This is a genomic window from Desulfosporosinus hippei DSM 8344 (genome assembly GCF_900100785.1).
Taxonomy (GTDB): Bacteria; Bacillota; Desulfitobacteriia; order Desulfitobacteriales; family Desulfitobacteriaceae; genus Desulfosporosinus; species Desulfosporosinus hippei.
The window spans coordinates 172,313-229,983 of record NZ_FNCP01000004.1 but is presented as its reverse complement, the minus strand read 5'-3'; the positions used below and the strand labels follow the sequence as shown (position 1 = coordinate 229,983).

General features: G+C 41.3%; 47 protein-coding genes, 1 other RNA gene, 5 pseudogenes and 3 riboswitches (2 of these 56 running past the window's edge). Of the genes and pseudogenes, 42 read left to right on the top strand and 11 right to left on the bottom strand.

Going from position 1 to position 57,671, the window contains the following annotated elements:
* The 6 genes from dltD to BLS16_RS05685 all read left to right on the top strand — a co-directional run.
* Positions 1-587: the 3' end of a D-alanyl-lipoteichoic acid biosynthesis protein DltD gene (gene dltD, locus BLS16_RS05710; RefSeq protein ID WP_092331007.1), read on the top strand. The gene continues 682 nt to the left of window position 1, outside the view; only the last 587 of its 1,269 coding nucleotides appear in the window; its start codon lies beyond the left edge, outside the window; the stop codon is at positions 585-587.
* A gap of 496 nt (positions 588-1,083) precedes the next feature.
* Positions 1,084-2,010, top strand: a complete 927-nt coding sequence (locus BLS16_RS05705) for a DUF475 domain-containing protein (protein WP_092331004.1) — start codon at positions 1,084-1,086, stop codon at positions 2,008-2,010.
* Between the two features lie 513 nt (positions 2,011-2,523).
* Positions 2,524-3,027 carry a glycopeptide resistance protein VanZ-A gene (vanZ-A, locus tag BLS16_RS05700; RefSeq protein ID WP_092331064.1) on the top strand — a complete coding sequence of 168 codons (504 nt, stop codon included), beginning with the start codon at positions 2,524-2,526 and terminating at the stop codon, positions 3,025-3,027.
* Positions 3,028-3,131: 104 nt separating this feature from the next.
* Positions 3,132-3,830 (top strand): VanR-ABDEGLN family response regulator transcription factor, encoded by a 699-nt coding sequence (gene vanR / locus BLS16_RS05695; protein ID WP_092331001.1) that lies wholly within the window; start codon positions 3,132-3,134, stop codon positions 3,828-3,830.
* Positions 3,808-4,947, top strand: a complete 1,140-nt coding sequence (gene vanS / locus BLS16_RS05690; protein ID WP_427846367.1) for a vancomycin resistance histidine kinase VanS — start codon at positions 3,808-3,810, stop codon at positions 4,945-4,947. The genes vanR and vanS overlap by 23 nt, the downstream gene beginning before the upstream one ends.
* A gap of 93 nt (positions 4,948-5,040) precedes the next feature.
* Complete coding sequence (locus BLS16_RS05685; RefSeq protein WP_092330996.1) at positions 5,041-6,018, top strand: D-alanyl-D-alanine carboxypeptidase family protein; 978 nt, start codon at positions 5,041-5,043, stop codon at positions 6,016-6,018.
* 183 nt (positions 6,019-6,201) lie between these two features.
* Here the strand turns inward: BLS16_RS05685 and BLS16_RS05680 are convergent, their stop codons facing one another.
* Positions 6,202-6,438, bottom strand: a complete 237-nt coding sequence (locus BLS16_RS05680; protein WP_242876212.1) for a Uma2 family endonuclease — start codon at positions 6,436-6,438, stop codon at positions 6,202-6,204.
* A 48-nt stretch (positions 6,439-6,486) separates the two neighbouring features.
* Between BLS16_RS05680 and BLS16_RS05675 the strand changes: the two are divergent.
* A pseudogene (locus BLS16_RS05675) lies at positions 6,487-7,256 on the top strand (PEP/pyruvate-binding domain-containing protein); the annotation flags it as partial.
* Between the two features lie 156 nt (positions 7,257-7,412).
* A complete protein-coding gene (locus tag BLS16_RS05670) occupies positions 7,413-7,613 on the top strand; it encodes a YwbE family protein (protein WP_092330994.1) in 201 nt (66 codons plus the stop codon).
* A 161-nt stretch (positions 7,614-7,774) separates the two neighbouring features.
* Here the strand turns inward: BLS16_RS05670 and BLS16_RS05665 are convergent, their stop codons facing one another.
* Positions 7,775-8,200 carry a thioesterase family protein gene (locus BLS16_RS05665; RefSeq protein ID WP_092330991.1) on the bottom strand — a complete coding sequence of 142 codons (426 nt, stop codon included), beginning with the start codon at positions 8,198-8,200 and terminating at the stop codon, positions 7,775-7,777.
* A 399-nt stretch (positions 8,201-8,599) separates the two neighbouring features.
* Positions 8,600-9,004, bottom strand: a complete 405-nt coding sequence (locus BLS16_RS05660; RefSeq protein WP_092330990.1) for a MarR family winged helix-turn-helix transcriptional regulator — start codon at positions 9,002-9,004, stop codon at positions 8,600-8,602.
* A 665-nt stretch (positions 9,005-9,669) separates the two neighbouring features.
* Between BLS16_RS05660 and BLS16_RS05655 the strand changes: the two genes are divergently transcribed.
* The 11 genes from BLS16_RS05655 to thiC all read left to right on the top strand — a co-directional run bounded on the left by BLS16_RS05655 (position 9,670) and on the right by thiC (position 23,072).
* Positions 9,670-10,812 carry an acyl-CoA dehydrogenase family protein gene (locus BLS16_RS05655; protein ID WP_092330987.1) on the top strand — a complete coding sequence of 381 codons (1,143 nt, stop codon included), beginning with the start codon at positions 9,670-9,672 and terminating at the stop codon, positions 10,810-10,812.
* A gap of 216 nt (positions 10,813-11,028) precedes the next feature.
* Positions 11,029-11,211: a hypothetical protein gene (locus BLS16_RS05650; RefSeq protein WP_092330985.1), complete on the top strand. Its 183-nt coding sequence runs from the start codon at positions 11,029-11,031 to the stop codon at positions 11,209-11,211.
* A gap of 406 nt (positions 11,212-11,617) precedes the next feature.
* Positions 11,618-13,174, top strand: a complete 1,557-nt coding sequence (locus BLS16_RS05645; protein ID WP_092330982.1) for an acyl CoA:acetate/3-ketoacid CoA transferase — start codon at positions 11,618-11,620, stop codon at positions 13,172-13,174.
* A 19-nt stretch (positions 13,175-13,193) separates the two neighbouring features.
* A complete protein-coding gene (locus tag BLS16_RS05640) occupies positions 13,194-13,979 on the top strand; it encodes an acyl-CoA dehydratase activase (RefSeq protein WP_092330980.1) in 786 nt (261 codons plus the stop codon).
* Positions 13,980-13,997: 18 nt separating this feature from the next.
* A complete protein-coding gene (locus tag BLS16_RS05635; protein WP_092330977.1) occupies positions 13,998-15,266 on the top strand; it encodes a 2-hydroxyacyl-CoA dehydratase subunit D in 1,269 nt (422 codons plus the stop codon).
* Positions 15,259-16,377 carry a 2-hydroxyacyl-CoA dehydratase subunit D gene (locus tag BLS16_RS05630; protein WP_092330975.1) on the top strand — a complete coding sequence of 373 codons (1,119 nt, stop codon included), beginning with the start codon at positions 15,259-15,261 and terminating at the stop codon, positions 16,375-16,377. The genes BLS16_RS05635 and BLS16_RS05630 overlap by 8 nt, the downstream gene beginning before the upstream one ends.
* 217 nt (positions 16,378-16,594) lie before the next feature.
* Entirely contained in the window at positions 16,595-17,983 is a 1,389-nt protein-coding gene (locus tag BLS16_RS05625) for an FAD-binding oxidoreductase (protein WP_092330972.1), read from the top strand.
* Between the two features lie 2 nt (positions 17,984-17,985).
* Complete coding sequence (locus BLS16_RS05620; protein ID WP_092330969.1) at positions 17,986-19,275, top strand: (Fe-S)-binding protein; 1,290 nt, start codon at positions 17,986-17,988, stop codon at positions 19,273-19,275.
* Positions 19,276-19,494: 219 nt separating this feature from the next.
* Complete coding sequence (locus BLS16_RS05615) at positions 19,495-20,415, top strand: hypothetical protein (RefSeq protein WP_143015509.1); 921 nt, start codon at positions 19,495-19,497, stop codon at positions 20,413-20,415.
* A gap of 68 nt (positions 20,416-20,483) precedes the next feature.
* A riboswitch (TPP riboswitch) is annotated at positions 20,484-20,582 on the top strand.
* 52 nt (positions 20,583-20,634) lie between these two features.
* Positions 20,635-20,733, top strand: a riboswitch (TPP riboswitch).
* A gap of 70 nt (positions 20,734-20,803) precedes the next feature.
* Positions 20,804-21,640, top strand: a complete 837-nt coding sequence (gene thiM, locus BLS16_RS05610; protein ID WP_092330964.1) for a hydroxyethylthiazole kinase — start codon at positions 20,804-20,806, stop codon at positions 21,638-21,640.
* A gap of 127 nt (positions 21,641-21,767) precedes the next feature.
* The gene (gene thiC / locus BLS16_RS05605) at positions 21,768-23,072 is read left to right on the top strand and encodes a phosphomethylpyrimidine synthase ThiC (protein WP_092330961.1); all 1,305 of its coding nucleotides are present in this window, start codon (positions 21,768-21,770) and stop codon (positions 23,070-23,072) included.
* A gap of 54 nt (positions 23,073-23,126) precedes the next feature.
* On the opposite strand, the gene BLS16_RS05600 is transcribed toward thiC, so the two are convergent.
* Positions 23,127-24,266: an ABC transporter permease gene (locus BLS16_RS05600; RefSeq protein ID WP_242876211.1), complete on the bottom strand. Its 1,140-nt coding sequence runs from the start codon at positions 24,264-24,266 to the stop codon at positions 23,127-23,129.
* Position 24,267: 1 nt separating this feature from the next.
* On the opposite strand from BLS16_RS05600, the gene BLS16_RS05595 reads away from it, so the two are divergent.
* The 4 genes and pseudogenes from BLS16_RS05595 to BLS16_RS05575 all read left to right on the top strand — a co-directional run bounded on the left by BLS16_RS05595 (position 24,268) and on the right by BLS16_RS05575 (position 29,192).
* Complete coding sequence (locus BLS16_RS05595; protein ID WP_176786080.1) at positions 24,268-24,867, top strand: hypothetical protein; 600 nt, start codon at positions 24,268-24,270, stop codon at positions 24,865-24,867.
* Between the two features lie 819 nt (positions 24,868-25,686).
* Positions 25,687-26,055: a BlaI/MecI/CopY family transcriptional regulator gene (locus tag BLS16_RS05590; RefSeq protein WP_092330953.1), complete on the top strand. Its 369-nt coding sequence runs from the start codon at positions 25,687-25,689 to the stop codon at positions 26,053-26,055.
* A gap of 15 nt (positions 26,056-26,070) precedes the next feature.
* A pseudogene (locus BLS16_RS05580) lies at positions 26,071-28,083 on the top strand (M56 family metallopeptidase).
* A 626-nt stretch (positions 28,084-28,709) separates the two neighbouring features.
* A complete protein-coding gene (locus tag BLS16_RS05575) occupies positions 28,710-29,192 on the top strand; it encodes a hypothetical protein (RefSeq protein WP_242876210.1) in 483 nt (160 codons plus the stop codon).
* 64 nt (positions 29,193-29,256) lie between these two features.
* Here the strand turns inward: BLS16_RS05575 and BLS16_RS05570 are convergent, their stop codons facing one another.
* Positions 29,257-29,667, bottom strand: a complete 411-nt coding sequence (locus BLS16_RS05570) for a hemerythrin domain-containing protein (RefSeq protein ID WP_092330943.1) — start codon at positions 29,665-29,667, stop codon at positions 29,257-29,259.
* 601 nt (positions 29,668-30,268) lie between these two features.
* Between BLS16_RS05570 and BLS16_RS05560 the strand changes: the two genes are divergently transcribed.
* From BLS16_RS05560 to rbr, 8 genes are all read left to right on the top strand, one after another.
* Positions 30,269-30,736, top strand: a complete 468-nt coding sequence (locus tag BLS16_RS05560; RefSeq protein WP_092330938.1) for a DUF2975 domain-containing protein — start codon at positions 30,269-30,271, stop codon at positions 30,734-30,736.
* Between the two features lie 449 nt (positions 30,737-31,185).
* Positions 31,186-33,033, top strand: coding sequence for a sigma-54-dependent Fis family transcriptional regulator (locus BLS16_RS05555; RefSeq protein WP_092330935.1), 1,848 nt, complete (start codon positions 31,186-31,188; stop codon positions 33,031-33,033).
* 507 nt (positions 33,034-33,540) lie between these two features.
* On the top strand, positions 33,541-34,884 hold the full coding sequence (locus BLS16_RS05550; RefSeq protein WP_092330933.1) for an acetyl-CoA hydrolase/transferase family protein: 1,344 nt from the start codon (positions 33,541-33,543) through the stop codon (positions 34,882-34,884).
* A 157-nt stretch (positions 34,885-35,041) separates the two neighbouring features.
* A complete protein-coding gene (locus BLS16_RS05545; protein WP_092330930.1) occupies positions 35,042-36,877 on the top strand; it encodes an acyl-CoA dehydrogenase family protein in 1,836 nt (611 codons plus the stop codon).
* A gap of 251 nt (positions 36,878-37,128) precedes the next feature.
* Positions 37,129-38,382, top strand: a complete 1,254-nt coding sequence (locus BLS16_RS05540; protein WP_092330928.1) for a DNA polymerase Y family protein — start codon at positions 37,129-37,131, stop codon at positions 38,380-38,382.
* A gap of 400 nt (positions 38,383-38,782) precedes the next feature.
* Positions 38,783-40,813, top strand: coding sequence for a Na+/H+ antiporter (locus BLS16_RS05535; protein ID WP_092330926.1), 2,031 nt, complete (start codon positions 38,783-38,785; stop codon positions 40,811-40,813).
* Between the two features lie 3 nt (positions 40,814-40,816).
* Entirely contained in the window at positions 40,817-41,512 is a 696-nt protein-coding gene (locus tag BLS16_RS05530; protein WP_427846366.1) for a DNA-3-methyladenine glycosylase family protein, read from the top strand.
* 152 nt (positions 41,513-41,664) lie between these two features.
* Positions 41,665-42,198, top strand: a complete 534-nt coding sequence (gene rbr, locus BLS16_RS05525) for a rubrerythrin (protein ID WP_092330920.1) — start codon at positions 41,665-41,667, stop codon at positions 42,196-42,198.
* Between the two features lie 698 nt (positions 42,199-42,896).
* Here rbr and BLS16_RS05520 read toward each other — a convergent pair.
* A complete protein-coding gene (locus BLS16_RS05520; protein WP_092330918.1) occupies positions 42,897-43,874 on the bottom strand; it encodes a DMT family transporter in 978 nt (325 codons plus the stop codon).
* A gap of 148 nt (positions 43,875-44,022) precedes the next feature.
* Positions 44,023-44,173, bottom strand: a riboswitch (FMN riboswitch).
* Between the two features lie 171 nt (positions 44,174-44,344).
* Positions 44,345-45,460 carry a cytochrome c biogenesis protein gene (locus BLS16_RS05515; RefSeq protein WP_242876209.1) on the bottom strand — a complete coding sequence of 372 codons (1,116 nt, stop codon included), beginning with the start codon at positions 45,458-45,460 and terminating at the stop codon, positions 44,345-44,347.
* Between the two features lie 331 nt (positions 45,461-45,791).
* Between BLS16_RS05515 and BLS16_RS05505 the strand changes: the two genes are divergently transcribed.
* Entirely contained in the window at positions 45,792-45,980 is a 189-nt protein-coding gene (locus BLS16_RS05505; RefSeq protein ID WP_092330910.1) for a hypothetical protein, read from the top strand.
* Positions 45,981-46,112: 132 nt separating this feature from the next.
* Here the strand turns inward: BLS16_RS05505 and BLS16_RS05500 are convergent, their stop codons facing one another.
* The 3 genes and pseudogenes from BLS16_RS05500 to BLS16_RS05495 all read right to left on the bottom strand — a co-directional run.
* A complete protein-coding gene (locus tag BLS16_RS05500) occupies positions 46,113-46,298 on the bottom strand; it encodes a hypothetical protein (protein WP_092330907.1) in 186 nt (61 codons plus the stop codon).
* An 86-nt stretch (positions 46,299-46,384) separates the two neighbouring features.
* Complete coding sequence (locus tag BLS16_RS23120) at positions 46,385-46,555, bottom strand: YgaP-like transmembrane domain (RefSeq protein ID WP_143015507.1); 171 nt, start codon at positions 46,553-46,555, stop codon at positions 46,385-46,387.
* Positions 46,556-46,879: 324 nt separating this feature from the next.
* Positions 46,880-46,999: pseudogene (locus BLS16_RS05495) on the bottom strand (DUF2922 domain-containing protein); the annotation flags it as partial.
* Positions 47,000-47,029: 30 nt separating this feature from the next.
* Here BLS16_RS05495 and BLS16_RS05490 point away from each other — a divergent pair.
* Positions 47,030-47,302: pseudogene (locus BLS16_RS05490) on the top strand (DUF3102 domain-containing protein); the annotation flags it as partial.
* A 63-nt stretch (positions 47,303-47,365) separates the two neighbouring features.
* Here BLS16_RS05490 and BLS16_RS05485 read toward each other — a convergent pair.
* Positions 47,366-47,749, bottom strand: coding sequence for a LytR/AlgR family response regulator transcription factor (locus tag BLS16_RS05485; RefSeq protein ID WP_092330902.1), 384 nt, complete (start codon positions 47,747-47,749; stop codon positions 47,366-47,368).
* Positions 47,750-47,852: 103 nt separating this feature from the next.
* Here BLS16_RS05485 and BLS16_RS05480 point away from each other — a divergent pair, with 103 nt between their 5' ends.
* The 9 genes and pseudogenes from BLS16_RS05480 to BLS16_RS05450 form a co-directional block, all read left to right on the top strand.
* Entirely contained in the window at positions 47,853-48,065 is a 213-nt protein-coding gene (locus BLS16_RS05480; RefSeq protein ID WP_176786079.1) for a helix-turn-helix domain-containing protein, read from the top strand.
* A 132-nt stretch (positions 48,066-48,197) separates the two neighbouring features.
* Positions 48,198-48,549, top strand: a transfer-messenger RNA (tmRNA) gene (gene ssrA, locus BLS16_RS05475).
* Positions 48,550-49,136: 587 nt separating this feature from the next.
* On the top strand, positions 49,137-51,305 hold the full coding sequence (locus BLS16_RS05470; RefSeq protein WP_092330900.1) for a P-loop NTPase family protein: 2,169 nt from the start codon (positions 49,137-49,139) through the stop codon (positions 51,303-51,305).
* Between the two features lie 427 nt (positions 51,306-51,732).
* Positions 51,733-51,864: pseudogene (locus BLS16_RS24850) on the top strand (DUF3375 family protein); the annotation flags it as partial.
* A 29-nt stretch (positions 51,865-51,893) separates the two neighbouring features.
* Positions 51,894-52,073 (top strand): DUF3322 domain-containing protein, encoded by a 180-nt coding sequence (locus BLS16_RS24845; protein WP_427846369.1) that lies wholly within the window; start codon positions 51,894-51,896, stop codon positions 52,071-52,073.
* 73 nt (positions 52,074-52,146) lie between these two features.
* On the top strand, positions 52,147-52,608 hold the full coding sequence (locus BLS16_RS24840) for a Wadjet anti-phage system protein JetD domain-containing protein (protein ID WP_427846368.1): 462 nt from the start codon (positions 52,147-52,149) through the stop codon (positions 52,606-52,608).
* 582 nt (positions 52,609-53,190) lie between these two features.
* A complete protein-coding gene (locus BLS16_RS05460; RefSeq protein WP_092330897.1) occupies positions 53,191-56,259 on the top strand; it encodes an anti-phage-associated DUF499 domain-containing protein in 3,069 nt (1,022 codons plus the stop codon).
* Positions 56,256-56,846: an anti-phage-associated DUF3780 domain-containing protein gene (locus BLS16_RS05455; protein WP_092330895.1), complete on the top strand. Its 591-nt coding sequence runs from the start codon at positions 56,256-56,258 to the stop codon at positions 56,844-56,846. Before BLS16_RS05460 ends, BLS16_RS05455 begins: the two co-directional genes overlap by 4 nt.
* Positions 56,846-57,671, top strand: partial view of an anti-phage-associated DUF1156 domain-containing protein gene (locus tag BLS16_RS05450; protein WP_092330892.1) — the 5' end (the start) only. Its footprint extends 2,048 nt past the window's final position; only the first 826 of its 2,874 coding nucleotides appear in the window; its start codon is at positions 56,846-56,848; its stop codon lies beyond the right edge, outside the window. The genes BLS16_RS05455 and BLS16_RS05450 overlap by 1 nt, the downstream gene beginning before the upstream one ends.

The window sequence follows — 57,671 nt, the reverse complement described above, 5'->3', positions numbered from 1 at the left end:
ATTGGCTCCCTGCTCGCATGGAATACTCGGCCTTAGAGTTTAGAGATTTTTTAAAAGTGAGATGGCAGGTTAAAGACCTGGCAGATAAGCAAGTGGCAAGGTATTCGGCTAAAGCAGCGAATCCGCCGGCAATAGAATGGGATAAGCTTCGTGAAGAAGCGAAAGTCGATGCGATTAAATCCACGGACAATAATCCATTTAAGATGGATAATAAGTTTTATCAGGAGTACCTGCTCCCGAAATTAAAAGAAAGCAAAGATAAAGATAAAAACGATTTGAATTTATCTTCACCAGAATATAATGACTTAAAGCTCCTATTGCAAGCGCTAAAGGAAAAAGGCGCCAAACCTCTATTAGTAATTATTCCCATGAATGGTCGATGGTACGATTATACCGGCTTGGACCGTTTACAGAGAGAACAGTGTTATCAAAAGCTGGCAGCCCTTGTCCAAGCAGAAGGGTATCCTCTGGCTGATTTTTCCTCTCATGAATATGAGGATTATTATCTCAAAGATCTTTGGCACCTGGCTTGGAAAGGCTGGGTTGAAGTCGATCAGAAGCTTTATGAATTCTATAGGCAGTACTAAGAGGCAGAGCTCCGAGCCGGAAATTTTAGGTTGGTACGTTATCCATAAAGGATTGGGGCCGCATCCCAAAGAGTCTCTTCTAGTATGAAGTTTGTTTAATCAGGCAAGAAAAGGGCGGTTTTGAGGTTTGGTTAATCTGGATTAGTCCACCTCGAACCGCCTAATTTTCAAAATAAAGCTGATCGAAGCAACCGTTCTTAAAAAAATCAGGGATGAATTGAATAAAGTTACAAACTAACCAAGTTGTATCCTTTTTTGTTAATCCGGAGCGGCTGGGGCGGATCGGCCAGCTGGATAACTGGAAGGGAAAATCCAATTGTACTTGAGAATACAAGTGGATATAGGGGAATAACTTAAGTTAGACTGTTTCTTTAAAACAGCCTAACTTCTTAGAACATGGCATTATTTTTGCTGTTAGTGGAAGAATGTAAGGGAAAGAATCTTGATAGGTTAGCTATACATCGCCAATGCCTATTAATTAAAGAGGTGCTAAAATTTGGAGATAGCTTCGATCCTAATGATTGTACTTGGTTTATGCATTTTTGAAGTCGTTTCAGGCATTGATAATGCTGTTATCAACGCTGAAGTTCTGGCGACAATGTCGGCAAAAGCAAGAAGATGGTTCTTAATTTATGGTATCTTGATTGCAGTTTTTTTGGTCAGAGGCCTGTTGCCCTGGGGCATCGTCTGGGTGACCAACCCAGATATCGGTCCTATAGGAGCCCTGCTGGCTTCTTTTTCCAATGATCCGCATATACACGAATCGATTGAAGCTTCTGCACCAATCCTCATGCTCGGCGGCGGAGTATTTCTGCTCTTTCTGTTCCTGCATTGGCTGTTCATGGAAGAAAAGTCCTTCGGTCTGCACAGCGAGAAACTCTTCCTGAAATACGGTGCATGGTTCTTTGCTGTTGCTTCTATAATATTAGTTGTCATTGTTACTATGGCTCTAAAAACTAATCCTATTCTGGCACTTTCTGCAGTTATCGGCTCGTCTGCATTTTTTATCAGCGATGGATTTAAAAGGAACGCCAAGGAGAATGAACAACGCCTCTTGAGTAATTCTAGCAACATGTCTGATATCAGCAAAATTATGTATTTGGAGATTATTGATACTACCTTCTCCATAGACGGAGTTTTAGGAGCCTTTGCCTTTACCATGTCCATACCCTTGATCATCCTTGGCAATGGTCTGGGGGCTATCGTAATTCGTCAGTTAACCATTGGAAATATCGATAGGATTAAGAACTATGTCTATCTTAAGAATGGTGCCATGTATTCCATCCTTTGCCTGTCTCTGGTTATGATCTTCGAAGGTTTTCATGTCGAAGTTCCAACAATGTTATCTCCTGTAGTAACTATTGCGATAATTGCCTACTTCTTGCTTAAGTCCCTGTCCCATGCCAAGAAAAACGCTATTTAACCATTTCCAAAACTGTACCTTAGTTAAAATCAGGTACTTTCATAGTGCCTTAAACCCCTAAATATAATCTGGTTTGATCAAGATTCGTTCACAGAACTACAAAGTTTATGTCTGGGTGGTCAGGCTACAAAGGGCAGGGAGAACCAGATATCAATGCTTAGGTAATCAGCGATATGTTTTCTCAGGTAAGAAAAAGGTGTATACCTTACTGAGAAAACATATTTTTTTATATTCATATTATCCTTACTAAGGCAGGTTGAATTAATTTTAAGAACATTGATTCATTCTGGGTTTGTGGGAAATACCTAAAAATAAGGCCTTCATAAGGAAAACTTAAGAAATTTATAAGTACTTATTTACGAAAGCCTACTTCATTTTGGTAGAATGAAGTCAGTGAAATAGATTTTACTTCTCATCAATTTGAAATGTAATACAAAAAGGAGTTTAGATGAAATGACAGCCTGCAATCAATCAACTGAAGACAATTCTCAAAAAAGAGCTAGAAGAGACTATATAGTAAAAATATTATCAAGAGGATTGCTAGCCGTATATTTAGTAATACTAATCTGGTTAGTATTATTTAAATTACAATACGATATTTTGTCAGTATTTAATTATAACCATAGAAGTCTTAACTTGAATCCATTTGCTGCTCCTTTAAAGCTGAATGGAAGTATTAATTTCGGAGAGATGATAAACAATTTTATAATCTTTATTCCATTTGGCATGCTCATGAATGTCAATTACAAAAGAGTTGGATTTTTACCTAAGTTTACTATGATTCTGGGTTTTAGCCTTACTGCCGAATTAATTCAATTTATCTTCGCTATTGGAGCGACAGACATAATTGATGTAATTACAAATACTGTTGGAGGCATTCTGGGATTGATATTATATAGTTTATGCAATAAGTATATTAGTAGTAAAAAATTAGACAAGGTTATAATTGCTTTTGGTACACTTTTGCTTGTGTTTTTGCTCTATTACCGTATCTTTATACTGAGACTAATTTATTAATTAATAAATACCTTAAGGTTTTCATAAGGAATTCATTATGATATAAATTATGTATGCAGTACAATAATAAATGAGTGTTTATCCAGGAAGAAGGGATAGAACTTATGAGCATCAATATTTTAATTGTCGACGATGAAAAGTCCATAGCGGATCTGATCGAAGTTTATTTGGGAAATGAAGGGTTTAGAATATACAAGTTTTATAACGGTCAAGAGGCGTTACGGTGTGTTGAGTCGGAACAGTTAGAGCTCGCAATACTTGATGTTATGCTGCCGGATATTGATGGCTTTACTATCTGCCGGAAAATTAGAGAAAAGCATAACTTTCCGGTTATCATGCTGACAGCTAAAGAAGAAGAAATCGATAAGATTACTGGGTTGACATTAGGTGCAGACGACTATATCACTAAACCCTTTCGCCCTTTGGAACTCGTTGCCCGTGTAAAAGCACAACTCCGGAGATTTACCAAATATAATTCTGCGGTGCGAAACCAGGAAGAGCACTTGATTGCCTTTTCCGGCTTGGTAATGGACATGAAGACCCATGAATGTACACTAAATGAAAAAAAGCTATCTCTCACGCCTACAGAATTTTCTATTCTTTGGGTTCTTTGTTCCAATCGCGGTCGAGTGGTCAGTTCGGAAGAATTGTACCATGAGGTATGGGGAGACAAGTATTTTACCAATAGCAATAATACGGTAATGGTTCATATCAGGCATTTAAGGGAAAAGATGCATGACAGCGCGGAACATCCCAAATATATCAAAACCGTATGGGGGATTGGCTATAAAATTGAAAAGTAAGAGAGATCAAAGAAGGAATGATTATACAAAATTAAAAAGGAAAGTATTTTTTCAAATGCTTCTGATTACAGTTGCCGCTGCTGTGACTGTTTATCTATTGCGCTATATCCTGCGTGGACAGATCGGAAATCGTATCGTTCGATTTTTAGTCAACACCTTTAATTTTGACAATTCGGAGGCACAGACAATCTATCTGTTGGTGATTCGCAACAATATGGGCATGATCCTTTTTGTTGTAATCCTAATATTTTTAGTTATATTTTTTCGGTTTTTTATTTCTTGGCTCACAAAATATTTTGATGAAATCAGCGTTGGAATGGATAGACTTGCTGAGGAATCCAATGATGAAATTACATTATCATCGGAATTGGATTTCATGGAAAACAAGCTTAATCAGCTAAAATACAACTTAGAAAAACAAAAGAAAGCTGCTCTTGATGCCGAACAGCGCAAAAATGATTTAGTAGTTTATTTGGCTCACGATATAAAGACACCTCTTACCTCCGTTATAGGATACTTAAGTCTTCTGGATGAAGCTCCTGATATGCCTCCTGAACAGAAGGCAAAATATGTCTGTATTACCTTGGAAAAAGCTTATCGATTAGAGCAGCTTATTAATGAGTTTTTCGAGATCACAAGATTTAATCTTCAAGCTATTGTTTTAAATAAAGAAAAAATCAATTTATTGTTCATGCTTCAGCAGATGACCGATGAATTCTATCCAATGCTCACGCCACAGGATAAGCAGGTGTCCATCAATGTGCCTGAGGGCCTCACTCTGTGGGGAGATGCAGACAAACTGGCTCGTGTGTTCAATAACATTCTGAAAAATGCGATAGCCTATAGCTATGAAAACAACGTCATTGACATTTCTACTAAACAACAGGACAAAAATATGGTTATAACATTTACTAACCAGGGAAATCCAATTCCGCGGGAAAAGCTTAAAACTATTTTTGAAAAGTTTTACCGATTAGATTCTGCACGTTCCACAAACACCGGTGGAGCAGGACTGGGTTTGGCCATCGCACAAGAAATTGTTAAGGCTCACGAGGGTACAATCTTAGTGGAAAGTAGTCTGGAAAATACTACATTTACGGTAAAGCTTCCGTTATAAGAAAATCTTAAGAAGTTCATAAGATGGAATTCTAACATAGCTCCTTGTTCTGTGGTTGAATAATATCAGCACAGAATAAGGAGCTGTTTTATTATGGTACGAAAAGTAACGAATAAAAAGCCAGGAATAAGCCTATTTGTAAAAATTCTGATGATGGGTGTTATTACTGCTTTTGTTTATCATTCCATTATTACTCTAGGAGACCAACATACGTATGAGAATGAATATGACAATAGAACAACATCGGTTCCTCCGGCTAAGATAGAATCCGCTCCCTCTGTTCCTATATCTCCCGATAAGCTGAACAGTCCTAATGCGATTCTGATTCGGTTAAAAGATCATACCATCATGATGCGAAAAAACAGCGAAGAAAAAATCTATCCTGCTTCTTTGACTAAGATCATGACAGCTATTGTTGCGATAGAAAATTTACCTGATCTGAAGGACGAAATCAAACTTACCAATTCTACGTTTCGGGGACTTTACGAAGCAGATGCCTCAATGGCCGGTTTCCAACCAGGTGAGGGGGTCAGGGCAATCGATTTGTTATACGGAGTAATGCTGCCGAGCGGAGCGGAGTGCTGTAACGGACTCGCTGATCAGATTGCGGGATCAGAGCAGAATTTTGTAAAATTAATGAATCAAAAGGCGGCAAGTCTGGGTATGAAAAATACCCATTTTGAAAATTCGACTGGACTTCATAATGCAAACCACTACACAACAGTCAAAGAACTGGCTATTCTTTTAAGCTATGCTTTGCAAAATAATACTTTCCGAGAGATTTTTACTTCATCCCGTCATTCCACACAACCTACTAATAAGCACCCTGGGGGGATAACCTTTTACAGTACCATGTTCGAAGACCTCAACAATCAAAATATTACTGGAGGGGAAATCTTAGGAGGGAAAACTGGATATACCGATGAGGCCGGTCTATGTCTCGCGAGCCTAGCCAGAGTGGGTAAGCAAGAATATATTCTGATTTCAGCCGGTGCAAAAGGAGATCACCATTCGGAACAGTATAATATTACCGATGCATTAGCTGTATACAACGGTATTGGAAAACAATAAGCTTTTTGTTTTTGGAAAAGAGGGATTGCCGCTTATGTAAAGGCCATTGCCATGAAAATAATCAAGAGTTACAGTTTGTTTCTTAAGAACGAAAGAAGCAGAAAATCGTTGAGAGAACGATGACAATTTCACACTTAAAACAAAGGCTCCCTAAGGGGCACTTTGTCAATACTCTTTAAATACCTATGATAAATCTATGCGTATCGATCTAGATATCTCAAATTGTATTAAATCAGTTTTGCAATAGATGTCGGGGCGACCAAATTTTCCTTCTTTGTCCAATCTAAAAACTACGACAGTTTTTTGTTCGGGGTAGATAATCCAATATTGATTTACCCCCGCTTTTTCATAGAGATAAAACTTATCCTTAATATCTTTACGTAAAGATGATGGGGATATGCGACCTGGAAATTTGGACATGGGGGTTTATACGATTCATAGATTAAAAATTGCCTGTTTTGAGGTGGCCAAGTTTATTTATCCGTTATCGTGCAAAGGATAGTTTTGCCACAGGCATCAGGGATTTTATTTACCGCTGATCCCCTTACTTCTAACCGAAAGATGCAATCAATCGATGCTAGTTTTGGACTGGGAGAAGCACTGGTCTCCGGCTTGGTCTCTGCCGATTGTTATAAAGTCAGGGAAGAGGAAATTGTTGCTAAGTTGATAGCAACTAAAAAACTGCCTATCTATGGACTTAAAGAAGGCGGAACAGAGACTCAGGAGATCGATCCTGCTTGGCAAAAGACTCAAACCCTTACCGACCTGCAAATTTTCAGCTGGCTCGCCTGGGAAGACAGATCGAAGCTTATTTCGGTTGCCCCCAGGACATCGAATGGTGTTTGGAAGATAATACATTTTTTATTGTCCAGAGTAGGCCGATTACTACTTTATACCCCGTCCCTGCGGCAGAGAGCCATGAAAATCACGTCTATGTATCTGTCAGTCATCAACAAATGATGACTGACCCTTTGAAACCATTGGGAATGTACATATTCCAGTTAACATCGTTTGGACCCAAGTTTGCAGCCGGTGGCAGGATGTTTGTTGATGTTACACCTCTGCTGGCTTCCCCTGACAGCAGAAAAACCTTATTGAAGACCATGGGAGAACACGATCCCCTTATGAAAGACGCACTTATGACCATTGTAGAGCGAGGAGATTTTATAAAACCCTTAGCAAGTGATCAGACAGAAGTTCCCGGCAAAAGTAAGAAAGGGATATCGTCTGCGGGGTCTCCAGCCAATGCATTGAATTTTTAAAGATTTCAAGTCACGGCGAAAAGAGCTTTCGCTCAGATGGTAAGGATATTATTTCCAATTATACATTAAAACAAAAACGAATGTTTGGTACCATGTGTTATGCTTAAATCATAGAAGGGAGGATTAATAAGATTGGATGGCCAAGTAAGAAGTAATATTCATTCTGGAATCACAGTAAATATTGTTTTAAAAGAAGACCAAAGAACAGGAAAAAGGACGCGTGGTATTGTTAAAGATATCCTAACAAACTCCCAGAAACATCCGAGAGGAATTAAAGTAAGACTTGAGGATGGGCAAATTGGAAGAGTTCAAGAAATTATAAAGACAGTTTAAAATCATTAGGGCATCTGCTGAATGAAGGCAGATGCTTTTTAACTTTCAATATTCAATACATGTACCTTATGATAAATTTCCTTTTATATTGCAATGCATAATTGAGAAACCGTATCACATAATTCAGTGGGGATGGGCATTTCCTGTAATGCGAAGCTCAGTTATGCCTTTGTCTCTGATTTCCGGGTTACCTTTTCATTAAACTTAGCTGCATTAATGATGAATCTCTCATGAGTACCTTCAGAAATTTGGTTTACCCCATCATGGGCTTCTACATGAAACAGTAATTTTTTACCCTCGATCTTTTCTAAACGTAGTTTAACTGTAACAGTAAAACCTGGCGGTGTAGCGGCAATGTGGCTTAATTTAACATCGGTGCCAACGGTTTGTTCGTTAGGCCAATCCAAATGAGGATTGATAGCTTTAATACATGCCCATTCAAATAAGCCCACCATAAATCCCGTTCCAAACACTTTAGGCATTGCTTGGAATTCTTCCGATTCTGGGTAAAGATAAGGAACAGTTTTGTCTTCTGGAACAGTAAACTTAAACTCATAATACAAACCAGATTGTAAAGTGCTTTTCATTTGATGCCCTCCTTAATAAAGTAAATATATCGAAGTATTCTTTGACTAAGCAAATCAATAAATTTTTCTAGGTGGTCAAGAGCCCCCTAATAGCGTTGAACATTCTATATTTTCTGTCTACTTCCTGCAATGTGAAATAAATAATTAATTAAGAATATTATGAATTAAAAACGCAAAACGAAACAACACCGTTCATTAGAGAAACCTTCCTGGGCTTTAGAGACTGGGAAGGTTTTTTATTGTCCACCTTTGATTATAACTAATTTAACACGGAATTCGACCCTAGCTCATCGGAGGACAGTTCCGTTATGTAGCAGAATGCTTTCTAACAAGTATTTTGCTAGCAAAGTAATCTATTAAAAAAATAGGCTTCATCAGCCATTCTTTTATAATTTTCGTTTAAATTCGCTCTAAAAATTTCTTTAATTGATTTTGTTCTTCTGAACTAAATTGTTTTAATACTTCTTTATTTACTTCTTCAATAATTTTACCTATTGGATCACGCAATTTGAATCCCTCTTCAGTAAAATCAACATTGATAGTTCGCCGATCTCCTTTACAAGTATTCCTCATAATCAATGCTTTGTTTTCTAATCTATCCAGGATTCCAGTGATAGTTGAGCTATCTAAACCCAAAACATTCCCAATTTGCTTGGGAGTTTGACTGCCCTTATCCCAAAGACATTGTAACACTCCATATTGCACAGGCGTTACGTTAAACGGTTCAAGTTCTGACTTTAAACATTTAAAAACTTTTTGTTGTGCATGAGTTAGTAAGAAATTGATACATTCAGTCATTTCCATAATTACAGCACCTCTATTTATTAATTATATTACCACTATATTTCAAACTTATTTATCTTGTCAATTAAGTCTACAAAGCATCAGAGTGAAGTATGATTTTCTAGACGAGCATAGTGTAGTTAACAGGTTAATTGCTAATGCGACTTGGAATTTTTTGATAGGAACCTTAAGTATAAAATACTATATTTATACATATTTATTTGTTGACAAAATACTTGCTAGCAAGTAATATTCAATTATCAAAAGCTTTTGAATATTTAACTAAATCAAAAATTTAAGGAGGTGGTATGGAATTTAGTATGCGCTATGGAAAGGTCAAGTGAACCTATATTTAAGTAGAGGACAGTCATCATGGTCAACAGTACAGATCCCGCCGGAATAATGCTCGCGGAGAAGTAGGAGAACGGAATCTGATACGTTCGTGAGAAATTAGTATAGGTTTCAAAGCGACACCCAAAAATTTAATAGAATAGTCCCCTTGCCAATCAAATTATGAGGACGTTTTGTATTTATTTCACGTGAATTTTCCAGTTTAGCTCGATAAAAAAACATCCTCCCACTAAAAGTGGGAGGACTGCAATAAAAAGTTGGTTCAAGGAAATCCTTGTCCCGACTGCCTCAGCGAATGCCGAAGGGCTGTTTGAAATTTAGGAGGAGGCAATAAAATGAATTTTAGTTTAACAGAAGAGCAAGAGATGATTCAGAAAGTGGCCAGGGATTTTGCACAAAAGGAACTTTTACCTATCGTACTTGAGAGCGACGAAACTAGTACATTTCCTGTAGATCTTTATAAGAAGATGGGTGAGATGGGTTTATTGGGCTTACCGTTCCCATCAGAATATGGTGGTTCCGACGGAGATTATTTATCCTACATCTTAGCCGTAGAAGAAATTTCCAAGGTGCATAGTGCCGTTGGTATCTCATATTCTGTAAATACCTCTCTCTGTGCAGGAGGAATATATCAAAACGCTTCAGAGGAACAAAAGAAAAAATATCTTCCAGATGTATGTTCCGGAAAGAAATTTGGCTCTTTCGGATTAACTGAGCCAAATGCGGGCTCAGATGCAGCCGGTGTAAGAACTAGAGCTGTAAAAGATGGAGATCACTATATATTAAATGGTTCCAAATGCTTCATCACAAATGGCCCTCTATCAGAGACCTTCTTAGTATTTGCTTCAACGGATTTAAGTCAAGGAACAAAAGGATTATCAGCGTTTATTCTTGAAAAAGGTTTCCCGGGATTTTCAATAGGCACTATTGAAAACAAATGTGGGATAAGAGCAACTAAAGTTTCAGAACTGCTTTTTGAAGACTGTATTGTCCCAGCTGAAAACTTAGTAAAACAAGAGGGAAAAGGTTTTGGGATAGCAATGAAAACTCTTGATGGTGGGAGATTCGGAGTCGCCGCACAAGGACTTGGTCTTGCAGAAGGAGCATATGATTGTGCGGTAAAATATCTGAAAGAAAGAATACAGTTTGGCAAGCCTTTATTTAAGAATCAGTATTTAGCATTTAAAATGGCTGAATTAGCGATTGAAATTGAACAAGCTAAGTATCTATTGTATAAAGGAGTTCTTGATAAACAAGAAGGAAGACCTTATTCAGTTTCAGCAGCTAAGGCAAAAATGGCTTGTACAGATGCAGCCATGCATGTAACTGTAGAATGCGTTCAGATGCTTGGTGGAAATGGCTTCATGAAGGATTATCATGTTGAAAGAATGATGAGAGATGCTAAGATAACTCAGATCTATGAAGGAACAAATCAAATAATGAGAATGATTATTGCTGGAGAAATTTTTAAAGATTAGATCCCCAATATAATAGATTTGCGTTTATGGCAGAGGGCGGAATTAATACACTTAGATATTTTCGTATTAAAAAACCACGGTTTTATCGTGATTGCTCTTTTAATCACTTTCCATTTTGAGTTATGAGATTTCCATAAATTCGAGGTTGAATGAGAAAGAAATATAAAGACCAACCGACGGTTTATGGAGTGATATCGTTATGTAGAAAGGAGAAATATGAAAGAGTGTATTGCTTGTCATTCAGGACAAATAAAACAGGTGGATATCAAAACAAGAGATGATGTATTTACCTTAATTGAGAATAGTGAAGTGGTTGTTAATCCACAAAGTCAAAACATCATAAAATTTGTTTGCTTAAATTGTGGATTTATAAACCTTTATGCAGAGGACTATTTTTAAGAAAACATTCCCACCAAATAGTTTGCAACATGAATCTAAGGCAGCAAGTAGAATTAAGAGGAACCATATTATCATATAGTGTTCATGTTTGCTTCAAAACAGAAAATTGATCCTGCTGAGTACTTATCAAGATAGATTAGTCGTATACTCAAGTCAAAAACATTTTGAATATTGCAATTAATTAGAAATATCATTATAAGTGATTTTTTGGTACTCAGATCCTTCCGGCCGGCCAGATGTCTTTAGTCTTGACTTGATGAAGTCTAAATAACAAAGCAAAGCCGGAAGTTCTGAGTTAGCTTTTATTGAAGAGCAATTTTATACCCTTTTTATTTGTACTGTTTAAATGCCCCGCAATTTGCGGGGCAGGTTATATCACTGAGGATAACATTGGAGGAGGACAAATATGAAGAAGGTTATTATTCTTACAGCAGAAGAGGCTGTTGATTTAGTTAAAGATGGGGAAACTCTTTGTACCAGTGGATTTGTTGGAAATAGTCTTCCGGAATCACTTTTTAAGGCAATAGAAAAGAAATTTTTAGAGACTGGCTATCCTCAAAATATAACTTTGTTTTATCCAGCATCACAAGGGAGCAGGAACGGCACTGGCGGTGATCATTTTGCTCACGAAGGTTTGGTTAAAAGAGTAATAGCAGGTCATTTAAATACTGCTCCAAAGTTAGGCGAACTGTGTCTAGCTAATAAATGTGAAGGTTATAATTTACCACAAGGTGCTTTGGAATATGTTATTAGAGATGCTGCGGGTCATAGGCCTGGTACAATTACACATGTTGGATTAGGTACTTTTGTTGATCCAAGAAATGGCGGAGGTAAAATAAACGCTAGGACGACAGAAGATTTAGTCGAAGTTATAAAAATCGGCAATGAAGAAAAGCTTTTCTACAAAGCTTTTCCTATAGATATCGCCTTCCTTAGAGGTACTTATGCGGATGAGTATGGTAATGTAACCCTAGAAAAAGAAGTAGCTACTATTGAGGTTACATCTATAGCACAGGCAGTTATAAATAATGGTGGAAAAGTAATTGTTCAAGTGGAAAAGGTTGTAAAAGGTGGTACTTTAGACCCCAGACTGGTACAAATACCAGGCATTTATGTTCATGCTGTTGTAGAAGTAGTTGATATGAAAGATCATGAACAAAGTGTTGGACATGAATATAATCCAGCCCTTTGTGGGGCAGTAAGAGCACCTGAAGGTAATGTGGAAATGACCCCATTGAGTATTAAAAAAGTTATTGGCAGAAGAGCAGCTATGGAATTGGTGAAAGATACAGTTGTTAACTTAGGTGTAGGAACACCAGAGTATGTTGCCCAAGTTGCAAGTGAAGAAGGAATAGCAAGTTATATGACATTAACTGTTGAATCAGGAGCAATAGGAGGTAGTCCTCAAGGTGGAGCTAGATTTGGTGCTACTTTAAATCCTGACGCTATTATTGACCAAAATAGTCAGTTTGATTTTTATGACGGCGGCGGTCTGGACATGGCATTTTTAGGCTTAGCTGAATGTGATGAACAGGGTAACATTAATGTCAGCAGATTTGGTCCCAAAATACCGGGATGTGGTGGTTTCATCAATATCACCCAAAATGCTAAAAAAGTATTCTTCTGCGGTACATTTACAGCAAGAGGCTTAAAACAAAAAATTGAAGATGGCAAGTTAATAATAGAACAAGAAGGAACTCAAAGGAAATTTATTAAACAAGTTGAACAGGTAACATTTAGTGGAAAATATGCAAATAAAACTAAACAACCTGTTTTATATATAACAGAAAGAGCTGTATTTGAATTAAAAGAAGAGGGACTTAACTTAATTGAAGTTGCTCCCGGAATTGATATTCAAACACAAATTATAGATTTAATGGATTTTGTCCCTACCGTTGACAAAAATATTAAAATTATGGATTCAAGACTTTTTAGTGAAGAACTAATGAACTTGAAGAAATAATCAAAAAGGGGATTAATCTATGTTTACAATGGGGATTGATATTGGGTCCTCATCCTCAAAGGTTGTAATACTTGAAGATGGAGCTAATATTATCGCTGGAGAAGTTATTCAGATTGGAACAGGTTCGTCAGGACCTAAACGTGTACTGGATGAAGCTCTTTCCAAAGCAGGTCTTAAATTGGAAGACATGGCTAAAATTATTGCAACAGGCTACGGAAGATCTTCTGTGGAAGAAGCACACAAACAAATTAGCGAAATCAGTTGTCAGGCTAAGGGAGTTTTCTTTTTAGTTCCTTCAGCAAAATTAATCATTGATATCGGCGGTCAAGATGTTAAGGCAATTAGACTTGACAGTAAAGGCGGCGTTAAGCAGTTTTTTATGAATGATAAATGTGCCGCCGGAACCGGACGTTTTCTAGATGTTATGTCACGAGTACTTGAAGTTAATCTTGATGATATGGCAGAATACGATGCTCGTGCAACAGAACCTGCCACAGTCAGCAGCACTTGCACAGTTTTTGCAGAATCTGAGGTAATATCTCAGCTTTCCAACGGAGTTGCTAAAGAGAATATTATTGCAGGGGTTCACCAGTCAGTTGCTAGCAAAGCCTGTGGACTTGCCTATAGATGTGGGGTGGAAGAGGACATTGTTATGTGCGGAGGTGTTGCTAAGGACTTAGGGGTTGTCCGGGCAATAAGCAAAGAACTAAAAAAACCTGTCATTGTAGCTCCTAATCCACAAATTACAGCTGCCCTTGGAGCTGCTATCTTTGCCTTCGAAGAAGTTAGGGGAGCTAATAAATAAAGGAAAGAGGTATGAGAGATGACTGATACAACAGCTATGAGCGCCAAAGAATTGTTAGGTTTCTATCAGGAAGAATTGTATGAAGAAGCGAGACAGGCAAAAAAAGAAGGAAAACTTGTTTGTTGGTCTGCATCCGTTGCTCCTTCGGAGTTTTGTGTAGCTATGGATGTAGCGATGATATATCCTGAAACCCATGCTGCGGGTATTGGGGCCAGAAAAGGTGCCTTAGATGTGCTTGAAGTTGCGGATGAAAAAGGCTATAACGTAGATACTTGCTCCTATGCAAGAGTAAATCTGGGTTATATGGAACTTTTAAAACAAGAGGCTTTAACAGGAATAACACCGGAAAAGCTTGAAAAATCCCCAGCGGCCAGAATACCCCTTCCCGATTTTGTCATAACCTGTAACAACATTTGTAACACCTTGCTTAAGTGGTATGAGAATCTTGCCGTTGAATTAAATATTCCTTGCATCATCATTGATGTTCCCTTTAATCATACAATGCCCATTCCACAGTATGCCAAGGATTATATTGCGGAACAGTTTAAGGAAGCTATTACTCAGCTTGAGGAAATTTGCGGCAAGAAATTCGACTATGACAAATTTTTAAAAGTACAGGAACAAACCCAACGATCTGTTGCCCAATGGAATAGAATCGCTGCTTTGTCATCACATAAACCATCCCCTTTAAATGGTTTTGATCTTTTCAACTATATGGCCCTGATTGTTTGTGCAAGGAGTAAAGACTACGCAGAAATTACCTTTAAAAAGTTTGCCGATGAACTTGAAGAAAATCTTAATAAGGGGATCTTCGCCTTTAAAGGAAATGAACAAAAGCGGGTAACTTGGGAAGGCATAGCTGTTTGGCCGCACCTGGGACATACATTTAAAGGCTTAAAGAATCTTGGCAATATAATGACAGGTTCAGCCTATCCGGGTCTGTGGAATGTTAGTTATACACCAGGTGATATGAGTTCAATGGCGGAAGCTTATACTAGAATTTATATCAATACTTGTCTCGATAACAAAGTTAAGGTTCTTAGTGACGTAATTAGCGGCGGAAAGTGTGACGGTGTTATTTATCATCAGAACAGAAGCTGTAAGCTCATGAGTTTTCTGAATGTAGAAACTGCTGATATCCTCCAAAAAGAAAATGGTTTACCCTATGTAAGCTTTGATGGAGACCAAACTGATCCTCGTAACTTTTCTCCTGCCCAGTTTGACACACGTATCCAGGCCTTAGATGAAATGATGAAGCAGAATAAGGAGGGAGTTTCCAATGAGTAGAATTGAAACTATTATCAGTGAATTATCTTCAATTTCAAATAATCCCCGCAAGGCTATGGAAGATTATAAGAAAGAAACCGGCAAAGGGTCGGTAGGGGTTATGCCTTATTATGCTCCTGAAGAAATAATTCATGCTGCAGGTTTTCTTCCCGTAGGTATTTGGGGAGGACAAAAGAGTATTTCAAAAGCCCGTGCCTATTTACCTCCATTTGCTTGTTCAATTATGCAGTCCGTTATGGAAATGCAGCTTGAAGGGGTATATGACGATTTAGAAGCTGTACTTTTCCCCGTTCCTTGTGACACTTTAAAATGTCTTAGCCAAAAATGGAAAGGAACATCACCTGTCATCGTATTTACTCATCCTCAAAACAGAAAACTGGAAGCAGCAAATAAGTTTCTTGCTGAGGAATATAGGCTTGTTCGTGAAAAGCTGGAAACAATATTGAATGTAAAGATTACTGATGAAGCACTCAACCAAAGTATTGAAACTTATAACGAAAATCGTAAAGTAATGCGTGAATTTACGGACCTAGCTGCTAATTATCCTCAGATTATTGATCCCAAAAAACGTCATGCGATTATAAAAGCAAGATTTTTTATGGAAAAATCTAAACATACAGCTATGGTAAAAGAATTGAATTCAGAGCTTAAATCGTTACCTGTTGAAGCCTTTACAGGTAAAAAGGTTGTTTTAACAGGAATTATGGCTGAACCCAATGAAGTATTAGACATTTTAAAAGATAACGGTTTTGCGGTTGTGGCAGACGACCTGGCCCAGGAATCCAGACTGTTCAGAAATGATGTTCCGTCAGGTACAGACCCACTATATCGATTGGCTAAATGGTGGCAAGAATTCGATGGCTGTTCTCTTGCTACAGATGCGAAAAAATCAAGAGGTCCCATGATGATGGATATGGTTAAAGGGTCTAAGGCCGATGCAGTTGTGGTTTGCATGATGAAGTTCTGTGACCCTGAAGAATTTGACTATCCAATCTACTATAGACAGTTTGAAGAAGCTGGAATTAAGAGCTTATTTATAGAAATTGACCTGGAAACAACATCCTTTGAACAGACTAAAACACGAGTTCAAAGTTTTAGTGAAATGCTTTGATTTCTAAGTTAATAGAACCTTTAAGTTATCTCTCTTGTTGCTTATTTGTAGCATGACTTGGTGGGAAGAGGTAGTATAGTATTTGCGCCCCTTCCCACTTTGTTTGTTCAGCAGAGAATTATAGTTACTTTATTGAAGTTTCGCTTAAATTGATTATTTTAAATCAAGTGGTCTGACAGGCGTGCCATATTCGAAGCGTTATAAAGGAGGTATAAGGATGTTAGCTCGTGAAGTCTTGGAAGAACTTGTTCGAGTGCTCGGTCGTGAAAATGTCCTCACAGAGCAGGAAGACTTATTGACCTATGCTTATGACGCAACTGCGGCGATGAAACATCATAAGCCGGATGTTGTGGTTGCACCTCTATCGACAGAACAGGTGGCAGATGTCGTGAAAATCGCCCTGCGTTACCATGTCCCTATTTATACACGTGGTTCAGGAACGAACCTTAGTGGGGGAACTATTCCCGTTGAAGGGGGTATGGTTCTCTCCATGCTCCACCTCAACAAAATTCTGGAAGTAGACCAGGATAATTTAACGGCAACTGTTCAACCTGGGGTGATCATTCAGGCTCTCAATGATGAAGCGGCGAAACACGGCTTATTGTATCCGCCGGATCCCGGTACAGTTACCACAGCAACTATGGGTGGCTCCGTTTCGGAGTGTTCGGGTGGATTGCGTGGTCTGAAATACGGTGTAACCAAACATTATATTATGGGCTTGCAAATGGTCTTGGCGAATGGAGAAGTTACTCGTTGGGGAGGAAAAACTGTAAAGAACGTGACAGGGTATGATTTAGTGGCTCTCTTTACCGGGGCAGAAGGAACCTTGGGGATTATCACTGAAATAATCGTCAAACTCATTCCGGCACCGGAAGCACGTAAGAGCATGTTAGCGGTCTTTGATGACGTGGATAAAGCTGGGAGGGCCATCGCAGCCATTATTCGCAATAAAGTTATTCCGGCCACACTGGAGATCTTGGATAATGTGACGATTCAGACCGTGGAAAACTTTGTGCATGCGGGACTCCCCATGGACGCGGAAGCAGTTCTCTTATGTGAAGTGGACGGCTACAAGGAAGTTGTCCAACGGGAAGCTGTATTGGTGGAACGGATTATGAAAGAGGAAGGAGCCGTTCAGTTAAAAATAGCTAAAGACGATAAAGAGCGCGACCTTTTGTGGTTGGCTCGTCGCAGCGCCCTTCCTGCCCTTGCTCAAAAACGACCGACCACCGTACTTGAAGATGCCACTGTTCCCCGGAGTAAAATTCCGGATATGCTTAAAGCAATTCGCAGAATTGCAACAAAATACAATTTGCAAATTGCTACATTCGGGCATGCAGGAGACGGAAATCTGCATCCCACAATTATAACAGATGAACGCGACGCAGAAGAAATGAAAAGAGTCCACCTAGCAGTGGACGAGATTTTCGAAACGGCGCTAGCCCTGGGAGGAACTCTTTCCGGTGAACATGGGATTGGTATCGCCAAAATGAAATATCTTAACCGGGAATTTGGAGAAGCAGGTGTGGCGGCCTTGAAGCGCATTAAAGAAGCCCTGGACCCCAACTATTTGTTGAACCCTGGGAAGATTGTAAGGAGGGACTGATCGTGTCCGTATATGATTCACTGGATTCGATTACCGAAGAACTCCATAAATGTATGAAATGCGGCAATTGCATGGCGGTATGCCCCATTTACAAGGAAACACGCCAGGAAGTCGGAGTTGCCAGGGGAAAGATTAGTTTAGCGGAATACATTCTCTCGGGCGAAACAGAGATGACTAAGGGAATGGGGGATCGTTTTTCCCTGTGTACCACCTGTATGGCATGTAATACAAACTGTCCCTGTGGGGTTCGGTTTGATAAAATTATTCTTGCAGCAAGAGCGGAAGCCGTCCGTAAAAAAGGGCTTCAGTCGGCCAAAAAAATTGCCTTTACTGCCTTGAAGATGCAGCGAGTGTTTGATTTCGGGATGAAGGCGGGAAGTATCTTCCAGGGTATTGCCTTAAAAAACATACCGAATCGACACAGCAAATTAGCACGTATGCGCGTGGATGTGGGGATAGGTAAGGAGAAAGTCTTCCCCATGTTGTCCAAGAAGACTTTGCGTTCCGAGTTCCCTGAAGTGATTAAGGTTAAAACCCCCAAGATGAGAGTTGGGTTCTTCACGGGTTGCATGATCAACTATTTTTACACGGACATCGGCAGAGCGGTGATCGCGGTGCTTAGGGAAAATGACATAGAAGTAGTCATTCCTAAGTCCCAGGCTTGTTGTGGTATCCCAGCCTCGGTCAATGGAGATGTGGTTTCAGCACGTACTTTGGCTAAACGTAATTTGCGGGCTTTTGAGAGAATGGGGGCAGATGCCTTAGTTGTCGCCTGTTCTTCTGGTGGTACTGCTTGGAAGCATGTTTTTGGAGAGCTGCTGGAAAATGATCACGAACTTAAAGCCTTGGCGGATAAATGGGCTAAAAAATCCTATGATATTTCTGAGTTCCTGATTCATCAAGTTCCCTTTAAGAAAGAAGGTTTGGGTCGAGTAGCGCGTAAAGTGACGTATCACGAACCTTGTCACTTAAACCGTGGACAGGGGATTAGTAAAGAACCGCGGGAAATTTTAAAAAGCATTCCCGGTGTAGAATTGATTGAAATGAAAGAGCCGGGTCGTTGTTGTGGTATGGCTGGATCATTCAGCCTTGTACACCCGGATCTCTCCGGACAAATTTCTGATCGTAAAACAGCAGATATCCAGACGACCAAAACTGATACAGTAGCAACGGGTTGTCCGGCTTGTCGGTTGCAGCTGCAAAGTGGGGTCGAAAATGCTGGATTTGACGAAGAAGTATTGCATACAGTTCAAATTTTGGCTGAGTCTTATCGAGTCGGAAGGAAGAACTAAAACGTTCTAAATAGTTGGAATGATGGAAACGCTTTAAATAAGTGTTTCCATGTTTTTTGGTGCGCCTTCAAGGAACTGAGTATTGAGGCGGACACTCTTTTGTTTTGATTTGGTCATAGATCTCAAGCAAACTCATTTTCCTAAAAGCCCGGGAGAAAGAGTTCGAGGAATGAGTTGTGAAATGGAGCTGCCGGCAAAGGTTACTGGATGGTTATCAATGTGAATGAAGGTGAGGAGCGGGGCGAGATGAAGGAAGAATACATTCGTATTCTCAGCGAGATTGCGGATGGTAATGTTGATGACTTGGAAAACAAACTGAATAAAGCCAAATGGATCTGTAATTATTGGATATCCGATGACCCCTGTGAAGAAATTCTTATTAAAGCTTACCAGACAATTTTCAAGAACGCTGAGCTGGTTCCGAGGGCTCTCGAAAGCATAACTTCCTTCATATATATGTACTTTAATAGGTTTGTCGAACGGTCGGAGGAGATTGCGTCTCTGCTTGATTTGGCTGACAATTATTTAAAAGAGCACTTGGCATCGAAATATGAGACACCCATTATTGGTGCTTACAAGAGTGAATCAATCCGGTTGAGAGCTGTGATTGCTGAGCGACGCAGAACAAAAAATCCCTACGGATTGGAGTTCGTTCTCAACGACGATGAGTCGATAGATAGAATTCTTTCAATGTTCAGGGAGGTTTACGATACTCCTGAGGATTTCATTTCTGAAGTTGTGGAAGGCCTGAATTTCTCTTATGGAGTAAAGGATAAAAGTTGTAAAGTTTTCCTGACGGGTCTAACATATGGTGCAAATTCTATTGAGCATTATAACTCTTTCGACCTGATAAGATTTGCAATAATAATGGGTGAGGAGCGGAATGTGCTTATGCTGGATTGCAGGCGTGACACTTCCGATGGCTCAATCCGCATACATAGACCCTACGAAACGACTATGGCGATTCCTGCTAATTTTGACGAATACCGTGAAATTCTCACACAGATGATTGCTTTTTACCGAAGTAAGCCCGAGCGCGATAATTTTGGGAAAATGGTTAAAGCCTTATTAATTGTAGATGAATTAATGCCGCCAATAAGGGACGAGACAACGGTCTGTCAGCGCAAATGCCGATGGTAAACAAAACATCCCCTCTAACTAAAAGCTTGACAGGGAAAGCAACAAGAGATAGTATATGAAAAAATTAAATAATTTTGCGGGGGGACTCTTAGGAGTTGAGAAGGTAAAACCTGACCCTTAGAACCTGTCAGTTAACACTGGCGAAGGGAAGCAAGCCACTATCAATTATGAAAAAGTGCTTTTCTTACTAAAGGAGAGCACTTTTTATTTTAAAAACTGAATAAATTGCGGGGGGACTCTTAGGAGTTGAGAAGGTAAAACCTGACCCTTAGAACCTGTCAGTTAACACTGGTGAAGGGAAGCAAGCCATTATCGATAATGAATAAGCGCTTTCCTTGCTAAAGGGGAGCATTTTTTTATTATAAAAAACTGAGAAAGGAAGATATGAATGGTTAATAAAGGGGAGATTCATAACCAAATAATTCAGGCCGTAGAAACTGTAAGACGAACAAATCCTCTGGCAGGGTCGATCACCAACACAGTAACGATGAATTTTGTGGCTAATGCCCAGCTTGCCGTCGGGGGATCGGCGGCTATGGTTTATCTGCCTGATGAGGGTGAGTTTTTGGCAAAAGCCGGCGGAGCTGCCTACATAAACATGGGTACGCTTCTGCCCATATATGAGGAGACTTTACCACATACAGCCAAAGTCTTGTACGAAACGGGGAAGCCTTGGGTCCTGGATCCGGTGGCTATCGGTATCGGTGCCCTTAGAACTCAGCTGCTGCGGCAGTTTAAAGCTTATAAACCATCGGTGGTCAGAGGGAATGCTTCGGAAATTATCGCTTTGGCTGGTTTGTGGGGTTTGGACGGAGGTACGGAGGCATCCAATGTTCGCGGCGTTGACTCTACGGATTCGGTCAATGCCGCCAAAGCTGGGGCTGTCGCGCTGGCTAAGTGGACAGGCGGGGCTGTTGCCGTATCGGGGGAAACGGATTTAATAACCGACGGTGACCTCATGGTCTTCTCCCAGGGAGGGTCTCACTTTATGGAGAAAATTACCGGGTTTGGCTGTTCCTTAGGAGGAGTGGCCGCAGTCTACGCAACCGTCGCCTCTCCTTTTATTGCTGCGCTTACTGCATCTGCGGTTTACAATTTAGCGGGAAAGCGGGCTGCAAACAAGGTGGACGCTCCCGGAAGTTTTCAGGTCCAGTTCCTGGATGAACTATATAAGGCAACCGCAGAGGATATTGCTAACAATCCATTGGAGATTGAGGCGGTTTAATCCATGAATACGAAGTGAGCATTAAACATAGTGCCACTTATCCCACTGCTTAAAGTAGCGGGATAAGTGGCAGTTAGAAGCGTACCTCTTAACCACAGTGAAATATCTATATGAAGGAGAAATAGCCATGAGAGAATATGCAACCCAGATGGAAGCGGCAAGAAAAGGAATTATCACCGCGGAACTAAAAATCGTAGCTAAAAAAGAGCTGATGACGGCAGAAGAGCTGATGCCATTAGTTGCAGCCGGGAAAGTAGTAATCTGTGCGAACAAAAAACATAAATGTATCGATCCGCAGGGCGTGGGCTCAATGCTGAAAACAAAGATCAATGTAAACCTTGGTGTTTCGAGAGACTGCAAGGATTATGACATAGAAATGAAAAAAGTGCTGGAAGCCGTTAATATGGGTGCTCATGCAATCATGGATCTGTCCTCACACGGAAATACCATTCCTTTTCGCAGAGAGCTTACCTCAAAATGCCCGGCTATGATCGGAACGGTGCCGGTCTATGATTCAGTTATCCACTACCAGAGAGAATTAAACACCCTGACAGCAAAAGATTTCATTGATGTAGTAAGACTTCATGCCGAGGATGGGGTTGATTTTGTCACCCTGCACTGCGGCATTACCAGAAAAACCATCGAACAGATAAAAACCCATAAACGAAAAATGAACATTGTTTCCAGGGGCGGCTCTTTGGTATTTGCCTGGATGTCTATGACAGGTGAAGAGAACCCTTTTTATGAATATTACGATGAAATTCTTGATATCTGCCGAGAATATGATGTGACTATCTCATTGGGAGATGCCTGCAGACCGGGATGCCTGGCAGATGCTTCGGATGTGTGTCAGATTGAGGAGCTAGTACGGCTGGGCGAGCTTACTAAAAGAGCCTGGGAAAAGGATGTCCAGGTAATGGTGGAGGGACCTGGGCATATGCCGATTGATCAGATTGCTGCCAATATGAAGATCCAGCAGACCATCTGCGATGGAGCACCATTTTATGTCTTAGGACCGCTGGTAACGGATATTGCACCAGGCTATGACCATATTACCTCGGCAATCGGAGGTGCCATTGCCGCTTCAGCCGGTGCTGCTTTTTTATGCTATGTGACCCCGGCAGAACACTTGGCGCTGCCGAATTTAGAGGATGTAAAACAAGGCATTATGGCCTCAAAGATTGCTGCCCATGCAGCAGATATTGCCAAAGGTGTAAGAGGGGCAAGGGAGATTGACGACAGGATGGCGGAGGCAAGAAGGGTGTTTGACTGGGAAGCACAGTGGGAGTGCGCCATAGATCCGGAAACGGCAAAAAAAATCCGCGCCGACAGGAAGCCCGGGCATGAAGACTCCTGTTCCATGTGCGGAAAATTTTGCGCTATACGAAGTATGAACAAAGCACTTGCCGGAGAGTTTATTGATATTTTGTAATTGAATACACAGTGATGGAAGCTCTATCTGGCCTACAAATGCCCCGGTTGTTGATTACTCAATTTCGCGCAATCGTTCTACAATGCTCTGTTTTTCGGTTGTGTGATAAGCAAGCAAAGGAACCAAAATTCCCAGGACAAACAGCAACGGCAAAACAATCAGCAACGGCCAGAAAACAAAGTGATAACTGGTAAACCAGATTTGCCCGCACAGCGGACGCACAATCAACAGGGAGCTAGCGATACTCAAGACAACGGAAATCGCTGCTGTCAAAGCTGCATAATAACCGCCTTCAAAACACAACATTTGCACAAGCTGTTTACGCGTCATGCCGATGCTTTGCAGCACAGCAAATTCTTGGCGACGGGTAAGGATACTGGTCAAAATGGCGTTGATAAAGTTCAGAACCCCAATGAGTCCAATGATCAGCGCTGAGGCTCCGCCAATCAAAACCGCCGTATTCTGAATGCCCTTCAAGCTCGTCAGCGCAGTAAACTTAGACTCGTAATTCATGGTTGGCTCAACGCTGTCTGTATACTGCTTCAAAAAGGTTTCCATATCGGTCTCTTGATCATCGCTAATGTTAAAAGAGTAGCTCATGACATAGGTGCTGCCGGTCAGTCCTTTGTACACCTCACCCGGCAAAAAGAAGACGGATCCCATCCATCTGCCATCCGTATTAGTCTTGGGATTCTCAACCACATGGCCAAGCACAGTCATCTCCCGCACCTGATCGCCGCAAGTCAGTGTGAGCACATCTGCAACCTGATGGTTGGCACTGCTCATTGCCGCTTTGCCATGATCATCCGTCTTTACCCCCTCCAGGAGATAGTTGCCTGTGGCCAGTTTATCCATATCAAGTTCACCGTCCACAAGGCGCAGGCGGCTAAAAGGAAATTCGTCCAGACCGTAGAGGGCGGTGGAGAATGAACCATCCGGCTGCCGGTTCATGGTCTGCGCGGAGGTTTCGCTTTGATAGCTGCCCCAAGAGCCGTACAGGCGTCCGCCGGTTTCAAAGCCCTTCCGCCCGTTGACGGCGGCGATGAAGCTCTCGCTCAAAGCGCTTTCCTCGCCGTCATATTTGTAATTGAACAGGTCGGCATGACCAACCAAAAAGTCGGAATCGCAGAAGTTATCCAGAGCTTTGTTGACATCCACACTCTGAGAAAGGGTGAATACCGTGTTGGTCAGCACAATGCTCAGGCCTAAGCTCAGGATTACCAGAAATGGAACACAATTTGAATTTGAAAAAGAAAGCCCTTTTCTTATCAACCAGGTAAAAATGGATGCCTATGCTAATAAATATTTGATAAAAATCATCCAAACGGAATATAAAAAACCACTTTCCCCCGGAGAGCAAGATTTTTCTCCTTATGTAAGCAGATATCGAGGCTGGTTTAACCTTTTAGTCCAGGACAGCAGGGGCGAAATAACCAGTCGGGTTTCGATCAACAACTACTTCGGGAATGAAGACCTGGCTTTTGGCGGACCAATCGATCTTGTATTTAATGATTACAATCAAGATGGAGATGAGGATTTCGCCATTGGGCGGCCAAGAAAAGACAGCCCGGAGTTTCAATATGTTCTATTCAGTATCAATTCAGAGGGAAGGGTATATAACCTGCCGGCTGGTGGTTATAAGGAAGACGGTTTTATTTACAGCGCCGGTACAAATGCAACGTTTACTTCGGACAATGGAGAAAACAGAATTGTAGTTACCCTATGTGATCTCATTAAGAAATATGTGCGGGGAAAGTATTTATGGAATGGCAATAAATATGTGTTTTCCAACTAAATTACGAGAAACTTTTTTGATTATGCTGTTAGCTCAGTATATCTGATCTCCTGATCCAATATTCGGTGGCAGTAATAGAGGATTCCTTTGATAAACTTCGGGCATATGATTCCAAATTTCTCTGTGCAATGGGTCCGGGGAGATGAGTGAAAAATTGGTGGTTTTGAGATGGACTAATCGGATTAGCTCATCCTCAAAACCGCTGATTTTTAAACTGGGGCTTCTTGATATTTATGGGCAAACCTTGCAGGTGAAAAAGACTTCCCTTTAAACACAGTCAAGAGAAACCGCTCGAATCCTTAAATTCGGCGGTTTCTCTTCAAATTATGCAACGTTGCATAATTTGGGGTGATGTCCCTTGAAGCCCCTAATTTTCTCCTGCGACAAAGGCATTGATCGTAACGAAGGTAATATCCTCTGATTGGTATTTTGTCTCGTTAGTAACCGTAATGTCATTTGAGCAAATAAATAAGCTAGTTGAATTAACGTCGGTAGCATTTTATTAGTTCTTTATGGTTTCTGAGTCTTACCAATAGCGGTTATAGCACAGCTTGCATACGGGAATTGTTTGCGATTAATTTAAATCATATATTCGATGATTGGTTTGCTTGGGAGTGTGGGATTTTGTTTTGTTAGTCATTAGGCCTAGGTGGAATTCAGAGGATGTGGCATTTTCTGACTGGCGGTAGAGATACAAAAATAACTTCCATTTTGATCAAATCAACCACTGGCATTTTTTGAGGAAATACTTGACAAAAACCGCCTACAAATGTAAGCTTCAATTATTAAAGGGATTACGAATGTAGGCAGGTGAAGAAAATGAAAAACATTCCGCAAATATCCGATGCTGAATGGCTGGTAATGAAAGTATTATGGAAGGAGTCTCCTCTTGGTTCAAGTGATGTCATTAATGAATTGAAGGGGACAACAGACTGGAAACCAAAAACGATTAAAACATTGCTTAGTCGATTAGTTACTAAAAGAGCTTTATCCTATGAGGTTGGAAGTCGAGGATATTCATACTATCCTTTAGTTTCTGAAAATGAATGTGCCAAAGAAGAAGCGAGGTCATTTTTAGGTCGTGTTTATAACGGTTCTCTTAATCTATTCGTTAAAAACTTTATCGAAAACAAAGAGTTATCGACAGAAGAACTAGAAGAGCTCAAGAAACTTTTAGAAGATAAGTAGGACGGGGGTGATTTTATGGAATTAGAATTAGTTTTCAATTGGGTTATTAAATCGTCTCTTATGGCTAGTGTTTTGGCAGTTCTAATTTTGCTGGTAAACTATGCCCTGCGAAACAAACTGGATGCCAAGTGGCAATATATGCTCTGGATGCTGCTGATCCTTCGCTTACTAATACCTTACGATATTCAAAGTCCTTGGAGCATTTACAGTTTATTACCCAATAATTCAGTACCAATCTCGATGGTCAATCAAGCAAATAAATCAGAGATCGATACTCAAATCGATAGATCAGGGCAAGAAATCCAGTTAAAGAATGATCAAGCTATTTTCAACCAACCAAGCAATACTAAATCGGAAGAACCTAGTGTTGAGGATTTGTCTAATGTCTACATCTCCATATTAGCTGTTCTATGGTTAGTCGGGGTTTTAATTTTAGCGATTCTGACCATTGCTGCAAACCTCAGATTCTATTTCAAAGTAAGACGAGAACCTTCTGTAACAGACTTGCGTCTGTTCGCAAGGATGTCCAACCTCATGCAAGAATGTACCGGCAAACTAGGTATCAGAAAAAACCTTCCGATCATAATAACGAATCTGATATAAGCACCTTGTCTTTACGGAATAGTTAGTCCCAAACTTCTTCTTCCCGAATCCCTAGTCAATAGGCTAACGGAAGAAAATATCCGCCATATTTTTATCCATGAACTAGCTCATTATAAAAGGAAGGATATACTTATTAATTGGCTGGCCGTCGCCGCACAAATAGTTCATTGGTTTAACCCCTTAATTTGGTACTCTTTTGCTAAAATGCGTGAAGACTGCGAGTTAGCTTGTGATGCCGATAGCTTAAGTGTTTTAAAGCCTGAGGAGTATCAGAGCTATGGTTTATCCATCATCAGTTTAGTAACCCCTGCTCAATCTTCATGGCTCCCAGGAACAACCGGTTTTTTGGGGAACAAAAACAATCAGCAAATTAAGCGGAGAATCAAAATGATCAAGTTTTTTCAGAAACCCACTTTGAAATGGACATGTACTGCGATCGCTATAGTCATTTGTTTAGGTTTAGTCGGTTTTACTAACTCAATATCAAACGCTACTCCTGTAGCGGGAGCAGGTAATCCAAAACAAATGTCCCTGTCTGATCCGTTCTCTACTGTAAAGGATGGAAGTTTTGATTATAACAAGTCCCTCTCTTTTACCCCCTTACTCCCAAGTTTCACCGCAGGGTACCAGCTTACAGATTCGACAGCATTTAAGGAAATTACTCCTCCAAGCAATAATGTTAGTCGTTACCTGGCCAGTTATGGCAGCAACAATAGATTTGTGATCCACGAGACAACAAGCCCAGAAGGGATGCATCCTTTGTATTTTGCTGGTATAGATCAAGGAACAAAAACTCAAATCAAAATTGGTGATGTGTCAGCAACACTATATGAAAGTGAAATTGCCAAAGTAAATGCCATTCAATTCATAAAGAATGGTGTTGAGTACACGGCTGCTACTAGATATGTGGGGGGCATTTCCCTTGATGACTTGAAGAAAGTTTGCGCAAGTATAGTTGTTCCTGTGAATAACCCTCCTGCAAACTTTTATATTGATAAAACAGGTGCTACAGCTTCTGAGGGGTTAAGTTTTAAACCCCTTCAACCGGGGGATATCGTCGTTCCGGAGGGGCATAAGTTCCAAGTCGCATCTTCCAGAATAAGCACCCAAGGGGACAAAACGTCAGAAGTTTTTACATTGTCCTATACTACTGCAGGAGCATCATATTTAGATGTAGAGATAGGTAAGGGAGACAACCCCTTCGGAGAACCGACTCCAGTGTTAATGCCAGACTCTGATTTTGATACAAAACAAATCGGCGGAACTGAAGTTAAGCTACGGTTGAAAAACAATATTCAAGGGTTGCCAGCTGCTAAGTTTACAATTCCCGAGAAGGGTTTGGAATGTATGCTTTATTCGACGGTGCAGGAATCTGAAGTAGAGAAAGCGGTGGAATCAATTTTAGAAGCTTATGCAAAGCTGTAACAATGAGGCATCACTTTAACTTTAATCAAGAGATTAAGTATTCAAAGTAACCTAATCACTTTATTAGGTTTTCAATGGGGCTAACTGGAAAGAAAAGAAATGAACCACAAGACCAAAAATCTTGTGGTTTTTTGATACACCGAGAGACCTGGCACCCGATATAAAAAGACTTAGAACCTACTACAAAACCTAGGCCTCTCTTTTATACTGTTAGAGGTAATTAATTGATATTTTGCTGTCTTTAAGTCTCTCTCACCCTAAGATCCGTCACCGGATAGCCGATAGCGATTTCCATCAGAGGTCGCTAAAAGGAGGAAGCTTGTACCAATAATCTTACGCGCGTGAGATTCTTGGTACAAGCCTAGGAGAAGGTTCACTCTTGCCGGGTTAAGGTGATGCGAAAGGCTTACAGTATATTTGGCTAAACAGCAAAGACACATTTACGGAAACCACCGCGCAGCGGTTTAGTGGTATTCTTTTTTGGTGGATGGGCAATCTGAGGTCAAGGAAGGTTGTATAGAAATTGAAGATTGAATTTCAGTGTAACAATAGTCAAGTAATTAAAGTGAGTAATATACGCTCATAAAGGGGGCTATACAAGGGTAAAGAATAAGACGAAATTGTCGTTGGTATTAATTGGTATAGTGCTGGTCGTTGGGTATTACGGCTTTTCCATTTACGCTAAGAACAAAGATTTATCGTACAATGAACTGACAAACTATATTGACCAACTCTATTTTAAAGGTCAACCAAAGAATCTTACTATTGTGTTAGAAAAAGATGTTGAAGACTTGCATTTATTGCTTTTCTCCTACCAACTAGCCCCCAATTCTGGGCAACAGACTGTACTAGCGGCATTCAAACGTCTGCAAAATGGTAAATATAAATATTTTGGTTTACTGCAAAGCTCCAGCACGGTATTGCCGAAAGAGTTGACTGGTTTTGAGAGAAATTACGGAGTATTTTACGGTATCATTACTGATAACCAGCCAACTAAGTATTTAATTGATAGAGAGTTAATGGATACTTTTGAAAAGAACACGTATTTTATTAGGGTATATAATTTGAACTCAAAATCAGGGTTCTCGATGCAAGCAATATATGATTAATCATGGTCGTAATCGCAGCTGAGGGATAGCAAAGGAGCAAGTACTGGATGGCGATGCTTCTGTTTTAGAACTGCTCTACGATAGGGTATAGTTTTTTGTCTTCCTTATTTAAGCGATTCCTTAGCTCTAAAATAATTGAACGTGTGTCTGCTATAAATTGTGTACATGCTTCCTTGATCCGAGTGCTTGACATATATTTGGTTTTATAGTCTGAAAAGGATTGGGCGATATGACCCATTTCCTGATTAAATGAAAGTGATATTTTCTTTAGATCTTCGTCTTTAGAAATAATGAGAGATGGGTAAAGAAAATCATCTTCTGACTTGAGATGGAAAGATAATTTTCCGGCTAGTGTAGCGATTTTTAAGGATATATCAAAAGCCTTAGCCATCACATCCTGATTTAACAAGGATTCGATGTCATCAACTAATTGACGTATTTCTTGGTGTTGTCTTTTTAGATTGTTAATGTTCATATGAGCACTTCCTTTAGAAAGATATTAGACAAGCCAACAATATTTAGTCCATCCATCCCGTTCGCCTCTCTATTTACATAATAACTCTTGGAAGAAAAAAGAGGTGTGATCCAGGTCTAGTAATTATGTGATAAGTATCACAATTTGTTAAACAAAAAATAAAGGGGTGACCCGTCGGGCTTGTACCAAGAATCTTACGCGCGTAAGATTCTTGGTACAAGCCAAGAGAAGGCTTTCATTCGTGACCTTCATATATTTCAAACGCTATTCCCTGTCATCTTAACGGATAACGGAAGTGAGTTCTCTAATCCAAAAGCCATTAAGTATGACCTTAAGAAGGATGATGGTTTACGTACACGGATTTATTATTGCAATGCCGGATGCCTGCAAGTCGATTACAAAAGCTGCATTTCGATTTACAAAATAGCCTCTCGTCTTTCAAGTAAGTTTTTTAATTTGTCCCTCAATTGCAAACCTCAATTGCAAATCAAAGAAATACAATAATAATATAATTAATATCAATATTAATTTATTGATAAACAATAAATCGTGTGTTAAAATCATTTTGTCATGAACGTTATTAAATCAGTGAGGTGTTTAAATGAATGTTAAACGAGGTTCAACCACTTTCTTAAAGGTAATCATTTTTCTGATCGGGATTGCGGTGCTTGCTTTATGTTTCTTTTGGTTACCTTTGATAGCCATTAGAGAACCAAAAGCACATCCAGGGGTCTACTCACTTTATCCCTTATTGGCATATGTGTATGGATGCTGTATTGCGTTTTCTATTGCATTGTATCAAGCATTTAAACTATTAACCTATATCGAAAGGAACAATGCTTTCTCTGATTTATCACTTAAATCTTTGAAGGTTATAAAGAAATGTGGTTTAACAACCATTTTCTTCATCCTGTTAGGGATAGTAACCTTAAAAGTAATTGCTAAAGTCACAGGAGATGATCCAGCAGGTCCTATATCATTAAGTCTAATGGGTATTTTAGCAACAAGTATCATCACCGCTATTGTGGACGTGCTTCAAAAACTATTAAAAACCCTTCTGGATACATAACCAGAATGAATAAAAAGAAAAAATGATGTGATGCTGCATTTTTTTATTTCGCGCAGGGGTTATGTATGAAAGATGATTTTATAGCTGCACAAAAATATTGTCCTAACCACTACTTTCACTAATTCTTATTTTGGAGTATACGTAAGATTAACGGAAGAAGTTCCGCTGCTTCGTTATTTTGACAGGTACGGCTTTACCGCGGCTTTTATGCGACATACTTGGAGTGGGTGCGGAGCAAGGCGGATGGCTGACTATATTTTTGAAAGTGATTGGATTGAACTATTACTATCGTTCGATTATAGGTATAATCTAAACGACGAAATATAGTTTAGTTTTTAGCTAAAATAATAAGATACGATGAAGCAGGTGCTAAAGCAGGTGCTAAAGCAGGTGCTAAAGCAGATAAGTATGGTCTGCTTATTGTACATGGAATAAAAAGAGGTGGTAGAATGGATATTTTTTTGGATAAGATCTTTAAGCCCCAGCAAGATACTGTAGATAGCCTGTGCACCATTGATTTCCCAAGAGTTACCGTTGATTGGCAGATTTCTAAGGTCTATAAAGTATTTAGTCACGCGTTAGAGTATATTTATGTGGAAAATAAAGAAGGGTTATTAGTAGGTGTATTGGACCAGGCAACGATGTTTAAAGTCCAATCTCAAAAGGATATGCAAAAAGATGTTGGTGAGCTTGCGTCTCGAGTAGCAGTGTGTTTAGTTACTGGACAGTTGGTTAAAGATGCTGTTTCCCTTTTTTTAAAAGAGAAGGTAAACGAAATTCCGGTGATCGACGAGGAGGGTAGGATGATTGGAGTATTAAAGCTCTGGTCACTACTCGATAACATGTCCAGCATATTGTGTAATTCGTACCAAGAAATTAGCGAATTCAAGAAGATAACGGCAACATTGGAGGCGGTTATAGAAAATCCATATGAGGGTATGGTTATTGTCGACGAAAATAGTCATGTGGTTATGATTAACAACTTTTATTTAGAGGCTCTTGGGATTAGTCGGGAACAAGCTTTAGGACGACATATCCATGAACTAACACCACAGTCTAAACTTCCAGACATTATACGTACAGGAAAGGCTGAATTTGGGGAGTACTGGAAAGTAGGGAACCGAGAATTTATGATTATAAGGGCTCCTATAAAAAAAGATGGGAAAATCCTTGGTGCAATTGGCAAGACCCTCTTTAAAGATATGGGTTTGGCTCGTGTCTTCGCGAAGAAACTAACTCAGTTGGAAGATGACCTGAAGTTTTATAAAGGAGAATTGCGTAGAATCCACAGTGCATCCTATACTTTTGATGATATTATTGGGGAAGGGCCAAAATTTACTGCGACTGTTCGCTTAGCACAACGGGCAGCTCGTACCACCTCAAACGTTTTGATAGTGGGGGAAAGTGGTACCGGAAAAGAGTTGTTCGCTCATGCTATCCATAATGATAGTGTGCGTTGCCATGGCCCATTCATTAGGGTTAATTGTGCAGCTATACCGGAACAGCTCTTGGAGTCCGAGTTATTTGGGTATTTTGAAGGGGCTTTCACTGGGGCGCGTAAAGGTGGGAAACCAGGTAAATTTGAACTGGCTAATCATGGCACCATCTTTTTGGATGAGATCGGAGATATGAGTTTGACAATGCAGGCCAAGCTTCTTCGTGTTATACAGGAGCGCGAAGTCGAAAGGATAGGTGGTACTCAACCCTGCAAAATCGATGTGCGCATTATTGCTGCTTCAAACAGCAAATTATACACTATGGTGCAGGAACGAACGTTTCGTGATGACCTTTTCTATCGATTGAATGTTATGGTCATAAAGTTACCATCCTTAAGAGAAAGGTCAGATGACATTGAATTACTTGCCAATTTTTTGGTGACCAAATTAAATCGTAAATTGGAGACAGATGTGGAAGGCATTTCTCGAGAGGCCATGCAAATATTACAAAGCTATGGGTGGCCTGGCAATGTGCGGGAATTGGAGAGCATTTTGGAACGAACAATGAACATAGTTGATGAACCGGTTATTTTATCTGAACATTTACCGGCTCGGCTATTGCAGACAAAAATAGATGTTAGCCGATGTATAGACGCGAACCCGAACGATGAACAAAATAAATTGGAGAAAGGTTTAAATATAGCTGAAAAGGAACTGCTGATTGACGCACTGAGGCGTGCTAATGGCAATAAAGCGCTAGCCGCTAAAAGCTTGGGAATTCACAGATCGGTAATGTATAAGAAATTAAGTAAACATGGACTTGATAGCGAGGCTTTGTCTCTGGAGTTAAAAACTGAATAAACATCGAGTCGCCAAGTAGAGACAGATGTCTCTATTTGGCGTGTATCGTCTCAAACTGGAGACATGAAAGTGCTTGTTTGGTATAGTTTGGTTTATATTCAAGTTGAACAATGACTAAATTCAATTGTCGAAATGTCAGCTGAAACTGGTACGAGTCAAGCAAATAAAATATAAAAGGATAGCAGACCCGGATTATTTCCCGGGGATTTTTATTTCTTCGGAAAAGTTAGAAAATTGGATCTATTATTGCATAGCTGTTTATTGTAAGTCGAAAGGAGGGTTTCTGAAAGTAGGTTTAAGTGAACTATGTCAAGATGGACACCTAGGAGTAAAGACTGGCAGAGGATTCTATGACTATACCAAGTAGGCATGAATGAGGAGAAAGTTAATCGAAGAACGTAGCGGAAATGAGGTCGTTCTCAAGATCTGGAGAAATCTTGGTTCAGAATAGCCAACGCTAGTGGTGAGCCAAATCCTGTGGTGAAGAAAGAATGTGGAGGGATTAACTTGGATTATGCGAGTGAATTCAAGTGGAAACTCGTATCTGCTGACGAAGCTGTCAAGGTTGTTAAATCCGGTGATGTTGTTCATTACGGTGAATTCATGATGAATTCTCATGTTTTAGATGCAGCCTTGGCTAAAAGAAAAGATGAAGTAGAAGGAGTAACTATCAGAACGGTATGCTGCCCTTTTCCGCCCCAAACTGTTCTTAATGATACCGAACGAAAACATTTTATTTTTAGTGACTGGCATTTCAGTGGGGCTAGTAGAAAGCTACATGATAGAAATTTATGCAACTATGCTTCGCTTACTTATCACGAAGCTCCCAGTTTCTTTGACCGGGGTTTTGTACCTGTTGATGTAGCAATGATCAAGGTAACTCCGCCGGATCGACATGGCTATGTAAGTCTGGGAACATCAAATTCTATTACTCACGCCCTCTGTGACGCAGCCAAAATAGTTATTGCCGAGGTAAATGAGTCCGTACCGAGATGTCTGGGGGGCTCACGAGAAACTTTACATGTATCTGAAATCGACTATTTCGTCCAGGGCGACAATCGACCTCTTATTCAACTTCCCGAGATAACTATATCTGATGTAGATAGAAAGGTTGCAAAAATTATTCTGGAACAAATCGAAGATGGTGCCTGTCTGCAGTTGGGAATCGGAGCTATGCCGAATGCAGTTGGGGCAATGATCGCCCAATCAGATTTGAAGGATTTGGGTGTTCATACTGAAATGCTGGTAGATTCATTTGTAGATATGTATGAAGCCGGAAGAATTACAGGTCTGCACAAACAGCTTGACAAAGGTAAGATGGTCTATACCTTTGCCATGGGTACCAATAAGCTCTATGATTTCTTAGACTATAATCCAATTTGTGCAAGTTACCCAGTCGACTATACGAACGATCCGGACATAATTTGCCAAAATGACAATATGATTTGCGTTAATAACGCGATAGAAGTAGATCTCTATGGGCAGGTGGCATCTGAATCATCTGGCATAAGACATATTTCTGGAACCGGTGGCCAGTTAGACTATATTTATGGATCTTATAAGTCCAAAGGTGGTAAGGGTCTGATCTGCCTTACTTCGACCTTTGTTGACAAAGAGGGTAAGTTGCAGTCACGTATCACTCCTTTCTTGACGCCTGGATCGACTGTAACAGTACCGAGAAGTATTAATTATTATGTAGTCACTGAATACGGTATAGCCATGCTTAAAGGTAAGAGTACTTGGCAAAGAGCAGAGGCCTTGATAAATATTGCCCATCCTGATTTTCGTGATGAACTCGTCAAAGAAGCGGATGCTCAAAAAATATGGGTAAGATCTAACAAGTTATCTTAACTCGACGATCACCCGAATTCCCGAAAAAGCTGAAAGGGGAAATTTAAGATGGCAATCGAACTGAACGAAATTGTAATGGTCAGCGCTTGTGGCGGAGCAGCTATGGCTTCTCTGTGGACTAGAGAAATATAATAATGGTAACGGAGGGAATATAAAAATGGCTTCTAACTTTGCAGTTAATAACATTAGAGACTTTGAATTCATTATTCAAGAATGGCTTCCGACTGAGAGAGTTTTTAACTACCCGCAGTTTGCGGACTATTATTCCAAAGATGATATTAAATCAGTTCTTGAACCCGTTCTAAAAATGTGCAAAGCAGTTATTGAGCCCACCAACGCCGAAAACGAGACTTACCCAGCTACTTTTGCAAACGGTAAGGTAACTACCCCACCTAGCTTCGGCCCTCTTTTCCACAAGTTGCAGGAAGAGGGGTGGGGTACCAGCAATATCGATGATTCCCCCGATGCCATGGTTTTACCGGAAATGCTGCATGCAGCCGCGTGGGAACTTATTTGTGCCGCTAATCCTACCTTTATGCCGTATATTCTTCTGACTAGTGGGGCAGCCGGCTTAATTCAAAGCTTTGGCGATGATAAAGTAAAAGCCATGTTTCTTCCTAAGATGATGGATGGAACATGGGCTGGAACGATGTGTCTGACTGAGCCAGGCACCGGGTCTGATGTAGGTGATATTCTTTCTAAGGCTTATCCCACCGACGATCCGCGAATTTTCAAGATTAAAGGCAATAAGATATTTATAACTGGCGGAAATAATGATTTTACCGAAAACATCATCCACCTCTACTTAGCGCGTGTCGAAGGTGCCAAGCAGGGTACCAGTGGCATCTCATTGTTTGTGGTCCCTAAGTTATGGGTCAACGAAGATGGTGGCCTTGAAGATAACGATTTTGTAAACACAGGGATAGAGCATAAGATGGGCCAGCATGGTTCTGTCACTGCCGCATTGGCCGCTGGGGAAAACGATAATTGTCGCGGTTGGTTGCTGGGTATTGATCCTCTTAAAAACGATGGCAGGGGCGAAGGGATGGCCCAAATGTTTCAAATGATGAACATGGCCCGGATGGAAACAGGCCATATGGCTCTATCCTGTATTATCAACGCCTTTGCTAATGCTCGCGATAATGCCAAAGAAAGAGTTCAGGGCCGCCTGATGACCAATCCCAAAGCCGGTCGGGTAGCCATCATCAATCATGAAGATATTAAGCGCACTCTGATGATGGGCAAAGCACACATTGAAGCTATGCGAGCCATGATGTACAGAGTTTATCTGGCGTTTGATCAGCGACATCGCGATCCGGATCCGGCAGTCAGACAAGCTGCCAACGACCTGATTGAAATATCAACCCCACTTTGCAAGGCCTATCCATCTGATGAAGGCTGGTGGCTGATTGGTGAAGCTCTTCAATCTTACGGCGGCTATGGATACTGCGAAGAGTATCCCGTATCTCAAATCGCTCGCGACATGAAGATCTACTCTATCTGGGAAGGCACTAACTTCATCCAGTCCATGGATCTGGTTGGCCGCAAAATGAACATGAAGAGCGGCTCGGTATTTGGCGCTTGGGTACAGGAAATGGTCGATTTCTATGAAATTAACAAGGGCAATGAAGCCTTAAGCAAGGAATTTGCAAACTTGGGCAAGGCTCTTGATGCTTACCAAGATATGCTCAAGGCTTTGGCTGGATATTCCAAGACGAATATGAGTATGATTCCCCTGTATTCCCGCCGTATCCTGACAGCGACTGCCCAGCTATTTTGTGGCCGGCAGATTCTTGATCAGGCAATATTGGCTGATAAAAAAGCCAAAGAAGTGGGATCTGATCACTTTGATTACAAGTTCTATACTGGTAAAGTAGCCACCGCCATATACTACCTGCGCAATGTTGTACCTAATGTATGGGCAGTTGCGGAGATAGTAATCGATGGTGATACATCAGCTATTGATGTTCCAGTTGATGTTTTCGAATACTAAAATATAATAGAGCAATCAATAATAGCCTTCGCCTAATAAGAAAAAATTTAAAAATGAGTAGAAACCGATTTCATCATAGTAGCGCAATGTGCGTGGGTGTTCTATTTCACGCCCCCAACAAGGGGGCGTTTTTTGTCCTCAACCATGAGTCGAATGAAGATACTGTTCAGTCTCCAAAACTTTCCTCTACTAATTTTGCGTTATTCGGCTTATAATAAGAACGGGTGTTCTTATTGGAGGCGAATGTATGTATGCAAAACAGAATTATTATGCATATTGATGCTAACTCAGCTTATCTCTCGTGGGAAGCTGTTTACCGTCTTCAACATGGTGATTTCCTTGATCTCCGTACCGTCCCCTCCGTGGTTGGAGGCAACGAACAGACCCGCCACGGTATTGTACTCACCAAATCCATCCCTGCTAAAGCTTTCAGCATCCAAACCGGCGAAACCTTATACACTGCCAGGATGAAATGCCCTGGCTTACTTGTCGTTCCCCCCAACTATTCCCTCTATATGCAGTGCAGCATCGCTATGGGCGATATCTTAAGGGAATACTCTCCCTTTGTAGAACAGTATTCGGTGGATGAATACTTTCTTGACTTTACGGAGAGCAAAAAGCTCTTTGGCGATCCTGTTCAGGCAGCTCACAGCATCAAGAATCGTATTCGTGATGAACTGGGATTTACGGTTAACGTTGGTGTTTCCTCAAACAAGATCCTGGCTAAAATGGGTTCTGAGCTTAAAAAGCCCGACAGAGTACATACCCTGTTCCCGGAAGAAGTCGAGCAGAAAATGTGGCCGCTGCCGGTGGAGGAGCTCTTTATGGTAGGCCGGGCTACAGCGAAAAAGCTCAGGGATCGCTGTGTTAAAACCATAGGGGATTTGGCTGGCTCTGATCCCAAGTGGTTGGAGCTCTTTCTCAAATCCCACGGCCGCTTGGTCTGGAATTATGCTAATGGCCGGGATATTTCTCTGGTTCGTGTAAATCGGCACCCCGTCATCAAAAGCATGGGCAACTCCACCACCACGGCTTTTGATCTTATTGACCGGCAGTCTGCTCACCTTTTACTCCTGTCCCTCGTGGAAACAGTTAGCGCCAGGCTCCGTGCTGCCGCTTATTGTACCAAACTTGTTTCCATCTCTTTTCGGACCCGCGAATTTTATCAATGCTCCCATCAGCGCAAGTTTTATACGGCCACGGACAGTACTAAGGCCATTCATCAGCTGGCCTGTGAGCTCTTTGATGAACTATGGGAGGGCCATCCTCTCCGGCACATGGGGGTCAGTGTATCAGAATTATGCGGGAACGATTTTATTCAAACGGCTTTCTTCCAAGAATATAATGAAAAGCAACAGCGTCTTGACCGGGCTGTCGATCTCATTCGCCAGCGTTACGGTTCGGATTCGATTTTCAGATCCTCTTTCATTCAAACCGGATTAAAGCCTATGGCCGGCGGAACGGGGGAAGAGGTAGATTACCCTGTCATGTCCAGTTTGTTGTAATACATAATTTATTCGGCAATAAGGCACTGGTTTTTTGTGGAGCTTATTCCTTCTAAACTGTGGGCAACTTCCTTCAATTTTGTAAGAGAAAAATTTCGTTTTTGGGGACTCTTTGATTCCTTATTTAAGAGAACCTGCAAATAATCCCAAAAGGCAGCGCTAGTGGGACAAACATCGCTGTTCTTTTCCCTATTTAAGATAAGCCTATGGCAGTGACAATTGAATCGAAATCAAGCAGAAACCGAATAGTGGCAAGGGCATGACCAAACCCCGTGTTATCGACGACATGGGGTTTGGTGTTTTGATGCTGAATGGAAGGTCGGCAGTGAACGCTTCAGGGGCCTTTTTTTACTTGGGATATATTCTGAGTTATAATTGGTTATAAGCGGAGGATATGATCATGGACTTATTAACCATTGTCTTCTTATTAGTACTGGGACTCCTGATATCAAATATTGTCGGTCATTATATTCCCTTTATTCCTATGGCATTGACTCAAATTGTACTGGGAATCATTGTAGCACTTGTCACAGGGAATTATACTTTTGAAATCGGTGCAGAATGGTTTTTGCTATTGTTTGTGGCCCCCCTTTTGTATAATGATGGTCGGCATTTCTCAAGGGACGAATTATGGGGGATGAGGTTTCAGATTTTCGGCAATGCATTCATCCTTGTCATACTGACCACTATACTTTGCGGCTATTTAATTAATCTGCTCATACCCGGTATTCAAATCGCCGCTGCCTTGGCGCTGGCAGCGATTCTCTCGCCGACGGACCCTGTCGCTGTCAATGGCATTGCCAAAAGGATAAGGGTACCCGAAAAGGTGATGGTTCTTGTCAGGGGAGAATCACTGATCAATGATGCTTCCGGTCTTGTGGCCTTTAACTATGCCATAGCAGCGGCTGTCACCGGGTATTTCTCCCTCAGGGAGGCGATCCTGGATTTTTCTTATACCTTCCTGATTGGCGCTGCCGCCGGGATATTCCTCGGTCTGCTGATTATCTTCGTTCGCTTCAGACTGCGCAAAAGCGGGATAAACGATCCGGTGTTCCATTCACTGCTGCAGATTCTGACTCCCTTTGGCGTCTATATCGTTACCGAGGATATTCTCCACGCTTCAGGAGTCATAGCCGTTGTAACTGCCGGAATCATCCACTCCGTTGTCAGGGAACATACGGAAACCTACATGGCCGAGGAACAGCTGCTCACTGAAAACACCTGGTCCATCCTTTTGTTTGTCTTAAACGGATTTGTCTTCTTATTATTAGGATTGAATATTCCATCGGCAATGTTTGACACCATTTCCAGTCCTGATCTGGGCAATTGGCTGGCTTTTGGCTATGTAGCGGCTATCGGACTTGCAATTCTTGCCATTCGCTTTATCTGGTCTTTTGTGAGCAAAGCAAATAATTATTATTTCCGGAAAAGAAGCGGTGCTGAAAAGCCGGAAATAAAGACCGCCCTGATCACAACCCTGGCAGGTGTGCGCGGTACGGTGACCATGGCTGGCGTCCTGACCGTGCCGGCTTTTTTAGGAAACGGAGAGATATTTCCGGAGCGTTCGCTGCTTATTTTTATTGCTGCGGGAGTAATTCTTCTGCTTTTAATTCTGGCAACCCTGTTTTTGCCCTTGCTTTGCAAAAAGGAAGCACCTGTCGGAGGAGCCGGGGAGCATGGGGATTTGACCTGGGCCAAGAATAAACTCCTGCTCTCGGCAATTAAGAAAATCAAAGCGGAAACAAATGGGGAAAATGAGTTGGCGGCTTTGCAGCTGATCAACGAATATACTGCCAGTTTTCAGAGGAATCTTTCGGGACAGAAATCTGATCAACAGTATGCGGAACACTATAATAGGAAAATCAATGAGGCACGTTTACTGGCTTTAAACCTGCAAAGAAAGTACGTCAGCAATCTTTTGGCCAATGAGGAAATAGACATATCGGTTTTCGACATGCTGAGCCAATTTCTTGATTATCGGGAAGAAGCCCTGAACAATAATTTGCATTTCGAAACAAAGTTCTTCTTGAAACGAGCCCTGCGTGATTTTGGCCGCTTGGGCGGCAAACAGCACAGGAGTGGCAGTGCCGGCTTAGACGATCTGCATTTCGTCAGGGATATCCAGATAAGTGCTATGCGCGCAGCTGTTGAGGGTTTGGCGGAATACGCCAAAACCCAGGAACAGCCGGAGTACGTTTATGCTGTGCTTCTGGACTATGAAAAAATGTTGCAGAGATTCAAGCGTACGGACCGCGATAACGACAGATTCGAAGTTCAAAAGGAAGAATTGCGGTTTAAAGTATTGGATGCTGAGCGTTCTGAAATGCGCAGAATGTATGAAGCCGGAGAAATAACCGCAGCCCAGGAGAAGGAACTGAGGAGATTTACAAACTACATTGAGAGTATCCTTTTGTATGAACATAATGAATAACACTTGGACGACGAGTATTTATTGGATTGGAGAAACACTATGCCTGATCTACAGTATTTTGATTATGGAGAAAAGGAAATCCAATGGCTGAAAGCCCGTGATCCCATACTCGGTGCCGCGATGGATGAGATTGGGCATATCAACCGTCCGGTTATCCCCGATATGTTCACGGCTTTGGTAAATGCCATTGTCGGACAACAAATATCCACAAAGGCCCAAGCGACAATCTGGAATCGAATGCTGGAAAAATGCTCATTTATTACACCGGAAAGCCTGAGGGCAATATCGGCGGAAGAATTACAATCTTGCGGAATATCTATGCGCAAAGCGTTATATATCAAAGAAATTGCTGATTCCGTGCTAAAGGGCAGCTTGAACCTGAGGCTGTTACAAACAATGTCGGATGAACAAGGGATTGGTGTCTGGACAGCGGAAATGCTGCTGATTTTTTCCCTGCAGCGCCCGGATGTCATGAGCTGGTACGACCTTGCAATCCTCCGTGGTTTACGGATGCTGTACCATCACTGTAAAATTACACCTCAGCTTTTTAATAAATACAAACGCCGTTATTCGCCTTATGCTACGGTAGCCAGCCTTTATCTGTGGGCCATAGCCGGTGGTGCCTGCCAACATCTTGTAGACTATCAGCCTAAAAAAGCAGCTCTCAAAAAAGAAACTGAACTTAATCCGCTAAACTGATTTATCTGGTTTGTAAGATTCTTGGTACAAGCCCGGGAGAAGGCTCTCTTATTTATGGTGATGGAATAAATTTTAATTGATTTAAACTGAAAATGGTATAAAATAACTAAAAGCACTTTTACAATAAGCTATTACAAGGGGGAGGACACTTTATGGAAGAGTTTAGTTCTAAAACGGAAAAAAATTTATGGGAAGCTTTTCTAGGAGAATCTCAAGCTCGTAATAAGTATACCTACTTTGCATCCATAGCCAAGAAAGAAGGGTATGAGCAAATCAGTTCATTTTTTTTGGAAACGGCAGAAAATGAGAAGGAACATGCTAAACTTTGGTTCAGAGAACTTGGCGGTCTTTCAAATACTATTGAAAATATGAAAGCGGCGGTAGCCGGAGAAAACAGCGAATGGACGGATATGTATCCGAGAATGGCTGCTGAAGCCCGGGAAGAAGGATTAGAGCATATTGCCAAGCTATTTGAAAGTGTGGCAAAAATAGAAAAAGAACATGAGGAACGTTATAAGCAGCTTTTAGAGAACCTGGAAGAGGGCAAAGTCTTTAAAAAAGATGGCAAGGTTTATTGGAAATGCAGAAACTGCGGTCATATTCACGAGGGAAGAGAAGCGCCTGAGATATGTCCGGTCTGTGAACATCTCAGAGCATACTTTGAAGTTCGAGGAGAAAACTATTAGGATGTTTCTTGACAAAAATAGCAGCAACTAAAATTCCTTTAAACCTGCGACGGCGGAAGTAATATAAAATAACAAACGAATAATATAAAACATAAAATAAATCATAAACAGTCTATGAAAAGAGGGGGTCCTTATGAAATGGGTCGTTCTCCTCATATTCGCTTCGGCTGTTATAGTATGGTTTATAGAACTGGCAAAAAATGAGTGACGCCCCTACAAGGGCGTTTTTTTTATACAGTCAGAAAGTATAAACTTGCGTTATATACTGCAAGAAGATTTAATACGTGCGAAGACAGTGTCTTCGTCCAAGCATAAGTGCAACTAAGCTACCGCCTGCGCCGGAGGCTTGGCGCTAGCCAAGTTTTCTAATGCATTGATCCGCGGTGTCAGTTTTCACAAGGTCTGAAACGGCAAAAGAGCTTTTCCCACGTTTTCGTTGAAACAAAGGGAATCTAACCTTGTTTATTAACTTTTGAATAGAAGTGGTCTTAGCTTGATGATGTAGCGCTTTCCGACAAAACACGGACAATCTCTTTAATTTCGTCGTTATCATCCGCGGGCGGATATTCTTAATCTTATCCATCATGACTATCAAAGTGGCTGAAGGACGAAATTATGTTATTAAAAAAGTTGAGGTAAGTATTAAACCTACCTCAACTTGTGTCAGATAATAAGTTACACATATAAGCTGGAATCGATTATTTGCTGGCCAAATCGGCAGGCTGAGGAGATGATGATTCAAAGGACTGCTCTAATTTATCCGGTTTGGTGTTCATTCTGGATAACTGCAGTACAGCCAGCCAGACAATGGTAAAGCCAATCCATTGCCCAAGGTCAATGGTCTGGTGTAAGATCAGCCAGTTAAGAAGCAAGCCTGTTGCCGGGAAGGCAAGTTCAGCAATGGTGGCATGAGAAGCTTTCACTCCATCTAACCCATGGTAGTAAAGCAATAGACTTATAAGGCTTGGCACGAGGGTTTGAAATAGGAGGTTAGACCAAACGGGTGTCAAACTAAGGGCTTTACCCATGCTCTGCCAGTCTGGGTGCTGTGCCAAGACCATAACTGTCAACAGAGGCAGGGCTACGGCGAAGCGAAGAGCAGTTAGAGTAGTAAAGGATACTTTGCCGGCCAGGTGTTTGCCCATAACGGTGGATCCTCCCCAAAGTGCAGCAGCTCCGATGGCAAACAGTGATCCAATGAGCTGCGAAGTATTCTCGGCAGCTGAAGGAATGTGCAGTCCGAAGGTAAGCAAGTAGGCTCCGATGAGTGCAGCAATGAATAATTTCCAGTAGTTTTTCTGCAAACGCTCTTTTAAAATTAGTGTGGCGAGGAGTACAGCAAAAAGGGGCTGGATTTTTTGTAAGATGAGCACAACGTTAGGATTGCCGTAAGTAAATCCGGCTGTAAATAAGACTGAGGCTAAGGCTGATCCTCCCCAGCCTATGAAGAGGACTGCCAACCAGTCATTAAGTTTAAGTTGCTTGAGTTCATGGCGTTTCCGGAGAAGCACCGGGAAAGCGAAGAAAAATAGTAAGACGTGTTCCAGCCAGACAATCTGTGAGGATGTCAGATTGTGCAGCAGTGAAACGATAAAGACACCATCAAGTCCCCACAAAGCTGCTCCAAGGGCGATCCACCAAATACCCAATGAAGATGACTGTTTGTTTTGAGTCAAGTTCGAACCCTCCATATCCTAATACTGTATTTGAATTGAACCTTCTCATGTTAAAAGAAAGAATTATTAACATGAAAAATACCTCGTAAATAATTTCTATTACGAGGCGTCTAAGAGGAACCAGGGAAGCAGTTTGCAAAACCCTGGTTTTTACCTTCTCTCGTCCGGACTATACCGTCGGCCTTGGAATTTCACCAAGTCAGTCGATCCAGCATTAATAGCTGCACCGAGTCGCGGGCTGAATTGCACGGGCAATCATCACCGCCGGTAAGGAATTTCACCTTGCCCCGAAGGTTCATATTCAGTTAAGAAAAGTATAACAGAATTTTGTGTTTCTGGGTACTTTGATTTTTCTATGGAAAGGGACAATGCCAAAACCCTGGTGATCTCCGATACAGGGATCGGTCTCTATTGCCAGAAGCCGTCTTTTGTCGTAAAACATAAGTTGATGAAAGCTAATTAAATCATTTCTAGCCTGTTCGTGTAAAGAAATATAATCCCAATACGATGAGAAGGCCGCCGCTAAGTAATGTAATATAGTGGCTCCATCTTTGTAAGCGCGGTAAACTCTTTAGCACAGCGGTAAAGGTTCCGGCGATAATCAAGGGTAACCCATGCCCAAGTCCATAAATAAAGAGCAGCAATCCTCCATACCAAAGAACACCCTGACCGGCTACATAAGTCATCAAAACCGCTAATACAGGAGTGGCACAAGGTGAAGCAACTAACCCAAACAATAAGCCCACTCCAAAAGATCCCAGAACTCCGCCCTTTTTCTCGGGCATAGCCTGTAAACCCGGCAAATTGATATTAACAACGCCAATTAGCTGTAGCCCCATGATAATGGCGAAAAGAGCAATGATATAAAGCCAGGCGGAGCCTATCTGGCCAAAGACTTTACCTAAAAGTGAGGCTGCTATGCCCAACAAAGCAAAGGTTGCGGCAAGGCCCAGGACAAAGGACGTTGAGGTGATAAAACCTTTGGTCTTAGAGGGCTTTTCCAAGCCGCCGATATACCCTAACATGACGGGTAACATGGATAATATGCAGGGGCTTAGGCTGGTCATTAATCCCCCTAAGAAAACGAAAAGTAAAATGGTTACACCGCCATTAGACAAAACCCGGGGCAGAGTATCGTTAAAGAAGGATTCGTACCAAGCAGAGTTTGGATTGCCGGAATTGAGGGCATTATCCAAGACGCTTTTGCTTTGAGGGCCAGAAGCGCTGTAAGTGATTTGGCCTTGCTGATCCAGCACAAAAAAAGCGGGGATATAGTAGATGTCAAATTGTCGGGCAAGAGCCTGCCCTTGAGGATCATCGATATCAACGACAATAAAGTTAACCTTATCTCGGTATTCTTTCTCTAGAGCCAGCACCACGGGCTCCATGCTCCTACAGCTGGGTCACCAGTCGGCATAGAATTCTAAAAAAGTCAGTTTCCCAGATTTTTGAGCGTCTTGGAAAGCAACCATTGGTTGATTGGTTGGGTGGAACTCCGAAGGGCTTGAGTATCTGGGAATTATTAATGCCATTATGGACAAAATGGCAACCGTTAGTACGATTAGGACCTTGGTTTTTGTCTTCATAATCCACACCCTTAGCATTTTATCAAGGCTGCAGCCCTTTAAATTGAGATTAACTCCTATTATGACAGAAGCACCGATTGCGGTCAAAGCAAGGAAAGGGTGAATCCAAGCTCAAAAACAATTGGAACTATAGTAGTTGCCCCATAACCACACTGAATTGACGGGGATAGGAATCGAATTCCCAAGCCGAAGACTTGGGAATTCGATTCTTTATCTTATCTAAATCATTTCTATTTTACTTTTAACGGTATTCCGTTAATCATTTGCAGGACACACTGGTATCCTGTATATACTTAAATAAATTAATGGGCGGGGCAAAAGGAGATTCAGCATGGGAAAAATATCTCTGGATGAGAGGCTGAAAAGAGAAAAGGAAAAACTGCACAGGCTTGTTGAGGAAGCCATAAATAATGGAATTCCGATTATACAGGATGAAGCCGTTATGAGACAGAACCGCAAAGTTGATGCCTTGGTGGTCAGACTGCAAAAAGAACTGGGGCATCACATGAGAAAGGAATAAGACATCGAGATAAATAGCTTAGCTATAGGAAACCATACTTGCCCGCTGTGAAGGTGGTCAGAAACGGGAAGAAGTTATTTGGATCAATCCGGTTGCAGCGAGGTCGATAGGGACAACGTTGTTCTGGATTTTTCAGTTAATATCAAGAAGTCGTTTAAGAAGCGACGAAAATTCAGCAGTATCGACGTTAATCTCAAGAATTGTTTCGTCCTTGGGATCATCGGGATACATCACAAAGGTGAGTTTACCGGGTTCCGATTCAAAGATTTCTAGCACATTTTTATCATCAAGGATTTCAATCTTAAGCTTACCGGACATATAAACAACCCCTTTGTGATGATAAACGAAGATTAACGCAACTCAATATTTTCGCGGGTTGACCAACCCATGATGTCATAAACAATTCAGTAACCAATAGCAGCTTCTAGTAGGTTGAAGAGACCCCAGATACTAGCTGCGGTTGCTATCCATCCATTGATAAATCCCATGGCAGCCAAACCGAATAAAACCAAGCTAATAACAACACGTATTCCTCTGTCTAAAGCGCTTAGATTTCTCTGAAAGTTAAGTTCCACAATACGTCCCTCACATTAAATTAAAGTTATGTTAATCTTTCCCCCAAAAACTTAAAGGTATTCCTTGAGACTGATAGGCGAAATGGCAGAAAATGAAAATGTCATTCTTCCCTTGGTATAACGATTTCTTATCCGTGGGAGCCCCGAACTTGACGCTGTGGTCATTAAGGTCCGAGAGGTTGAGCGCAAAAACCACTACATAGGCACTAAGGGTGGTTCCACAGATAGGTAGTGCAGCAGGTTGATTTAGAAAAAAATCTTTATAGTGAAGAGGACTGCCGGCAGCTATGACGCTGTCGGCAGTTTCCTTTTCCCTTTGAACAGTTAAGCCTGGGGAGGGTCATAAAGATCATTCGTTGTCGTATCGACGACCTTTATATCCCTTATTCCCGTCAGGGCACCACTGGGTGTTATGAATATATAGCTGGCGATAAGGGAATTCATAGCAGGGCTGATCAAGTATGGGGATGGCTGGATGTTGAGGAAAAGACCATGGAGAATAAGAAGCTAGCGGAAAATTCGAATTTAAAGAGCTAGCAAAGGGTGAATAATGAGCTGGCGGCTGCGCAGATCAAGCTGCTCACGTTTAAAATCGCTTTTTGCTTCGAGAGCTTGGAGAAGGCATTCAAGGAACTGAGTTATGAGATGGATTTGCTGGCAAAGGTTGATGACAAGGTGCATGGGGAGTATGCTAAAAAGCTGAATGGTTTTTTGATTAAGACGATGGAGGAGAGGATGGGGAAGTAGAGAGGGAGGAGTTGTTAATTATTTTTGTTGTTAGGATTATGAAAAAGCATTATTTGAGCTAATTTACGGCTTAGCCAGAACCTTCTCTAAGATAGCTTCAATGTGTTCCTGAGTACTGGGTTTGCTTACGATACGTAAAGGTTTGACCTGCATGAATTGATCGTGATCCTCTGCGGATGTCACAAATACTATACTGCAGGCTGAGGTGGACTTAGATTGCCGTATTTGTCTGGCGGTTTCAAGACCGCTCAGCTTTTTCATACTGTTATCAAGAAAGAGGAGGTCAAAAACCAATCCCTGCTTTTCGATTTCTGCGAGAAGCTCCTCGCCGCTGCTGAATTCGTAAATATTAAATAGAACATCCTTTTCTTCTTCATATAGATGAATTAATGCCTCCAATAAGTAACGGGACAACGGCCTGTCATCGCAAATGCCGATGGTAAACAAAACATCTCCTCCAACATCAGGCGTTTTGACTAATTTTAGGACAAATAGTCCAATATGTCAATAGGACTAAGCGTCCTAAGATATACTTGCTTTGGTGATGATAATGCGCTTAAAAATACGTGATGTTCGAGAAGATCATGATCTAACCCAGCAGCAAGTTGCACAATACCTGATGTGTGATCAATCTTTGTACTCTAAATATGAGCGAGGAGAGCGTGATGTTCCGCTGAATATCATGATTAAACTCGCCCAGTTTTATAAAACCAGCATTGACTATTTGGTCGGGCTGACAGAGAATAAGAAGCCTTATCGCTGAGTGAGAGCTGAAGTTCGGGAAATCGATGCTGTGCGACTAATCTACAGAGTAATTTTATTTAATTTTCAAAAAGGCTGATGATTTTCCTGGCTTTAAACTAAGATATGTTATACTTTGAAAGCAATATTTTACGGGGGCGTTTTTAGATTCGCTCGGGGAAATGGTGACAAAAGTTGCACGTCGATATTCCACCTGGTCTCGCTAAATGGTGGACAAAAATAGTTAACAAAAATAATTACGCTCTAGTAGCCTAAGTGCCGCTAGCATCCTGCCTTCAAGACCTATGATGAGGGTCAGGGTGTCAAATTAGTAGGACGCTCTAATGTCAATGCTCGTAGATATAGCTAAGATCATCAAAGCTAGCCTGATATGAATCCTTGCCTTTAGGAGTCAAGAAAGGCGAACTTAATTTAAATGCTACACGCGTAGACGCTTTTTGTGGTAGTTCTTCCATACAAGGGTGCAATTCCCCTCGCCCCCACTAAATAAGTACTCAATCTTTGATACAATTGATGAACATACGAAGTCCAGCAATGCAGGCTTTTCGGCTTTACTGGGTGAATTAAGCATTGTTCAAAAGACGGTGCTTTTTGTGTTTTTGGACCCCAATAATTAAAAGATGCACCCCCCTGAAGGGTGAAACCTACCTTTCATTAAAAAGTATAGGCATCGTTAAAAGGTTTGAGGAATCGTTGTAAAGTTTAATGCATTCAATAAAAGTGTAAGATGAAATAGTTAAGCATTGAAATTGTTGGAGAAGTAACCCATTAAGTATAAAAGATGAGGAATAATCAGATTTTATGATATGGCAAAAGGGTAGGGTATTGACAAAATATCTCTCTTTTGCTAAGCTAGTGAAGAAATGAGATATGATTTTTCACAAGATGCGCATTCACGAAAACGCTGAGTGAGGTCATAACCAGTACAAAGTCCTTAACTTACGAGGATTCCCTGTATGCGGCAATCAAGAGGCTTTGAATTGATGCTGTGCATACTTGCACAGCTTTTTAATTATCAAAACCTCCTTGTTGGAAGTCATATCTCAAAAATTCCAACAAGGAGGTTTTTTATATGAAAAGAAAAGAATTTGCTAGGCTTATGCCGTGCGAAGCGTTGAAGCGCAGTAAGTCAGCACCGACAATTGTGGTTATTGGGCCATCGACATCTGGTAAGAGCACCTTAATTTACGCATTAGTAAACCATAGAGTAATTGGATTTATCAAAGTGGGAATCGGAGACAAGAGCCAAACCACAATCATTCCATGCAACTTTGTATTCGACGAGCGTATTGCAAAAGACGAGCATTTTGCGATGCGTATACGAATCAAAGATTTTTCGGCAAAGGACGTACACATTGAAATACTTGAACAACTGGCGAAACTGTTCACGAGTAACGAAATGTGCGCGGAGGATACCTTGGATTCCATTGATAACGATTGGTTCCAGAATATTTTGGAGCCGGAAGATGCAGCATATCATCTGGGAAAGATTAAGGAGAAGATATCGGTCGAGGAATTCAAAGAATCAGTTGCTGCTGCCTTAGATACAATTGAAAACGTAGAGCCATCGTTCTCTGAACGTGTGAAAACAAAGAAGAAGGAACTAACTCAGCAGAAAGTAAGAATTTCTGAAATAAGAAAAATGGTCTTTGAGGACATCTGGGAATCTATAGATGATGATCTGCTAGATAGATACTTTAAATGGCTTAATTCCATTGGAGAGCAGATTTCCAATGAACTGAATATTTTGATGAGTGCAGGTAATGCGCTTGGAAATATTTGTGAGTATAGTGCAAATGAGGATGATATATTTGCGTATGGAGGAACGATTCTAAAAGCACTGTTTGATCCGTTCGAGCCATTTAGCTTAATTGTTGAGGATATTACCTTGGCTTGCAGACCCAGAGCGGAGATTATAGCTAGGTCAGAAGAGAACATTCCACTGAGATTTTGTTTGCGTGATACAATGGGGCTTACTCAGATTGGGATGGACGGCAATTCAATTAAGGATGCATTGGATATGGCATTGAATTGTAGTCCTGATAGTATTCTGTTGCTTATGAACCTTGAAGAACGTGATGATGTAATTACCGAAAGCTGTACTGCAATTGAAGAGAAGCTTTTTAAGGCTAACAAGCTTGATGTGCCTGTACACGTTATATTCACAAAAGCTGACCGAATCATCGGAAACCTTATTAATAAAGCTGACAAAGATACTGTTGTGCTTAAGCAGGATGATTATCACGCAAATATTCTTTGTGCGATAGATGCGATGGAAAAATTAATCAAGGGCTATCTAACGAAATTTCCCCAGAGCAATGTGACGTGGTTATCATTAAGATACTTGGAAGAGAACATAGACCCGATACAGCTTGCGCTAAAGAATCATGGCAGTGATAGGCTTGTGCGGTTTACGCCAGACGGATTATATCGGAATATAGACGAAATAATCCGTGAGACACAGAGGCGAATTCTCCCTGCTGGTATAACAACCCCGCTCTTTGTTACAGCTATTGACGCAGATGCTCCAGCAGTTGAAATGAAGATTGCAGGGGAATTGATTTCTAGTATTTTTAATTCAATACAGGCTACCCTTACTGAGGATAAGGCTACCGTGAATGGATACACAATTACAACGAAGTATACTCTGAGTGGAAGAAGCGTCGTTGCATATTATAACAAGCTGCAACGAGGACAAGGTCATACGACTAGAGCGAATGTCTACGGAAACTTCAGCATCAATATGAAAGCTATGCTGAACAATAGCCTATGTAAAGAAATTCCCGATTTCCTTACGTTATACGAGTCACAGGCTATTAGCACGGTTGTTGATAATCTTACAGAAACAGAAGTGGAGCATTTGGTTGAAGAATTTGACAAGAATCAACAGTATAAGGAGCTTGCATTCAACGATATTAATCCCGCACTAGTAAATAAATGGTCAGATAAGCAAAAAAATACGCAGATTTTGCACTTAGCACTAAGAAATTATTTTGGTTCAAGCGAGAAGTTTAATATGGTTATGGATAAAGTAGCCTTTAATTTGTCCTATGGTAATGAACGAATTAGGAGAACTATTGATAGGGTATATCAAAAGCCTATCAGCTACGACCAGACCATGCGTGAGATGCAGGAAACCTTCAAAAAGATATTCGCAACTCAGGCTTTTGCAGATATTATTGCAGAGGAGATTGGTAAAGCTATGACTGATCTTGTTAATAAGATGATTATTATAATTTAACATGGAATATAGTGGCTTCCAAAAAAAAGATGAAGTCAGTGCTGAAACATTGTGTAAACCTCCATAGTCCGGTCAGATAAAGGATGATGGAGGTTTAACGGCATTGAAAGAAAATAATCCCTTGCCGCCAAGGCCCCACCAGGGCTCAACCCGCATCGTTATTGTATCCTCAAGACACGTTGGCGTTACTTTATTTCAAAACGCAACACTAAATAATGTAAATACCTAGCTTAATTAACACGAGGCAAACTTGCATGAAACGATGAGTATATCGGGAATTCCGACATACTCATCAATTTTTATAAAGGAATATAATTACAGTCTGTCGAAATATAAAATGGAATTTTTAACGATTTGAAGGTAATTGTATGGCAATGAAACAAAACGAGTTCTCGGAGCACATGTCCTTTGAATTTCTAGATTTATCGTGAATGCCGGTGCCCATGTGCAAGAGACGGTGGCTGCGCTGTCCCAACAACTAAGACGGTATGTGGACGAGAATTTTTTGGAAGAAGAGCGCCGGATCAATCAGATCGTACGGGAGATCGAAGGGAAAGCTGTGGCCGTTCGCTTCAACCTGCCGCAAGAATGGAAAATGGCAATAGACGGGGGGTCGCCCCGGAAATTTCATTTCCTTTGGACAGGACCCTGTTCACTCCTCGTTGCGGACTATATATGCGTCAGGTGGATATCCCCGGAATTGCCACCAAGTTCATTGAACAGCGAAAAGGGGTTTTTAACGGAACTATTGAATATTATTTTGCCTGAAGAAACGATTGACCACAATACCCCGTCCTTCGAGCAGCGATTTGGATTGCGGGTCAAACCGGTGCAGGCGAGAATGAGGCTGCTGGATCAGGCACAATATATTCAGGGCCTTTCCGATCTGACAATTCCGGTGGAGCAGCTAAGGTCACAAAAACCTGCAATGACCAGGGTCTTTATTACAGAGAATGAAATCAACGGACTATGCTTTCCATCTATCGGCAGTAGCATGGTAATCTTTGGGCTAGGCTACTGTGTGGATGTTTTGAGGGCTGTCACCTGGTTAAGAGAGAAAGAAATCTATTATTGGGGTGATCTTGATACCCATGGATTTGCTATGTTGGACCAAGTCCGAAGCTTCCTGCCTCAAACCTATTCGATGCTCATGGAGGAAAGCACCCTGTTTAAGTACCGTGATCTCTGGAGCGTGGAAGATAAACCTTTTCAGGGGCAACTGACCCGATTAACCCCGGATGAGCACTGCCTGCTCTGTTCACTGCAAAGTAATACCTGGGGCAAGGGTGTCCGGTTGGAGTAGGAGCGGGTTAACTTTCAGGAAATCAAGTAGTTTCTTTTGGCTCATTGGTCCAATCACAGACCAAACTGCAGATCTATTAAAAGGTCAAAAAAGACTATTTTCCTTAAAAAGAAACTATAGCTATAATGACGCCCGGTAAAAAAGCGCGGTTATTCATTGCCAAAAGGAAGTCAAGCTAACAGATGATGAACTCAAAACAGTGGTGATTGATCGGATGAACTGCTTGAGTGCACCGTTACATCTTTTAGGCCAAAAGGATATGTAATATTGATTTAATGGAGAGCCGCGAAGATCCTGAATCATTAAGAAAAATGTATTAGGGTATTGGGGAAATTGATAATGTGCTATATATTCCCACGGACGTTTTTTCTGAGGGAATTTTTTGTTTAGGGGGGGCGCACTATACACGGAAAAAAGAGGTATTTCACGAATTTATATAAGAAAAAATTGTAAATACCCTCTCTTAATTGTAAATACCCTTCAATCTCTTAAAACCAAACACTTTCTGCACAATCATATGTTACAATATGTAAATATGCTTCTCGAATAAATAGACGTTTGGTCACAAAGGGGAAGATAATTATGAAAACAATACGATCAGCATGTCAGTTACATCCCAAGGCCCTTGAAATAAATGTTGGTGATCAGATCGAGCAACTGGATCAGATCATTCATGATACCAACGGACAGGAATACTTTAAGAAAACATTCATTACAGATGGAATGAAGACTCTTCTTTCCAAAGGTATGGCTCGTCTAGCCGGAAAGTCAAACGATACCGTGTTCCATCTTAAACAAGCCATGGGTGGTGGTAAAACGCACTTGATGGTTGGATTTGGACTCTTGGCAAAAGATTCTGCCCTTCGGGAGATACAAATAGGCTCCATTCCATATCAGTCAGATTTTGATACCGCAAAGATAGCCGCTTTTAATGGACGTAACAATCCTCATACTTATTTCTGGGGGGGAATTGCTCGTCAGTTAGGCAAAGAGAGTCTCTTCAGGGAATATTGGGAATCCGGCGCAAAGGCTCCGGATGAACAATCATGGGTAAATCTGTTCGCTGGAGAAGAGCCCATTCTTATTCTCTTGGATGAGATGCCTCCATATTTCCATTATTACAGCACACAGGTTTTAGGACATGGAACAATTGCCGACGTGGTTACCAGAGCATTTTCCAATATGCTGACTGCAGCTCAAAAAAAGAAAAATGTCTGTATTGTCGTGTCTGACCTGGAGGCCGCCTACGATACTGGCGGGAAGTTAATACAACGCGCTCTTGATGATGCTACACAGGAGCTGGGACGTGCGGAAGTTTCTATTACTCCAGTTAATCTGGAATCCAATGAAATCTATGCAATTCTTCGCAAACGCCTTTTTCTTTCGTTACCGGATAAAAGTGAGATAGCAGAAGTTGCCTCAGTCTATGCGTCAAGGCTGGCAGAAGCCGCAAAGGCAAAAACAGTTGAAAGAAGCGCTGAGGCTTTGGCCAACGAGATTGAATCAACCTATCCCTTCCATCCAAGCTTCAAGAGTATTGTTGCCCTGTTTAAGGAAAATGAAAAATTCAAACAAACGCGTGGATTGATGGAATTGGTTTCGCGTCTTTTAAAGTCCGTCTGGGAAAGCAGAGAAGACGTGTATCTAATTGGTGCTCAGCATTTTGACCTTTCTATTTACGATGTCCGCGAGAAACTGGCCGAAATCTCTGAAATGCGGGATGTGATTGCAAAAGACCTCTGGGATTCTTCTGACAGCGCCCATGCGCAGATCATCGACATCAACAGCGGGAATCATTATGCAAAACAAGCTGGAACACTATTGCTTACTGCCAGCCTTTCGACTGCAGTCAATTCGGTAAAAGGGCTTACTGAAAGTGAAATGCTTGAATGCTTAATCGACCCTACTCACCAAGGAAGTGATTTTCTAACCGCATTTAGTGAGCTTCTAAAATCCGCCTGGTATTTACATCAGACCCAGGAAGGACGTAACTATTTCAGTCATCAAGAAAATTTAACAAAGAAACTTCAGGGGTATGCGGATAAAGCTCCTCAAAACAAGGTGGATGAACTGATACGCCATCGCCTTGAAGAAATGTATAAACCGGAAACTAAAGAAGCTTATGAAAGAGTGTTACCTCTGCCAGAAATGGATGAAGCAGAAGCTGTTCTTAAAACAGGACGAGCACTTTTGATAATCAGTCCAGATGGAAAAATTCCTCCAGGCGTTGTTGCGAATTTTTTCAAGAATTTGGTTAATAAAAATAATGTGCTAGTTTTGACTGGCGACAAGTCATCTATTGCCAGCATTGAAAAAGCCGCCCGCCATGTCTATGCAGTAACAAAAGCGGATAATGAAATTCCCGCTTCACACCCGCAGCGAAAAGAGCTGGATGAGAAGAAAGCTCAATATGCACAGGATTTTCAAACCACTGTTCTTTCAGTTTTTGACAAACTTTTCTTTCCGGGAAACAATCGGGGGGAAGCTATGCTGCGGTCGAAAGCACTAGATAGTACGTATCCATCGAATGAACCCTACAAAGGCGAACGGCAGGTTGTAAAAACACTGACTTCTGATCCTATCAAATTGTATATCCAGATCAGCGAAAACTTTGATGCTCTTCGCGCTAAAGCTGAGTTGTTGCTTTTCGGCTCTCAGGATGAGGCTCGCAAGACTGATTTGTTGGACAAAATGAAGCAGAATACTCAGATGCCGTGGCTACCATATCGTGATTTTGATAAATTGTTCATTGAAGCGTACCAGCGCGGTGTATGGGAAGACTTGGGGAATGGCTACATCACCAAAAAGCCGAAACCCAAAACAACAGAGGTCATTATCAGTGAAGACTCATCCCCTGATGATTCGGGCAAGGTGCGTTTGAAGATTGATGTCGTGAATGCAGGCAACAGCCCTCGAATCTACTATGAAGAAGACAGTAATGTTTCCGAAAGCAGCTCAGTACTAAGTGACAATACATTGCTAACCAAAGCACTGAGAGTTCAGTTCCTTGCCGTCGATCCTACAGGAAAAAATCTTACTGGTGCTCCAAAAACATGGAAAAATCGATTGACACTGCGTAACCGATTTGATGAAATTTCCCGAACCGTAGAGCTGTTTGTCGCGCCGAAAGGTTCTATTAAGTACACCTTGGATGGTTCGGAAGCCCGAAACGGAGCTGATTATACCTGTCCTATTCAATTGGGAGATGGAGAAACGACAGTTTATGTCTTTGCCGAGTGTGACGGTCTTGAGGAAAAGCGGAACTTTACCTTTTACAAGTCCGGCTCCAAGGAAGTTCCCATTATTAAAGATGCCCCTGCGATTTTGTATAGCCCGTCACCAAAACGCTTGGATAGTTCCTCGAAAACGTATGAGGGACTGAAGATAGCTAAGGAGAAAAGCATCGAATTTGAACAGGTGATGCTGATGGTGGGCTCTGCCCCTAAGGCGATTCATCTATCCTTGGGGGAAATTAAGGTTAGTGCAGAGTTTATTGAAAAGGCGCTGGCACAGCTTCAAACCCTCCTTAGCCCGGACGCACCTGTGATTATGACATTTAAAAAAGCCTACACGCGAACTGGTTACGATTTAGAGCAATTTGCCAAGCTGCTAGGTATTGAGATAGGCAATGGAGAGGTAGAACAAAAATGAGTGGAACTACAGATTTTGGAGCGCCAACGGAATTTGGTATGCATCATTTTTATGTGGAAATTCCCGCATCTCCGCGGGAAGCTATCGTTATTTATGAGGATTTTGGCTTCAATGGGGATGAAGCTCATCGTGAAACGGTTGAATCCAGACTGGTTCTTGCGCGTGAGCTTTGGAACAAAATCCGGGATGACGCCAGACGAGACTTTAATGCACGCTTAAAAAACAAAAGGCAAAGCACTGGCAGTTGGACAATAGGAAAAGTCAAGCTGGATCGTTTTCTGGGTAGAGAGTTGTGTGTCCTTGGCTGGGCAGCTGAGCATGCCTCACCGGATGAGTGCCTTGTAATATGCCAAAAGTGGCTGGCATTGCGTCCCGAAGAACGTTGGTGGCTTTACAGCAAAACTGCCTCTGAGGCAGGGCTTGACAATCAGTCCGGGCGAGGCTGGCGCAAAGCACTCTATTGCTCCTTGTCTGATGGTACCAACATCAAACTGGAAAATAAGTGTAAACCAAAAATGAAACAAAAGAAATCAGAAAATCAAGAGACCCTATCTCTTTTTGATTTTATGGATAAGGGTGATATCTAATGGCAATTGCACCATTTGAATGGAAAGATAAACCCGCCCTGATTGAACATCTCTTTCCAGTGCAGAAAATATCCGCTGAGAGCTTTAAGGAGCAGATGGCGGGTTCAGGAAAAACCCTCACTGCACTTGGAAGTTACTGGAAAGGGAGAAAGCCGCTTATACTGAACAAAGCTTGCATACTAGGTTCATTGCTACCTGCCACTGAGGATTGGATTAAGGATCTAGAAATATTTGAGCTTTTGATGGGGATGGCCTCTGAGTCTATGCAAAAACGACTTGAAGAAAAACTTTCTGCTTCAAAAAGAGATACTATTAGTCAATTTTTAGTTCTTCCATATAATGAGCAGGTTAAGATCGCAAAACGTCCTGAAGAGGTTGGCGAACACCTTTTCCTGCATGTTTGGGATCGAGTGAATAGACACCTTGGTACTTCAGCAACTTCCTTTCCTGAACTTATAGAACAGATGGGGATTGCTCGCTTTGGGCGGCGTCCAAAGGTTGCAGATGTTTTCTCTGGTTCTGGTCAGATACCGTTTGAAGCGGCAAGACTTGGCTGCGATGTCTATGCCTCTGACATTAACCCTATTGCCTGCCTGCTCACTTGGGGTGGATTTAATATTGTTGGAGCTAGTAGAGAGAAACGCGCTGAGATTGAAAAGGCTCAAAAGAAGCTTTCAGAGCATGTGCAAAAAGAGATTGATGTGCTAGGTGTTGAAACTGATGGCAAAGGATGGCGGGCTAAGGTTTATCTTTACTGTGTTGAAGTAAAATGCCCCGAAACTGGTTGGATGGTACCACTATTGCCAGACAGAGTTATCAGCAGTG

Bases quoted from the DNA above. Each gene is read 5' to 3' on its own strand.
- BLS16_RS05595 (WP_176786080.1), top strand. From the start codon at position 24,268: ATGCTCAGGCCTAAGCTCAGGATTACCAGAAATGGAACACAATTTGAA.
- BLS16_RS05640 (WP_092330980.1), top strand. From the start codon at position 13,194: ATGTTTACAATGGGGATTGATATTGGGTCCTCATCCTCAAAGGTTGTA.
- BLS16_RS05455 (WP_092330895.1), top strand. From the start codon at position 56,256: ATGAGTGGAACTACAGATTTTGGAGCGCCAACGGAATTTGGTATGCAT.
- BLS16_RS05645 (WP_092330982.1), top strand. From the start codon at position 11,618: ATGAAGAAGGTTATTATTCTTACAGCAGAAGAGGCTGTTGATTTAGTT.
- BLS16_RS05660 (WP_092330990.1), bottom strand. From the start codon at position 9,004: ATGGAAATGACTGAATGTATCAATTTCTTACTAACTCATGCACAACAA.
- thiC (WP_092330961.1), top strand. From the start codon at position 21,768: ATGAGAGAATATGCAACCCAGATGGAAGCGGCAAGAAAAGGAATTATC.
- rbr (WP_092330920.1), top strand. From the start codon at position 41,665: ATGGAAGAGTTTAGTTCTAAAACGGAAAAAAATTTATGGGAAGCTTTT.
- thiM (WP_092330964.1), top strand. From the start codon at position 20,804: ATGGTTAATAAAGGGGAGATTCATAACCAAATAATTCAGGCCGTAGAA.
- BLS16_RS05470 (WP_092330900.1), top strand. From the start codon at position 49,137: ATGAAAAGAAAAGAATTTGCTAGGCTTATGCCGTGCGAAGCGTTGAAG.
- BLS16_RS05535 (WP_092330926.1), top strand. From the start codon at position 38,783: ATGGACTTATTAACCATTGTCTTCTTATTAGTACTGGGACTCCTGATA.
- BLS16_RS05570 (WP_092330943.1), bottom strand. From the start codon at position 29,667: ATGAACATTAACAATCTAAAAAGACAACACCAAGAAATACGTCAATTA.
- vanR (WP_092331001.1), top strand. From the start codon at position 3,132: ATGAGCATCAATATTTTAATTGTCGACGATGAAAAGTCCATAGCGGAT.
- BLS16_RS05500 (WP_092330907.1), bottom strand. From the start codon at position 46,298: ATGTCCGGTAAGCTTAAGATTGAAATCCTTGATGATAAAAATGTGCTA.
- BLS16_RS05625 (WP_092330972.1), top strand. From the start codon at position 16,595: ATGTTAGCTCGTGAAGTCTTGGAAGAACTTGTTCGAGTGCTCGGTCGT.
- BLS16_RS24840 (WP_427846368.1), top strand. From the start codon at position 52,147: ATGAGGCTGCTGGATCAGGCACAATATATTCAGGGCCTTTCCGATCTG.
- BLS16_RS05460 (WP_092330897.1), top strand. From the start codon at position 53,191: ATGAAAACAATACGATCAGCATGTCAGTTACATCCCAAGGCCCTTGAA.
- BLS16_RS05590 (WP_092330953.1), top strand. From the start codon at position 25,687: ATGAAAAACATTCCGCAAATATCCGATGCTGAATGGCTGGTAATGAAA.
- BLS16_RS05635 (WP_092330977.1), top strand. From the start codon at position 13,998: ATGACTGATACAACAGCTATGAGCGCCAAAGAATTGTTAGGTTTCTAT.
- BLS16_RS05685 (WP_092330996.1), top strand. From the start codon at position 5,041: ATGGTACGAAAAGTAACGAATAAAAAGCCAGGAATAAGCCTATTTGTA.
- BLS16_RS05560 (WP_092330938.1), top strand. From the start codon at position 30,269: ATGAATGTTAAACGAGGTTCAACCACTTTCTTAAAGGTAATCATTTTT.
- BLS16_RS05555 (WP_092330935.1), top strand. From the start codon at position 31,186: ATGGATATTTTTTTGGATAAGATCTTTAAGCCCCAGCAAGATACTGTA.
- BLS16_RS05540 (WP_092330928.1), top strand. From the start codon at position 37,129: ATGCAAAACAGAATTATTATGCATATTGATGCTAACTCAGCTTATCTC.
- BLS16_RS05655 (WP_092330987.1), top strand. From the start codon at position 9,670: ATGAATTTTAGTTTAACAGAAGAGCAAGAGATGATTCAGAAAGTGGCC.
- BLS16_RS05630 (WP_092330975.1), top strand. From the start codon at position 15,259: ATGAGTAGAATTGAAACTATTATCAGTGAATTATCTTCAATTTCAAAT.
- BLS16_RS05650 (WP_092330985.1), top strand. From the start codon at position 11,029: ATGAAAGAGTGTATTGCTTGTCATTCAGGACAAATAAAACAGGTGGAT.
- BLS16_RS05505 (WP_092330910.1), top strand. From the start codon at position 45,792: ATGGGAAAAATATCTCTGGATGAGAGGCTGAAAAGAGAAAAGGAAAAA.
- BLS16_RS05480 (WP_176786079.1), top strand. From the start codon at position 47,853: ATGCGCTTAAAAATACGTGATGTTCGAGAAGATCATGATCTAACCCAG.
- BLS16_RS24845 (WP_427846369.1), top strand. From the start codon at position 51,894: ATGGAAAATGGCAATAGACGGGGGGTCGCCCCGGAAATTTCATTTCCT.
- BLS16_RS05665 (WP_092330991.1), bottom strand. From the start codon at position 8,200: ATGAAAAGCACTTTACAATCTGGTTTGTATTATGAGTTTAAGTTTACT.
- BLS16_RS05545 (WP_092330930.1), top strand. From the start codon at position 35,042: ATGGCTTCTAACTTTGCAGTTAATAACATTAGAGACTTTGAATTCATT.
- BLS16_RS05680 (WP_242876212.1), bottom strand. From the start codon at position 6,438: ATGTCCAAATTTCCAGGTCGCATATCCCCATCATCTTTACGTAAAGAT.